The 57,671-nt window shown below is 42.3% G+C and carries 53 protein-coding genes and 1 other RNA gene (2 of these 54 running past the window's edge); 6 read left to right on the top strand and 48 right to left on the bottom strand.

What is annotated here, in order from left to right:
- The 17 genes from DW152_RS10160 to DW152_RS10240 all read right to left on the bottom strand — a co-directional run.
- Window positions 1-592 carry the 5' portion of a radical SAM protein gene (locus DW152_RS10160; RefSeq protein ID WP_021860645.1) on the bottom strand. Its footprint begins 290 nt before the window's first position, so the window shows 592 of its 882 coding nt (coding positions 1-592); it begins with the start codon at window positions 590-592; its stop codon lies beyond the left edge, outside the window.
- A 50-nt stretch (window positions 593-642) separates the two neighbouring features.
- Window positions 643-1,395 (bottom strand): ABC transporter ATP-binding protein, encoded by a 753-nt coding sequence (locus tag DW152_RS10165; protein ID WP_021860646.1) that lies wholly within the window; start codon window positions 1,393-1,395, stop codon window positions 643-645.
- The gene (locus DW152_RS10170) at window positions 1,392-3,404 is read right to left on the bottom strand and encodes an ABC transporter permease (RefSeq protein ID WP_117537302.1); all 2,013 of its coding nucleotides are present in this window, start codon (window positions 3,402-3,404) and stop codon (window positions 1,392-1,394) included. Before DW152_RS10170 ends, DW152_RS10165 begins: the two co-directional genes overlap by 4 nt.
- An 87-nt stretch (window positions 3,405-3,491) precedes the next feature.
- Window positions 3,492-4,796 (bottom strand): sensor histidine kinase, encoded by a 1,305-nt coding sequence (locus tag DW152_RS10175; RefSeq protein WP_117537303.1) that lies wholly within the window; start codon window positions 4,794-4,796, stop codon window positions 3,492-3,494.
- Window positions 4,786-5,559: a LytR/AlgR family response regulator transcription factor gene (locus DW152_RS10180; RefSeq protein ID WP_117537304.1), complete on the bottom strand. Its 774-nt coding sequence runs from the start codon at window positions 5,557-5,559 to the stop codon at window positions 4,786-4,788. The genes DW152_RS10175 and DW152_RS10180 overlap by 11 nt, the downstream gene beginning before the upstream one ends.
- Window positions 5,560-5,563: 4 nt before the next feature.
- Window positions 5,564-6,157, bottom strand: coding sequence for a coiled-coil domain-containing protein (locus DW152_RS10185; protein ID WP_243059910.1), 594 nt, complete (start codon window positions 6,155-6,157; stop codon window positions 5,564-5,566).
- Window positions 6,151-6,342 carry a hypothetical protein gene (locus DW152_RS13495; protein ID WP_021860651.1) on the bottom strand — a complete coding sequence of 64 codons (192 nt, stop codon included), beginning with the start codon at window positions 6,340-6,342 and terminating at the stop codon, window positions 6,151-6,153. Before DW152_RS13495 ends, DW152_RS10185 begins: the two co-directional genes overlap by 7 nt.
- Window positions 6,343-6,670: 328 nt before the next feature.
- Window positions 6,671-7,717, bottom strand: a complete 1,047-nt coding sequence (locus DW152_RS10190) for a family 43 glycosylhydrolase (RefSeq protein WP_118288547.1) — start codon at window positions 7,715-7,717, stop codon at window positions 6,671-6,673.
- Window positions 7,718-7,923: 206 nt separating this feature from the next.
- On the bottom strand, window positions 7,924-8,934 hold the full coding sequence (locus tag DW152_RS10200; protein WP_117537308.1) for a GGGtGRT protein: 1,011 nt from the start codon (window positions 8,932-8,934) through the stop codon (window positions 7,924-7,926).
- Between the two features lie 55 nt (window positions 8,935-8,989).
- Window positions 8,990-9,682: an iron-sulfur cluster assembly scaffold protein gene (locus DW152_RS10205; protein ID WP_021860656.1), complete on the bottom strand. Its 693-nt coding sequence runs from the start codon at window positions 9,680-9,682 to the stop codon at window positions 8,990-8,992.
- A gap of 154 nt (window positions 9,683-9,836) precedes the next feature.
- Window positions 9,837-11,462, bottom strand: a complete 1,626-nt coding sequence (locus tag DW152_RS10210) for a GNAT family N-acetyltransferase (RefSeq protein WP_118288548.1) — start codon at window positions 11,460-11,462, stop codon at window positions 9,837-9,839.
- Between the two features lie 7 nt (window positions 11,463-11,469).
- The gene (locus DW152_RS10215) at window positions 11,470-12,717 is read right to left on the bottom strand and encodes a competence/damage-inducible protein A (RefSeq protein ID WP_021860658.1); all 1,248 of its coding nucleotides are present in this window, start codon (window positions 12,715-12,717) and stop codon (window positions 11,470-11,472) included.
- Between the two features lies 1 nt (window position 12,718).
- Entirely contained in the window at window positions 12,719-13,261 is a 543-nt protein-coding gene (pgsA, locus tag DW152_RS10220; protein WP_021860659.1) for a CDP-diacylglycerol--glycerol-3-phosphate 3-phosphatidyltransferase, read from the bottom strand.
- A complete protein-coding gene (gene rimO, locus DW152_RS10225) occupies window positions 13,261-14,583 on the bottom strand; it encodes a 30S ribosomal protein S12 methylthiotransferase RimO (RefSeq protein WP_118288549.1) in 1,323 nt (440 codons plus the stop codon). The genes pgsA and rimO overlap by 1 nt, the downstream gene beginning before the upstream one ends.
- Window positions 14,584-14,683: 100 nt before the next feature.
- Window positions 14,684-14,926 (bottom strand): DNA-directed RNA polymerase subunit omega, encoded by a 243-nt coding sequence (rpoZ, locus tag DW152_RS10230; protein ID WP_021860661.1) that lies wholly within the window; start codon window positions 14,924-14,926, stop codon window positions 14,684-14,686.
- A 3-nt stretch (window positions 14,927-14,929) separates the two neighbouring features.
- Window positions 14,930-15,550 (bottom strand): guanylate kinase, encoded by a 621-nt coding sequence (gmk, locus tag DW152_RS10235; protein WP_021860662.1) that lies wholly within the window; start codon window positions 15,548-15,550, stop codon window positions 14,930-14,932.
- A 19-nt stretch (window positions 15,551-15,569) separates the two neighbouring features.
- The gene (locus tag DW152_RS10240; protein ID WP_021860663.1) at window positions 15,570-16,451 is read right to left on the bottom strand and encodes a YicC/YloC family endoribonuclease; all 882 of its coding nucleotides are present in this window, start codon (window positions 16,449-16,451) and stop codon (window positions 15,570-15,572) included.
- A 144-nt stretch (window positions 16,452-16,595) separates the two neighbouring features.
- Here DW152_RS10240 and DW152_RS10245 point away from each other — a divergent pair, with 144 nt between their 5' ends.
- The gene (locus DW152_RS10245; RefSeq protein ID WP_118288550.1) at window positions 16,596-18,335 is read left to right on the top strand and encodes an Rqc2 family fibronectin-binding protein; all 1,740 of its coding nucleotides are present in this window, start codon (window positions 16,596-16,598) and stop codon (window positions 18,333-18,335) included.
- 70 nt (window positions 18,336-18,405) lie between these two features.
- Here DW152_RS10245 and DW152_RS10250 read toward each other — a convergent pair whose 3' ends face one another.
- From DW152_RS10250 to pheA, 3 genes are all read right to left on the bottom strand, one after another.
- Window positions 18,406-19,734 (bottom strand): MATE family efflux transporter, encoded by a 1,329-nt coding sequence (locus DW152_RS10250; protein WP_118288551.1) that lies wholly within the window; start codon window positions 19,732-19,734, stop codon window positions 18,406-18,408.
- A gap of 1 nt (window position 19,735) precedes the next feature.
- Window positions 19,736-21,025 carry an ATP-binding protein gene (locus tag DW152_RS10255; RefSeq protein WP_118288552.1) on the bottom strand — a complete coding sequence of 430 codons (1,290 nt, stop codon included), beginning with the start codon at window positions 21,023-21,025 and terminating at the stop codon, window positions 19,736-19,738.
- An 86-nt stretch (window positions 21,026-21,111) separates the two neighbouring features.
- Window positions 21,112-22,242 carry a prephenate dehydratase gene (gene pheA / locus DW152_RS10260; RefSeq protein ID WP_118288553.1) on the bottom strand — a complete coding sequence of 377 codons (1,131 nt, stop codon included), beginning with the start codon at window positions 22,240-22,242 and terminating at the stop codon, window positions 21,112-21,114.
- A gap of 118 nt (window positions 22,243-22,360) precedes the next feature.
- Here pheA and DW152_RS13765 point away from each other — a divergent pair, with 118 nt between their 5' ends.
- The 3 genes from DW152_RS13765 (at window position 22,361) to DW152_RS10275 (ending at window position 24,168) form a co-directional block, all read left to right on the top strand.
- A complete protein-coding gene (locus DW152_RS13765) occupies window positions 22,361-22,717 on the top strand; it encodes a putative ABC transporter permease (protein WP_334294206.1) in 357 nt (118 codons plus the stop codon).
- Between the two features lie 70 nt (window positions 22,718-22,787).
- Entirely contained in the window at window positions 22,788-23,705 is a 918-nt protein-coding gene (gene pyrB / locus DW152_RS10270; protein WP_118288554.1) for an aspartate carbamoyltransferase, read from the top strand.
- A gap of 19 nt (window positions 23,706-23,724) precedes the next feature.
- Window positions 23,725-24,168 carry an aspartate carbamoyltransferase regulatory subunit gene (locus tag DW152_RS10275; RefSeq protein WP_118288555.1) on the top strand — a complete coding sequence of 148 codons (444 nt, stop codon included), beginning with the start codon at window positions 23,725-23,727 and terminating at the stop codon, window positions 24,166-24,168.
- A 256-nt stretch (window positions 24,169-24,424) separates the two neighbouring features.
- Here DW152_RS10275 and rnpB read toward each other — a convergent pair.
- From rnpB to DW152_RS10325, 10 genes are all read right to left on the bottom strand, one after another.
- Window positions 24,425-24,773: RNase P RNA component class A (rnpB, locus tag DW152_RS10280), an RNA gene on the bottom strand.
- Window positions 24,774-24,848: 75 nt separating this feature from the next.
- Complete coding sequence (rnhA, locus tag DW152_RS10285) at window positions 24,849-25,322, bottom strand: ribonuclease HI (protein ID WP_118288556.1); 474 nt, start codon at window positions 25,320-25,322, stop codon at window positions 24,849-24,851.
- A gap of 7 nt (window positions 25,323-25,329) precedes the next feature.
- Window positions 25,330-25,800 carry a MogA/MoaB family molybdenum cofactor biosynthesis protein gene (locus DW152_RS10290; protein WP_118288557.1) on the bottom strand — a complete coding sequence of 157 codons (471 nt, stop codon included), beginning with the start codon at window positions 25,798-25,800 and terminating at the stop codon, window positions 25,330-25,332.
- A gap of 75 nt (window positions 25,801-25,875) precedes the next feature.
- Entirely contained in the window at window positions 25,876-27,348 is a 1,473-nt protein-coding gene (gene spoIVA / locus DW152_RS10295) for a stage IV sporulation protein A (protein ID WP_118288558.1), read from the bottom strand.
- A gap of 83 nt (window positions 27,349-27,431) precedes the next feature.
- Window positions 27,432-27,845, bottom strand: coding sequence for a hypothetical protein (locus DW152_RS10300; protein WP_021860673.1), 414 nt, complete (start codon window positions 27,843-27,845; stop codon window positions 27,432-27,434).
- Between the two features lie 86 nt (window positions 27,846-27,931).
- The gene (locus tag DW152_RS10305; RefSeq protein WP_021860674.1) at window positions 27,932-28,417 is read right to left on the bottom strand and encodes a sporulation initiation factor Spo0A C-terminal domain-containing protein; all 486 of its coding nucleotides are present in this window, start codon (window positions 28,415-28,417) and stop codon (window positions 27,932-27,934) included.
- A 172-nt stretch (window positions 28,418-28,589) separates the two neighbouring features.
- On the bottom strand, window positions 28,590-29,597 hold the full coding sequence (locus tag DW152_RS10310) for an NAD(P)H-dependent glycerol-3-phosphate dehydrogenase (RefSeq protein WP_021860675.1): 1,008 nt from the start codon (window positions 29,595-29,597) through the stop codon (window positions 28,590-28,592).
- 19 nt (window positions 29,598-29,616) lie between these two features.
- On the bottom strand, window positions 29,617-30,261 hold the full coding sequence (gene plsY / locus DW152_RS10315) for a glycerol-3-phosphate 1-O-acyltransferase PlsY (protein ID WP_021860676.1): 645 nt from the start codon (window positions 30,259-30,261) through the stop codon (window positions 29,617-29,619).
- A gap of 2 nt (window positions 30,262-30,263) precedes the next feature.
- A complete protein-coding gene (gene der / locus DW152_RS10320; RefSeq protein WP_021860677.1) occupies window positions 30,264-31,592 on the bottom strand; it encodes a ribosome biogenesis GTPase Der in 1,329 nt (442 codons plus the stop codon).
- 46 nt (window positions 31,593-31,638) lie between these two features.
- Complete coding sequence (locus tag DW152_RS10325; protein ID WP_118288559.1) at window positions 31,639-32,958, bottom strand: DUF512 domain-containing protein; 1,320 nt, start codon at window positions 32,956-32,958, stop codon at window positions 31,639-31,641.
- 166 nt (window positions 32,959-33,124) lie between these two features.
- Between DW152_RS10325 and DW152_RS10330 the strand changes: the two genes are divergently transcribed.
- Entirely contained in the window at window positions 33,125-34,318 is a 1,194-nt protein-coding gene (locus tag DW152_RS10330) for a ribose-phosphate pyrophosphokinase (protein ID WP_118288560.1), read from the top strand.
- A 173-nt stretch (window positions 34,319-34,491) separates the two neighbouring features.
- Here DW152_RS10330 and DW152_RS10335 read toward each other — a convergent pair whose 3' ends face one another.
- The 13 genes from DW152_RS10335 to DW152_RS10395 all read right to left on the bottom strand — a co-directional run bounded on the left by DW152_RS10335 (window position 34,492) and on the right by DW152_RS10395 (window position 51,105).
- Complete coding sequence (locus DW152_RS10335) at window positions 34,492-35,967, bottom strand: polysaccharide deacetylase family protein (protein WP_118288561.1); 1,476 nt, start codon at window positions 35,965-35,967, stop codon at window positions 34,492-34,494.
- Window positions 35,968-36,146: 179 nt separating this feature from the next.
- The gene (locus tag DW152_RS10340; protein ID WP_118288562.1) at window positions 36,147-37,310 is read right to left on the bottom strand and encodes a phosphoglycerate dehydrogenase; all 1,164 of its coding nucleotides are present in this window, start codon (window positions 37,308-37,310) and stop codon (window positions 36,147-36,149) included.
- A 1-nt stretch (window position 37,311) separates the two neighbouring features.
- A complete protein-coding gene (serC, locus tag DW152_RS10345) occupies window positions 37,312-38,394 on the bottom strand; it encodes a 3-phosphoserine/phosphohydroxythreonine transaminase (protein ID WP_118288563.1) in 1,083 nt (360 codons plus the stop codon).
- 30 nt (window positions 38,395-38,424) lie between these two features.
- Window positions 38,425-40,101, bottom strand: a complete 1,677-nt coding sequence (ilvB, locus tag DW152_RS10350) for a biosynthetic-type acetolactate synthase large subunit (protein WP_118288564.1) — start codon at window positions 40,099-40,101, stop codon at window positions 38,425-38,427.
- Window positions 40,102-40,147: 46 nt separating this feature from the next.
- Window positions 40,148-41,821: a dihydroxy-acid dehydratase gene (ilvD, locus tag DW152_RS10355; RefSeq protein ID WP_021860685.1), complete on the bottom strand. Its 1,674-nt coding sequence runs from the start codon at window positions 41,819-41,821 to the stop codon at window positions 40,148-40,150.
- 33 nt (window positions 41,822-41,854) lie between these two features.
- Entirely contained in the window at window positions 41,855-42,940 is a 1,086-nt protein-coding gene (gene leuB / locus DW152_RS10360) for a 3-isopropylmalate dehydrogenase (RefSeq protein WP_021860686.1), read from the bottom strand.
- A gap of 184 nt (window positions 42,941-43,124) precedes the next feature.
- Window positions 43,125-43,535 carry a cytidine deaminase gene (gene cdd, locus DW152_RS10365; RefSeq protein WP_117537324.1) on the bottom strand — a complete coding sequence of 137 codons (411 nt, stop codon included), beginning with the start codon at window positions 43,533-43,535 and terminating at the stop codon, window positions 43,125-43,127.
- Window positions 43,536-43,549: 14 nt separating this feature from the next.
- Window positions 43,550-44,338, bottom strand: a complete 789-nt coding sequence (gene udp / locus DW152_RS10370) for a uridine phosphorylase (protein WP_117537325.1) — start codon at window positions 44,336-44,338, stop codon at window positions 43,550-43,552.
- Window positions 44,339-44,478: 140 nt separating this feature from the next.
- Window positions 44,479-45,216, bottom strand: a complete 738-nt coding sequence (pflA, locus tag DW152_RS10375) for a pyruvate formate-lyase-activating protein (protein ID WP_021860689.1) — start codon at window positions 45,214-45,216, stop codon at window positions 44,479-44,481.
- 40 nt (window positions 45,217-45,256) lie between these two features.
- Window positions 45,257-47,509, bottom strand: a complete 2,253-nt coding sequence (gene pflB / locus DW152_RS10380; protein ID WP_117537326.1) for a formate C-acetyltransferase — start codon at window positions 47,507-47,509, stop codon at window positions 45,257-45,259.
- A gap of 297 nt (window positions 47,510-47,806) precedes the next feature.
- On the bottom strand, window positions 47,807-48,112 hold the full coding sequence (gene yajC / locus DW152_RS10385; RefSeq protein WP_021860691.1) for a preprotein translocase subunit YajC: 306 nt from the start codon (window positions 48,110-48,112) through the stop codon (window positions 47,807-47,809).
- Between the two features lie 91 nt (window positions 48,113-48,203).
- The gene (tgt, locus tag DW152_RS10390) at window positions 48,204-49,337 is read right to left on the bottom strand and encodes a tRNA guanosine(34) transglycosylase Tgt (protein WP_117537419.1); all 1,134 of its coding nucleotides are present in this window, start codon (window positions 49,335-49,337) and stop codon (window positions 48,204-48,206) included.
- 85 nt (window positions 49,338-49,422) lie between these two features.
- Window positions 49,423-51,105, bottom strand: a complete 1,683-nt coding sequence (locus DW152_RS10395) for a L,D-transpeptidase family protein (RefSeq protein WP_118288565.1) — start codon at window positions 51,103-51,105, stop codon at window positions 49,423-49,425.
- Window positions 51,106-51,319: 214 nt separating this feature from the next.
- Between DW152_RS10395 and aroC the strand changes: the two genes are divergently transcribed.
- Entirely contained in the window at window positions 51,320-52,432 is a 1,113-nt protein-coding gene (gene aroC / locus DW152_RS10400; RefSeq protein WP_118288566.1) for a chorismate synthase, read from the top strand.
- A 38-nt stretch (window positions 52,433-52,470) separates the two neighbouring features.
- Here aroC and DW152_RS10405 read toward each other — a convergent pair whose 3' ends face one another.
- The 5 genes from DW152_RS10405 to dnaG form a co-directional block, all read right to left on the bottom strand.
- The gene (locus DW152_RS10405) at window positions 52,471-54,126 is read right to left on the bottom strand and encodes a nucleoside kinase (protein WP_118288567.1); all 1,656 of its coding nucleotides are present in this window, start codon (window positions 54,124-54,126) and stop codon (window positions 52,471-52,473) included.
- Between the two features lie 57 nt (window positions 54,127-54,183).
- Window positions 54,184-54,984: a Nif3-like dinuclear metal center hexameric protein gene (locus DW152_RS10410; protein ID WP_118288572.1), complete on the bottom strand. Its 801-nt coding sequence runs from the start codon at window positions 54,982-54,984 to the stop codon at window positions 54,184-54,186.
- 102 nt (window positions 54,985-55,086) lie between these two features.
- Window positions 55,087-55,800: a tRNA (adenine(22)-N(1))-methyltransferase gene (locus DW152_RS10415; RefSeq protein WP_118288568.1), complete on the bottom strand. Its 714-nt coding sequence runs from the start codon at window positions 55,798-55,800 to the stop codon at window positions 55,087-55,089.
- A 13-nt stretch (window positions 55,801-55,813) separates the two neighbouring features.
- On the bottom strand, window positions 55,814-56,926 hold the full coding sequence (rpoD, locus tag DW152_RS10420) for an RNA polymerase sigma factor RpoD (protein WP_021860698.1): 1,113 nt from the start codon (window positions 56,924-56,926) through the stop codon (window positions 55,814-55,816).
- 38 nt (window positions 56,927-56,964) lie between these two features.
- Window positions 56,965-57,671, bottom strand: the 3' end of a protein-coding gene (gene dnaG, locus DW152_RS10425; protein ID WP_118288569.1) for a DNA primase. Its footprint extends 1,063 nt past the window's final position; only the last 707 of its 1,770 coding nucleotides appear in the window; its start codon lies beyond the right edge, outside the window; the stop codon is at window positions 56,965-56,967.

Genomic DNA, 57,671 nt, shown 5'->3' on the forward strand with positions numbered 1-57,671 from the left:
TCACTCTTTCCGGCTTTGTCTCATTTAAGAATGCCGCTAATGCCCTGGCATTTTCCATGCCTTTTCCATGTCCTGCAACTCCTGTCATAATATGTGCGTCAAATACAATACCTACGTCCTGTATTCTTGCAATTGCCTTTCCCGCCTGAGAAATCGTATGATCTTTTTTCATAAAAGCAAGCACCTCTTCCAGACCACTCTCAATGCCCAGATACAGATGCTCCACTCCCAAACTATGTAATTGTTCCAACTCTTCCGGTGACTTTGCAAGGATTCCTGTAACGGTTGCATCCATGCGTACAGATGGCCCTTCCGGAAAATATTTTCTGACAAGCTTAAGGATCTCTGCCAGTTCTTCCGTCGGGAGATCAAATGCATTGCCATCGCCTAAAAATACGGCTTTGGGCTTTCCTCCGGCTTCTTTCACACGGATCAGATCATGTTCTACCTGGGCAAGTGGAAGTTTACGGAATTTTAAATGTTTGAACAATGTGCAAAACCTGCACCGGTTATAAGAGCATCCTACCATCACCGGCAGCATATAAGATGAACGCTCCATCGGTGCGCGGCAGATCTGACCTTCGTATTCCATATGCATCCCTCTCTTTCTTTTGCAGATGCCTATTATTATACCATGTTTTCCTATAAATCTGCCATCTTTCCGAGAATCCTGAAATAAAATCTTTCCTGTTCTTTAACTCTTTTCATTTCTTCCAGGATCTTTCCATCTTTCAACAGAAGAATCCTGTCACAGTAGCTTGCCATTTTCGGATCATGTGTCACCATAATAATCGTTTTTTTATACTCCATATGAATCCGGTTTAATGTGTCAATAACAAGTTGTCCGGAATGGGAATCGAGATTCCCTGTCGGTTCATCTGCAAGAATCAGTTCCGGATCATTGATCAGTGCCCTGCAGATTGCCACTCTCTGACGTTCTCCACCGGATAATTCATATGGATTTTTCTGAAGCAGTTTTCCAATTTCAAATTGTTCTGCCAGATTTTTTGCTTTTTTTTGCATCTCTTTCACCGGACTTTTCTTCAAAATCATTGGGAGCATAATATTTTCTTCCACAGACAGGCTGTCCATCAAATAAAAGTCCTGAAATACAAATCCGATCTTCTGATTTCTTATTTCTGCCAGTTTATCACCATATAGAGAATCCGTATCTTCTCCCGCAAACTGTATTTTTCCATTTGTCGGCTTATCAATCATACCCAAATTTTTTAAAAGTGTTGTTTTTCCACAACCGGATTTTCCCATAATTCCGACAAATTCACCCTGCTCTGCCTGAAACGAAATTCCTTTTAACACTTTTACATCTTCTTCACTTTCTTTCCATGTCGATTTTTTATAATTCTTTATAAGATTTTCTACTTTTATAACGCTCATCTTCTATTTCCTTCCTCCACTCTCTTTGCAACCCATTTTTTTAATAGTTCAAGCATGACTTCTGTAAGCAATATATATCCTGCTGACAGACAGCCCCAGTAAATCCATACTTCTTTTCCATGTACAACGCCAAGGTAAGATTCCCGTATTTTTTCCATCTCTACATAACCGGCAGAGAGCAATAACACAGCAACAGCCGTAATTTCCGGCAGCAGTTTTACTTCCCATGCAAGCGTTCTTTTCTTCATTTTCTTTGTAATCCCCATACATGACAGGAACTCATAACGTTTCCTGTAATCCGGCAGTTCAGATGCCGTCTTTACAAATAACGCAAAGTTTCCACTTACAAGCAATGCAAGAAAAAAGAACGCTTTATTTGATAATTGAAAGAGCAGGCTTTTTTCCAGCTCTGTTACAAACGTTGCAGTTACATAAAGTGTTTTCTGTACTTCATCTGTCAGTCCATAGTCCTGATTTCCATATTTATTTACATATTTCTGTAATTCTTTCGTTCCCTGTTTTTCTGTACGATCCGGAAATGAAAATAAATACAACAGATCCGGTTCTTCTTTTTCTTTTTTTAATTTCTCATGCCATTTATTAAAATAATTTTCAGAAAATACTACAACATTCTCTGCCTCTACACCGATCCTGTATTTTCCGAACCAGTTTCCTGCTTCGATTCTTTTCATTCTGTACAGATGATCCCAGTCTTTACTTGCAATCGGATGATTGGACTCCGGACTGACATATTCATCTTTTCCCTTATCAAAGCTCCCAGGCATCAGCCATGTGTATCCTTTGCGTCCATAATCCATCGCTCCCATGGTTACTTTTTTCCCATTGTAGGTTTTGTATTCATTTTGAATATATACAATCTCTTTATTCTTAAGATGAACCTGTTTTCCGGATAACTGCTCATATGTTTTCTCTGAAATTCCAACCAATTCAACACTATAACCACTCACCCGGATCATTGGAAATTTTTTTACACTTCCTTTGTATTCCTTTACACACTGATTTACAAAGTTTTGATTTTCTCCTGTATCTTTTCCCATCCATACTGCATCGTACGGAAAATATTTTTCCTGCCCTGAAATTGGAAGAATCTCTGCAATCTGTACACCGCAATAACCAACCGCTGCAAACTGTACGGTAAATATCATTAAGAAAAACAACATATTACTTTGATATCGGCTGTACAATCCATTTAATCCGAGAAGATGTTTCAGATAAAATTTTCTTCTTTTATGTAGTATCTCTAGCAAGATCCCTCCACCAAATAAAACTACAAAAAATGTTCCAAAATTCAAAAATAAATGAGAATACAGATATCCATAATCCAATGAATATCTGGCATAGATCCAATATCCTGCCGCTATAAGCAAAACTCCTGCTACTGTAAATACCAGCCACTTTCTGCTCTGTGGTTTTTTCTCTTTCTTCTTTCCATCATTCATCAGATCCTGCAGTCCATGATTATCTGCCCACACAAGCAGGGAAAATGCTACCGCAAGGAATACTGCCACGCTTAATTTACATGTATCCATATAGACAGAGACTGTAATCGGAACACGACGTATATATTCCGGAAAAAAATAATGCCATGCTTTCAAAACACCTCCAAGCATAAGCCGTCCTGCAAGCATTCCGGCAAATAAAGTTCCCAGGCAGCCTGAAAAATACTCAAAAAGAATCATTCCATACATTTTACGCCGTTTCATTCCAAGTACATAAAACAACTGATACTCTCTGAGTCTTAACCGCATAAATTTCTGCATAGAATATGTCATAATCGCCACACTGAAAATGCAGACCAGAATACATGCAAACATAACATCCTGTATCGTTCCAAAATCTGCAGATGCATCCTTCATAATTACTTTCGATACAGAATACAAGCCTAAAAACACAAAAAATTCTGCGACTCCTATAATGTTCCCTGTAAAATAGACAAAATAATTTTTCCAACTGCTTTTGAAATTTTTTAAAATAATCTGATATAACAAAAAACCACCTCCATCAGTTACTTATCCTTTTCTAAGAATAAGCACACTGACAGAAGTGGGCAATACCCTCGCCATAAACGGTATTTTTCAGGACATGAAAAAGGAAACCTGTACTTCGAATCTGTCCTTTGTGGCCAGATATCTGATTGTTCCTTCATATTTTTCAACAATGCGTTCTACACTTATAAGACCGTAGCCATGGAATTTTTGATTCTCTTTCTGGGAAATCCATCTTTTTCCTTCCCTCACCGGCTGTTTTTCCATACTGTTAGCAATGTTTATAAAAAGCATATTTCCCGGATTCTGTATTTCTGTTTTTATCCATTTTTCTCCTTTTTCAACTTTTTCACTTGCTTCCAGCGCATTATCCAGCAGATTGCCAAATAAAATACAGATTTCATTTTCTTCCAATACGAATTTTTCAAGTGAACAGGCGGTTATTTTCCATACAATTTTCTTTTTTTCTGCCATATGCATCTTCAGATTCAGCAGAAGATCCAGTGGCTGACAAGTCGTCCATGGATAGAACTTCACAGATTCATACTCCGGTGTAATCTTATCCAGATAACTCCGAAGTTCTTTCCAGTCCTGCCTCTTCTCATATTCTTTTAATAAGAGCAGATGATTTTTCATATCATGATTGATTCTCCGGTTCTCTTCCAGTGCTTCTTTCAGATTTGCATAATTATTTTCCATCATCGTATTTTGAAATTCAATCATCTGATTCTCTCTTTGCAGGCTTTCATAGCGGAAAATAAATTTACTGAACTGCCATAACAGCCAGATCAGCAGGAGCGCTATTACATTTGCAGTCACAATATTCTGAAAATACCATTTGGTTCCTTCACCCATCAACATCAACTGATAGATCAGAATTACAATATGTAAACCTGCTCCAAATGTTACAATCAGTCCTTTATATTCCTCTGCGATTCTCTTTATGGTTTTCTTTTTGCAAATAAAACAGACATAACCAAGAAATATTACACCCGCGATCAGGCAGCTTACTGTTTTTGGCAGCATGTCCAATTTCCACATCTTGGATGGATTCTGGCTTGTTCCCTGCATCAGAACTGCCCATGATGCAATAAATACTTCCAAAAAACTTAAACCACCATAGCAAACAGCAGGTACTCCAAATGCAAATGCGTACGCCTCTGTGCCAAGTGCAACACAGATAAAGCCGCACAGTGTGAGTAAGAACACTGTCAGATACATTCCAATCGGATACTCTTTACCTGCCACAAGTAAAACCACAGTTCCCACACTTCCGGCATATATAAATCTGTCTGCTTTTTTTCCTGCCGTTGCCGGCATTCCCTGTTTCATCAGATATGCAGACATCAGTGCCTCCAGAACCGCAAGTATAATAATAATGCTTCTATATCCCATGATACCTTTTCTTCCTCTCCCAGTACTGTCTGACACATTCTTTTAATTCCATCAGATGCCTTCTTGCAATTCTTATTCTCACACCGCCGGAAAGTTCAAGTTCCATTCCGTGTATCTGTATGACTTTCTCTATATTGACAAGGCAGCTACGGTCTGCATATACAAAATCTCTGTGCTGTAATTCCTCCCACAACGTTTTCATATTGATCTGTTCTCTGTAAACCTTATCCTGTGTGTAATACTCTACATATTTCTTTCCTTTTGCTTTCTGAATATAAAGAATATCTCCATATCGGATTTTCTGCATACCTTCTATCGTTTCAAGCACGCGGTATGAGTCTTCTTCCTCTCTCCGCTGCTGCAGTATATTTCTTAAAACTTCTGGTATCCGAACTTTCATCTCTTCTTTCAGAATATACTGATATGCATCCAGACGGTAACTTTCAATCGCAAACTCTTCATGTGATGTAATAAAAATGAGGGGAATTGCTTCCCCCTTTTCCTGTGCACGTTTCTTGTTCAGCCACTTTCCGAGTTCAATTCCATTCATCGTATCCATCTCGATATCAGAAAATACGGCAAGATATTTTTCATCCTTTTTCACAGATTCCAGAAATTCTTCTGCCATACAAAACAACCGCACATTAATCTTATCTGTCATATTCTTTTGTTTCAGCGTCTCTGTTACATATCTTCCGATAACCTTTAACATCTGCACTTCATCATCTATGACTGCTATACTTTTCTTTTCTGTTTTTCTCATAAATTTATCTGTTGCCTTCTAATTCTGCCAGCTTTCTTCGAAGCAATTCCACCTCATTTCTGGCTTCATCCAGCTGCCCTTTCGTTTCATCCAGCCGTCCTTTCGTTTCATCCAGCTGTCCTTTCGTTTCATCCAGCTGTCCTTGGGCTTCATCCAGTTTTCCTTTCGTTCCAACCAGCTCATCCTTCGTCTCATCTAATTCCTTCTGCATGTCATCAATCATTAACTGCACTGTATTACGATCCATCTCCAGTAATTCCTTTGAAAACATAGCCATCACCTCTTCTATATTCCGGCACATATCATAGATCTGACTGTACAGATCTTTAAAATCCGGATACTTCTCAATGATTGCGATGATCTCTTCCGGTCTGTCCATACATAGGAAAGCAAGCCACGCTTCCAGACGATTCGCAATCTTTATTTCTCCATTTTTATTGTGCTGAATCTTCTGAAAAATGTCAAGCGGAACAAATAAATATTTTTGAAGCAGATTCATTTCCAGACCAGTATCTGACTCCTGCTCAAACCGATGTATATATGTATCTGGAAAGTGTTTAAATTCTTCCAGCTGCACTACCATATCCATGATCAGCAAACTATTTTCATCTGCAAGTCTTCAAGAAATTCCTTCCTTCTTTCTTCTCTCCAGCTATAAAACATATCCTTCAACTGTTTGTCCTTCTCAATATCCTTCATTACTTCTTCCCGTGAACGGATCACCGGAAAATACTGACGTAATTTGTTTGTCATGGCAAACGCTCCTCTTCCTGATGCAGTCATAAAACCTTCCTGCATTTTTCATCGTTACTTTTTACATCTTGTTACGAACTAATTTTTTACTAAAAATCAAATTAAGTATTTAAATAAATATTACATATCAAAGGCAAACTGACGTCGTAACATCTTCACATGACACTCAGCAATCGTTTCCCTCTAAAATTAAAGTTTCTGGATTTTGCTCCAAACCGGAGCATTTGAATATTCGTATTTTCTAATACAAATAGAATCTCTTTAGAACTATAAGATATAACTTGTGTTTACTTTACCAGAAAAGCCCACAAAACACAAGTTGTATTTTGCAGGCTTTCTCTCCTGAAATTATTTTCAATTATTTTTCTTCCGGTGCCGGCATTCCTTTTTCTTCATCTGCCTCGTAAGAGAAAAAATCAAAATCGGCATAATGTTTATGCAATACACGGTCTGCACATGTAAGACCTACAAATGTTCCTGTGAACTCACCATATTTACAATACTCATCAGAGAACTTCGTTGTGTCAAATGTCCTTCCGATTCTTGTATAATTCTCACCGTCATAACTCCACTCGAACCAAAGCTGCCTTCCTTCAATCTGAAGTCGCAGATAAATCGGAACATCCTCCACTGCAATTCTCGTATCCAGATATTCTGTCTTTTCTCCATTTTCAAGCTGGATGATCGACAGTGCACTTCCACCCAGTGTCTGACTGTAATATTTACGCAGATTAATATAATTCATATTATCGTAATAAATGATCAGTCCAGCACTGTGCTGGTATACTTCCGGCTTGTATTCCATCTTTGTTGTAACCGCTGCATAGACACTGGTCAGTTTTCTCGCAAGGATACTGACCTTATTCAGAGATGTTCTGGACTCCTGTCCGCGGATTCTCACATACCACGGACGGGCTTTTACATCAGCAAAACTCTGTGGCATAATATGTGGTACATAATACCAATTTCCAAGTTCCCCACTGTCAAAATCATCAAAATCCGAAATCTGTAGAACCGGATATTCCGGCAGTTTGCTTTCTTCTACATATTCTTTCGCCAGATTATCTCCATCCGCCATGCGAAGCCATCCGTCTTCGGTCCACTCCATTTTCTGTATTGTCGTCTCTCTTCCAAGCGTGCAGCGAAGCTCCGGTGCAAACGGTCTGGAACAGAGATGTACCAGATAAACCTCGCCAAGAGAAGTTTCTACATAACTTCCGTGACCGGATTTCTGCAGAACGCTGTCCGGATTGAAATATTTCGGTTTCAGATGATCCGGATCATGTCTTTCATTCGACTCGCCCGGAACACTTGTTACGATTGGATTCTTCGGGTCCCCTTCATATATAATATAAAAAACCAGGAAAAAATATATGAATATGCTATAAAAGAAATGGTTGGTCATAGCATTGAGGACATCACCGAATCAGTCTACACTGTCCGAGATCTTGAATGGCTAAGAAATGACCTTGAGAAATTAGAATAAAGCGGCTGACTCGAGTGACTAATAGACAGTGTCTAATAAGTGTCTAATAAGTTACTAATCAACCGCTTTTTCTTAGCTTTTATTCAATTCTACTAAGTCTAAAGCCCTTGTAAATTGGGCGTTTCTTAGAATTTACCTGCCTTTGCAGCTTCCTCGATGGAAACAGCTACAGCTACAGTCATACCAACCATCGGGTTGTTACCTGCACCGATCAGTCCCATCATCTCAACGTGAGCCGGTACAGATGAAGATCCAGCGAACTGTGCATCAGAGTGCATACGTCCAAGTGTATCTGTCATACCGTAAGAAGCCGGTCCTGCTGCCATGTTGTCCGGGTGAAGTGTACGTCCTGTACCACCACCGGAAGCAACTGAGAAATATTTCTTACCCTGCTCGATACATTCTTTTTTGTATGTACCTGCAACCGGGTGCTGGAAACGTGTCGGGTTTGTAGAGTTACCTGTGATAGATACATCTACACCTTCTTTGTGCATGATTGCAACACCCTCACGAACATCGTTGGCACCATAGCAGTTAACTTTAGAACGAAGTCCTTCAGAGTAAGCGATTCTCTGTACTTCTTTCAGTTCGCCTGTATAATAATCATACTCTGTCTGTACATATGTGAATCCGTTAATTCTGGAAATGATCTTTGCAGCATCTTTTCCAAGTCCGTTCAAGATAACACGAAGAGGTTTCTTACGAACTTTGTTTGCTTTCTCAGCGATACCGATTGCTCCTTCAGCAGCTGCGAATGATTCGTGACCTGCCAGGAATGCGAAACAATCTGTATCTTCTTCCAGAAGCATCTTTCCTAAGTTACCGTGTCCAAGACCTACTTTACGCTGATCAGCTACAGATCCCGGAATACAAAATGCCTGAAGTCCTTCTCCGATTGCTGCAGCTGCGTCTGCTGCTGTCTTACATCCTTTTTTAATTGCGATTGCTGCACCTACTGTGTATGCCCAGCATGCATTCTCGAAACAGATTGGCTGAATACCTTTTACCTGATTGTATACATCAAGTCCGGCATCCTTTGTGATTTTCTCTGCTTCTTCGATAGAAGCAATGCCATAGCTGTTTAATACTTCATTGATTTTATCAATTCTTCTCTCATATGATTCAAATAAAGCCATTTAATTGTCCTCCTGAAAATTTTACCTGATATGTAATACCTGTACGCTATCGCGATTATTCTTTACGTGGGTCGATGATCTTAACTGCATCTTCAACACGTCCGTACTGTCCTTTTGCTTTCTCCCATGCATCATTCGGTGTGTCACCTGCTTTGATGAAGTCTGTCATTTTACCAAGGTTTACAAACTGATATCCGATGATTTCATCGTGGTCATCTAAAGCGATACCTGTAACATATCCTTCAGCCATCTCAAGATAACGAGGACCTTTTGCTAATGTACCATACATAGTTCCAACCTGAGAACGAAGTCCCTTACCAAGATCTTCCAGTCCTGCACCGATCGGAAGTCCGTCTTCAGAGAATGCACTCTGTGTTCTTCCGTATACGATCTGAAGGAATAACTCTCTCATTGCTGTATTAATCGCATCACAGACAAGGTCTGTATTCAATGCTTCCAAAATAGTCTTTCCCGGAAGGATCTCAGATGCCATAGCAGCAGAATGTGTCATACCTGAACATCCAACTGTCTCAACAAGGGCTTCCTGGATAATTCCTTCTTTAACATTCAGTGTCAGTTTGCAGGTTCCCTGCTGTGGAGCACACCATCCAATACCGTGTGTCAGACCTGAAATATCTTTAACTTCTTTTGCCTTTACCCATTTTGCCTCTTCCGGAATCGGAGCTGGTCCGTGATTTGCACCCTGAGCTACCGGACACATCATCTCTACTTCATGTGAATAAATCATTATAAAACTCCTTTCAACTATGTGTGTGTTTTCTCTTGTAGGCATTGTTATATGTTTAACGCCGTACTTGATTTTATTTTCTCATAAATTCTTTTACTCGTCAATTGTCACTTTTTATCAAATTCCGGCGCTTTCTGCGCCTTTTCTCTGCATTTTACCTGTCAAGTCCCTTCCAGAACGCTGTATCTGCAACGGAACTCTTAATTTCGTCGAATGTATACGGTGCTGTCACCCATGCATATTTTGTATTCTGCTTACCGGATGAAGCGCTTCCCATATTGAATCCGATCTCGATTCCGTCTTTGCTCACAAAAAAATTTGGAACATAAGCTCCTGTTTTGTCATTGCCTTCCAGTGCCTTTTTCATCTCAGCCGTAGTAAGGTCGGTAAGAAAACTGCTGTCACCGGTCTCTTTCTGCATGATCTTTGCCCAGTTTTCTACAAATGTGTCATCCAGCTTTACAATATCTCTGACTTCGTAAATTTTCCCGTCACGAAGACGGATATTTACAGTACGAAGATCTGTCTGATACTCGCTGTATTCACCTCTGGCACTTGTATCTTCAAATACAACACTGATAAACTCATTCGTTGCATAGGCCACTTTGCATTTTACATAACTGATCAGTGCCGGTGTGTTTGCTTCGATTACTTTCTGCTTGATCTTCTCATCCGGATGTGTATAAATCTCATCCACGGTAGACATTGCACAGTTTTTTATTGTTTTATTAATTTTATCTGCATTCTTTCCTTTCAGACCACTGATCTGTGGATAAGCAACATTAAAATCAATGATTGTAGAAGTCTTTTCCGAATCACGGAAGCTGTATGTCTCATTTTTCACCTTATAAGAAAGATTATCTGCCTTATAGGCTTCTATCTTATCAACGCCTGACACACTGCTTTCGTCTGTCTTGTTCTGGCTGTCTGAACCACTGTTTCCATTATTCTCATCATTATCGTATATATCATCCGAATCATCCCAGCTGTCACCGTCATCCTCATACGGCTGATCTTCTGTGATTCCTACGTCATCTTTTGCTTTATAATAGATAAAACTTCCAAATAAAAATGCGCCGCCGACCGCTACGATCAAAAGTATGATAGCCGCAACAACTCCAACGATGACCGGTACTGCAGATCTCCGCTGTGGCATCTGTACCTGATGACTGTATGTTCCTGCTGGTCCCTGCCCGTTTTCTTCCGGTCCCGGGCCACAACTATAAGAGCCGCTTGAAGAACTGCCTGCACCGTAACCATAAGTATTCTGTCCCGGATTTCCGGTGCCGTAATGATAACTATACTGCCCGTATGCACTCTGCATCAGCTCCGCTTCCATCGGTACAAAACGGATTCCATCCTTTTCCTGTTCTTCTGTCACCTTGTGCATTCCAAGATGTTCATATGTCTCTACAGCCTGTGGCGCAGCATTTACTGTAATCTTAGAAGTATGCACTTCTCTTGCCGCAAATGCAACAGCTGCCAGATAAAGCATACGTCCGATACCGTGTCTTTGAAATGCCTTTCGTACAAAGAACAGACTGATATGCCCGCTGTTTGTAACTGCGATCATTCCACAAATCTGCACACCTTCAAACGCACCAAATATAGTCACTTCCTGCCGTTCAAACATCTCGCGGAAAGAGTCATAGCTGATAAATTCATGGAAACGCCCGACGCCTTCATCAGTATATGCCGGTGCAATATCTTCTGCAAATACTTCTGCCGCCAGATGCAGTGCCGGCAAAAGTTCCTGTATCTGTATTTTTCTGATATTCATTTCGGATTTAACTCCTTTCTTTTACCAGTTCCTCCCGCAGGAATGTCAGAGCACGCACAACGGCATAATCTCTGTTTTTCGCACGATTTCCGGTAAAATGAAATTCTTTTACTTCTGTATGTCCCTTTACATAGCATCCAATATAAACCAGTCCGACCGGTTTCTCTTTGGTTCCGCCCCCAGGCCCTGCAATACCGGTCACCGCCAGTGCGGCATCTGCTCCGGCTGCTTTTGCTGCACCTTCTGCCATCTCTCTGGCAGTCTGTTCGCTTACTGCGCCGTATGCTTCCAGTGTCTCTTCTTTTACACCAAGCAGTTTGCTCTTTGCACGATTGGCATAAGTAATATAGCCTTCTTCATACACTTCCGATGCGCCTGCAACATTCATGATCCGTCCTGCGAGCAGACCAGCCGTACAGGACTCTGCGGTTGTCACTGTCATCTTCTTCCCTTTCAGAAGTTCCACAACTGCATCTTCCAGCGTCACATCTTCTTCGGTTGTGTAGATTTTATCTCCGAATCTGTGGAACAGCTCATCCATCATCGGCTTCATTAAAGCATCTGCCTCTTCTTCACTCTTTGCTCTGGCTGTCACACGGAGATGTACTTCTCCTGTCTTTGCATAAGGCGCAAGTGTCGGATTGGTCTGTGTCTCCAGAAGATCCGTAATAACCGTCTCTACTCTGCTTTCTCCCATAGAGCAGATCTTCACCATTTTAGAATAAATACCTTCCGGTTGTAAGCCATTCAGATATGGAGCAATCTTTGACTCAAACATTGGTTTCAGTTCATTAGGAGGACCTGGAAGCAAAATCGCTGTCTTGTCGTTTTCTTCCAGTATCAGTCCGGGAGCCGTTCCATTGTCATTATCAACAACAACCGCGCCTTCCGGAACCATTGCCTGTTTCCAGTTATTTGCTGTAATATTGCGGTTGTGTACCCGTGCAAAATAATCTTCGATTCGGGCTCTTGTACGTGCATCTTCGTACAGTTCTTTTCCAAATACTTTTGCTGTCACTTCTTTTGTCAGGTCATCCTTTGTAGGACCAAGTCCACCGCCAAGAATCACAATATCACTTCTTGACAGTGCCAGACGAAGCGCATCTTCCAGTCTCTTCTCATTGTCCCCGACAACACTCTGGTGATAGCAAGAAAGGCCCAGACCTGCACACTTTTCAGACAGATATGCTGCATTTGTATTTACGATATTTCCAAGCAGAATCTCTGTTCCGACAGAGATAAATTCAACTGTCACTTTACATTCCTCCCTGCGTAAGAACCTCAACATTTTTCGCAATATAATCAATTAAAGAAACAATGGTCAGAATCAGTGCTGCCCACATCAGGACTGTTCCGATCACATCAAATACCCCGCCCAGATCCATGATCATCACGATCACCATAAACATCTGTGAAACGGTCTTAAACTTTCCCCAGTAACTTGCCGCAATGACAATGCCATTGTCAGAAGCTACAAGACGGAATCCGCTGATAATAAATTCTCTTGCGATAATAACGATTACAAACCATGCCGTCAGCTTGCCAAGCGGAATGAGACAGATCATTGCAGAACATACAAGCAACTTATCTGCAAGAGGATCCATGAATTTTCCAAAGTTTGTAACCAGACCTCTTGCTCTAGCAATCTTACCGTCCAGCATATCTGTAAGACTTGCCACGCAGAAAATAACAAGCGCGATCCATTTATTAGCTGCACCGCCTGCGTCCGTCAACATAAAAAAAACAAAGAAAGGTACCATGATAATTCGTAATACTGTCAGCTTATTTGGTAAATTCATTACAACAACTCTCCTATCAAATCATATTCTACTGCACCGGTCACTTTCACTCTTGCGAAATCTCCCGATATCAGTTCTTCATCTGTATTAATAAAAATCAATCCGTCAACGCCCGGCGCATCTTTGTAAGTACGTCCGACATATGCATTCTCATCTGCAACTTTTCCCTCGATCATGACAAGCACTTCTTCACCGATCATATCTTCTGCCTGTGCAAATGCAATCTCCTGCTGCAACTCCATGATCTCAGCCTGTCTGTCTTCTTTGACTTCTTCCGGTATCTGATCCGGCATCTCTGCCGCCGGTGTGTCTTCCTCCGGCGAATATGTGAATACGCCGAGCCGGTCAAATTCCATCTCGTCTACAAACGCTTTCAGCTCTTCGTGCTGCTCTTCTGTTTCTCCCGGGAAACCAGTGATCAGTGTTGTGCGAAGTGTGATGTCCGGAATTTCCCGTTTTAATTTTCCAATGATTTCTTCTAACTGTGCTTTGGAAGTTCTTCTTCCCATGCGCTTTAAGATTTCATCGTTAGCATGCTGAATCGGCAGATCCAGATAATGACAGAGCTTCTTTTCTTCTTTCATAACCTGGATGAGATTATCATCAATCTCTTCGGGATAACAGTACAGAATACGGATCCATCGAATTCCATCTACCTTGCACAATTCACGTAAAAGCTTATGCAGAGATTTTTCTCCGTAAATGTCTTTTCCATATAACGTTGTCTCCTGTGCCACAAGGATCAGTTCTTTTACGCCCTGTTCAGCCAGATCTTTTGCTTCCTGTATCAGCCGCTCCATCGGAACACTGCGGTAATTTCCACGAAGCTTCGGAATGATACAGTAAGTACAGTGCTTATCACAGCCTTCTGCAATCTTCATATAAGCATAATGTCCACCGGTTGTCACCAGACGCTTTGTATCGACAAGCGGAAGTGCATTCACATTTTCAAGTTCTACATGTCCGGCACCCGCCAGTGCTTCTTCCACTGCTTCTACAATCTTATCATAGGCTGTTGTTCCAAGAACCGCATCAACTTCCGGAATCTCATCAATGATCTCCTGACGATATCTCTGTGCCAGGCATCCGGTTACAATCAGTGCTTTCAGTCGCCCTTCCGTCTTATATTCTGCCATCTCCAGAATCGTCTGTATACTCTCTTCTTTTGCATCGTGCACAAAACAGCATGTGTTGATCACAATGATATCTGCCTGTGTCTCATCATCTACAATCTGATATCCTTTTGCATCCAGGAGGCCCAGCATAACCTCAGAATCTACCAGATTCTTATCACAGCCCAGTGAGATAAATAATATATTCATTCTTACGTCTCCTCTTACTCTTTTATCAGAATTTATCCTTCTATCAGAAGAAAGGCAGATACCATCTGGCATCTGCCTTACATACATTACCTGTCAGACTCTATTCTTCCTCGTCTTCTGCTGCAATTGTAATCTTCGCCTGATTCAGCTCGTCAATTGCGATAGAAAGTGGCTTCTCTCCCGGCTTTGTATCTACTAACGGCATAGAACCATCGATGATCTCTCTGGCTCTTTTTGCTGTTGCCATAACGATAGAGTATCGGCTGTTGACAACCTTTGTCTCGCCTTCCTCGACGTCTTTGTTTACCACTTTCATTAAATCTGTGTAAGATGGGTGTAACATACACTATTCTCCTTTCAACTCTTCTTTCATATGTTCAATAAATGTGTGATTTCTGAAACTTCTTCTATGCTCTCCCTGAATGATCTCATGCATCTGCTGCACGCATTCCTGAAGATCGTCATTGATGATCAGATAATCGTATGCATCCATGCCTTCCGCTTCCTGTGCGGCTCTGCTTAAACGGCTCTCGATCACATCCTGTGTCTCTGTGCCACGTCCTTCCAGACGTCTGCGAAGCTCTGCTGCACTCGGCGGAGTTACGAACAGTAATAATGTCTCCGGGAACTTTTCTTTCACTTTTAATGCACCCTGGATTTCTATCTCAAGAATCACATCTTTCCCTGCTTCTAACTGTTCTTCCACGTATGCACGCGGTGTACCATAGTAATTCTCCACGTATTTAGCATACTCTATCAGTTCATCTTTCGCAATCATTTTTTCAAATTCTTCGATCTCATGGAAGAAATATTCCCGTCCGTCTACCTCTCCAGGTCTCGGAGTTCTCGTCGTTGCTGATACAGATAAAGCATAATTATCATACTGCTTCAGCAGTTCTTTCATTAAAGTTCCTTTACCGGAGCCGGAAAATCCGGAAACAACAATGAGTATTCCTCTCTCTTTCATTTGCTCTTCCTCACACTTCTTATTCGATATTCTGAATCTGTTCTCTGACTTTTTCAATCTCTGTCTTCAATTCGATTCCGATATTGGAAATCTCCAGATCATTCGCCTTTGACAGGATTGTATTCGCTTCCCTGTTCATCTCCTGCGCAATGAAATCCAGCTTACGTCCGATTCCACTGTCTTCTGATTCCAGAGTCTCTTTCATATGTACAACATGACTTCTCAAGCGTACCACTTCTTCATCGGTACAAATCTTATCTGCGAAGATCACAACTTCCGCTGCGATCCTGCTCTCCTCAATCTGTGTATCTTCGAGAAGTTCTTTTACTTTATTTTCCAACTTCTCACGATACTCCGCAATAATCTTCGGGGAACGCTCTTCAATCTGTTCAACCAGTGTCAGCAGATGATCCAGTTTTTCGATCAGATCTTTCTTAAGATTCTCTCCCTCCAGCGTTCTCGTCTCAACAAACTGCTTCACAGCACCGTCCAGTGCCTTCTTAAGTCCCTTCCACAGTTCCTCTTCGTCAACAGCCTGCTCTTCCATCGTAATGACTTCCGGATAACGTGAAAGCGCAGATACACGGATGTCATTCTCCAGTGAGAATTTCTCTTCCATCTGTTTAAAATAAGACAGATACTCAGTTGCCAGTGCCTCATTATATTTCAATACAACCTGTCCCTCTGAAGAATCCTCATAAGTGATAAATATATCGACTTTTCCTCTGTGCACACTTTTTTTTAAATGATTACGGATAGATGTCTCGAAAAAATTTAATTTCTTCGGCATACGGATATTGGCATCCAGATATCGATGGTTCACGCTTTTCATCTCAACTGTAAATTTACGTTCTCCGTCGGTCACTTCACAACGTCCGAATCCCGTCATACTCTTTATCATAATAGAAACCTCGTTTCTGTTTTATTAACGCTCTACATATTACAGACCGTTTTCCATCGTCCATTATAAGCCATTTGGAAAACAGAGTCAACTATGATATACTATACAAATGAGCCCGAAATCAGACAGAAAGGAGCTATTTTTATGGCATTTGACGGAACAACTGTTGCAGCAGTTACAAAAGAACTTACCGAGCAGCTCTCCGGCGGGCGGATTGCCAAGATCGCACAGCCGGAAACCGATGAGCTTCTCTTTACAATAAAGACACCACAAGGGCAAAAGCGCCTATATATCTCAGCCAGTGCATCTTTACCGCTTATTTATCTGACAAATGTAAATAAGCCAAGTCCGATGAATGCGCCGAATTTCTGCATGCTTCTGCGCAAACATATCGGAAACGGACGCATTACCAGGATCACACAGCCGGGACTGGAACGGATTATACAGATCCAGATCGAGCATCTGGACGATTTAGGTGATCTCTGCCGGAAGACACTGGTTGTTGAGATTATGGGCAAACACAGCAATATTATTTTCTGCGATGCAGACGGACGGATCATCGACAGTATCAAGCACATCTCCGCACAGATGAGTTCTGTACGTGAAGTATTGCCGGGCAGACCGTATTTTATTCCGGATACAATGGGTAAAAAAAACCCTCTGACGGTAGATGCTGATACTTTTATTTTCACATTAAAAGAAAAACCATGCCCGCTGGGCAAAGCGATCTATACAAGTTTCACAGGTATCAGCCCGGTAATCGCAGAAGACATCTGCTTTCTTGCCGGCATGGATTCCGGTATAACGCCAAAAGAATACGAAGACGATCTTCTGTTCCATCTGTATCGTCAGTTTTCTTATTATATAGAAGATGTAAAAGCAGGGAATTTTCACCCGGTCATCTACACAGATGGTGAAACGCCAAAAGAATTTTCTGCACTTCTGTTATCACATTTTGATACTTTTACAAAGCAGGAATACGATTCAATCAGCGAAGTACTCCATACTTACTATGCAACGAAGAACACGCTGACAAGAATCCGACAGAAAAGTGCAGACCTGCGTCACGTTGTCCAGACTGCATTAGAACGTGCACGTAAGAAATACGACCTGCAGAAAAAGCAGTTAAAAGATACTGAAAACCGGGAAAAATACAAAGTTTACGGAGAACTGATCAATACCTATGGATACAATCTTGCACCGGGTACAAAAGAACTGACAGCACTTAACTATTACACCGGCAAAGAGATCACTATTCCGCTTGATCCGGTCAAAACACCACAGGAGAATTCCCAGAAGTATTTTGCACGTTATAATAAGCAGAAACGTACTTTTGAAGCACTGTCAAAACTTCTCACAGAAACTGGTGACGATATCCACTATCTGGAATCGATTAGCAACGCTCTGGATATTGCCCGAAGCGAAGCAGATCTGGCACAAATTAAGGAAGAACTGATCGAAAGCGGTTATGTCCGCCGAAAATATACGAAAAAGAAAGTGAAATTAAAAAACAAACCAATGCACTATATCTCTTCCGATGGTTATCACATCTACGTCGGCAAAAACAATCTGCAGAACGATGAACTGACCTTCTCTTTCGCAAATGGCGGTGACTGGTGGTTCCACGCAAAAGGTGCTCCGGGTTCCCATGTCATCGTCAAAACGAATGGGGATGAACTTCCGGATCGTACTTTTGAAGAAGCCGGAAGACTTGCTGCATACTATTCCAAGAGCCGTGGCAGCGATAAAGTTGAGATTGATTATGTAGAGAAAAAACATGTAAAAAAACCAAATGGGGCCAGACCGGGATTTGTAGTTTATTACACCAACTACTCTCTCATGATCGACTCTGATATCAGCAATATAAAAGCCGTGCAGGATTAATTCCCGCACGACTTTTTCTGTCATATCTATCATAATGTTTTCTATATTATCCCGTCCTGTGTGAAAAAACTCATATCTTCTTTTTCTTCATATATAAAACTCCCGTTATATCAGCAAGAAACCATCCGATTGCAATTGCCCACCAGATCATCCGCACTCCCAGTAATGGTGCCAGTGTATACGCAAGCAACACCCGTGTTCCAAGAGAAATCACAGTCAGCACAACCGACATTTCCGGTTTTCCAGTTCCACGGTAATAAGCATACAGAAGAAACAGAAGTCCGATTCCACAGTAAAATGCGCCTTCAATCCGCAAATACTGTACACCAATCTGCAATACTTTCACTTCGGTTGCTTTCACAAAGATCAGCATCAGCGGTCTTGCAAACAAAAAGATCAGCACAGATACAATTCCACAGAAGATAAGAGATGTTTTCACTGCTGCCCGCACGCCTTCTTTCACTCGTTTTTCATCTTTTGCGCCATAATTCTGCGATGTAAAGATAGAGAACGAATTGCTGAACTCCTGTGCCGGCATGTAGGCAAAGGAATCAATCTTCACTGCTGCTGCATAAGCTGCCATTACCGCAGTTCCAAAACTGTTGATCAGTCCCTGGATCATCAGGATACCGAAATTCATCACCGACTGCTGCACACTTGCGGCTAGCGAAAACCGTACCACTTCCGGCAGTACTTCTTTTGAACATGCCTCCTTCAATGAAATGCCATTTCCTATGAAGCGTAGCTCCGGCTCCTTCTTCCAAAGATAGTAGCCGATTCCGACTCCCGATATGATCTGCGCAATCACGGTCGCCCACGCAGCTCCTCCAACTCCCATTTTCCATTTCACAACAAGCAAAAGATCAAGAATAATATTCAGCATAGATGCGATTGCCAGAAAAAGAAGCGGCGTTACCGAATTTCCAACTGCTCTCAGCAAATACGCAAAAAAATTATACAAAAATACAAAGAAGATTCCCCAGAAGATCACCCATACATATTTTTTCATATATGTATAGATATCTTCCGGTATCCGCATCAGCTTAAGAATCAGGTCCATTCCTGCAAATACAGCAATATTTACAATCACAGAAATGATTCCGATAAAGAGAAAAGACGCAAGAATCGATTCCTGCATCTTTCTTTTATCTCCTTTTCCATAGTAAAAGGAAAAAACGCTGCCGCTCCCCATACACAGTCCGATCAAGACAGATGTCAGAAATGTCATAAGCGTATATGCCGCCCCGACTGCCGCCAGCGCTCCCGCTCCCAGAAATTGTCCGACTACCCATGTATCCGCAATGTTGTAACATTGTTGCAGAAGATTTCCGACAATCATCGGTCCTGCAAATACAAGCATCGTTCTTTGTACATTTCCATGTGTCAGATCTTTTTGCATGTTATCTTGTCCCCAGGAGATAGTCAATAAACTGCTGTGCTGTCCGTCCGGATAAGCCGCCGTGGCTTAATTCCCACTTATTTGCTTCCAGAAGCAGTTCATCTTCCGGTATATCTATGCCATTCTTTTCTGCAAGAGCAAGTACGATCTCCTGAAATTCCTTCTTCGCCGGTTTTCCAAAGTAAATCGTAACGCCAAAACGGGCAACCAGCGATAATTTTTCCTGCACGGTATCATTTGTATGAAGCTCTTCGTCTCTGTCTTCTTTGTCCTTGAATGTTTCACGGATCAGATGTCTGCGGTTCGATGTTGCATAGATCAGAATATTATCCGGTTTCTTCTCCAGACCGCCTTCAATGACCGCTTTCAGATATTTGTACTCAATTTCAAATTCTTCAAAAGAAAGATCATCCATGTAAATGATAAATTTATAATTCCGGTTTTTGATCTGTGCGATCACGTCATTCAAATCCTGGAACTGATGCTTGTACACTTCAATCATACGCAATCCCTGATCATAATACTGATTCAGGATTGCCTTGATGGATGTGGATTTACCGGTTCCTGCATCTCCGAATAACAAACAGTTATTTGCACGTTTTCCTTCTACGAATGCCTTCGTATTATCAATCAGCTTCTTCTTTGCAATCTCATATCCAACCAGATCATCCAGGTGTACATGTGCAATCTTGGTGATCGGCACGATCTGTGCACTCTCATCTGTATGCTCAATCCGGAATGCTTTGTGAAGTCCCAGTTTTCCAACGCCGAATTCCTTATAAAATCCTGTTATTTTTTCTTTGAAGTCCTGTGCGTCTTCTGCTTCTGCGAGGCTCTTTGCCAGATCACAGATACGGTCACGGATACGCTTGTTAAATACATTACCGTGACTGCTGTCTCCTGCATATTCTTTGATCATGGATATACAATCCACGCCAAATGCCTCTTCCATTTTTCTAAAATCATAATCAAATAATTCTTTGAATATCTCAAAATCATGCAGCGCAACCTGGTTCAGACTTCCATCGATTGCTCCTGTAATCTCACAGGAAGTACTGTATGCATTTTCATGGCTTGCCAGAAGATATGTAAGATATGTATGCCACAGATTTCCTTCAAATCCATGACTCGCTGACAGTTCTAAAATGTCATTCATCTGCTCAAACAGCAGACCTTTCATATCTTCTGTATTATAATAATCGTTATCATAGTTTTCCATCAGGAACGTCATATCCGTCAGGATCTGACCGTCTTCCATATGTTTGTAAAGCATTAATTCTTTTGTTCTCATCTTCTTGCTCCTTGCTTATCTCCTGTCACTTACACTTTTATTCGCTCTTACAATCCTGTACATCGCAAAAATTATATATACTGAATCTAATAATTTCCAAGAATCCTCATATTGCGGCTTTCCTCTCTCAGTCCGCGGATTGCATTTTTCACAGCCGGATCTGCCATATTTCCTTCAAAATCAATAAAGAAACGATACTCCCAGTTTTTTCCCTCAATCGGACGGGATTCAATCCGTGTCATATTCAGATCATTGTAAATGAAATGCGACAATAGTCTGTACAGCGAACCGCTCTCATGTGGCAGTTCCAGGCAGATGCTGATCTTCTGTGCGTGCTTTAAAAATACTTTCTGGTTTGTAACCACAATAAAGCGTGTACAGTTTGTCTGATCATCATTGATATTCTCTTCTAATATTTCTAATCCATGTACCTCTGCCGCATAAGCACTGCATACAGCTGCCTGTGCCTGATCTTTGTCATCCCGTATCTTACGCGCCGCAATCGCTGTATTCGCCACACTGATCTGCTGCCAGTCGCTGTGGTCATCCAGAAAATGTGATGCCTGCATCAACGCAACGCCTTTGGAATACACACGTTCAATATCTGTAAGTTTTGCTCCCGGAACTCCGGACAGTGTATGAATGATCGGAATGATTGTCTCACCTACGATATAATTTTCAAACTCAACCAGCAGATCGTACATCTCATCTACGGAGCCGGCTGTTGAATTCTCAATTGGCAGCACGGCATAATCTGCTGCCCCATCTTCGATCGCTTCCATTGCTTCACGGAATGTCCGCACATAAAAACTATTGCAATTTTCACCAAAATAATCTTTTGTAGCTGCCTGACTGTATGCACCTTCTGTTCCCGGAAATACGATTCTTGCATTTTTCGCATCCAGGGATTCCATCTCAATAAACGGAAGTCTCCCAAGTGCTCCTGCCTTTACAAGCTGCTGGTACTGTAATTTACGGCTCATGGACATTAACTGCTCATACAATTCACGTACACCTTTTTTATTAAATTCAGAAGAAGCTTTCTCTGACACTGCCTGTAATTTATTCTTTTCTCTCTGACGGTCCAGAACCTTCTTCCCATTCTTGATCTTATACTCGCCGACCTGTGCACATACTTTCATACGTTCTTCGTACAGGCTGACCATCTGATCATCTATCTCATCTAACTGCAATCTCAATTCTTCTAATGATGCCATCGTCTGTTCTCCTCGCTTTTTTACATAAACCGTCAATTATTATAATACATTTTGCGTATAAAATCTACATTTCCTTCTTATACTATCTTCCATGAAGCGAAAATTTCTCCAATGCGGAATGTTCGGCTGGTGTATCGAAATTCTCTATACCGGTCTTCGTTCCCTGAAAAAAGACAATCACACATTAACCGGACACACTTCCATCTGGATGTTCCCCATCTACGGAATGGCATGCCTGTTCTCTCCTATCTGTCGACGGATCCAGCATTTTCCTGCCTTTGTACGTGGGTGCTTTTACACTGTCTGTATTTTCTTTACAGAATATACGACCGGAAGCCTCCTCAGGCACTTCCATGCATGTCCGTGGAATTACAGCCATGCACGCTTCCAGATCCGCGGACTAATCCGGCTGGACTATGCACCGTTATGGTTTTTCACCGGATTGTTCTTTGAAAAAATTCTCTGCAGACATTGAAAAACCTTTTTATTTATTATATGATATATGAAAGATTTTCAATAGATTTGAAAATAACAGGAGGTTTTTTATGAGACATTTGATTAGTCCACTGGATTTTTCTGTGGAAGAACTTGATAAACTGATGGATTTGGCGAACGATATTGAAGCCACCCCGGAGAAATACGCACATGCCTGTGCAGGCAAGACACTGGCAACTTTATTTTATGAACCTAGTACACGTACCCGTTTAAGTCATGAAGCAGCGATGTATAATCTTGGCGGTAATGTTCTAGGTTTTTCTTCTGCTAATTCAAGCTCTGCCGCAAAAGGCGAAAGCGTTTCCGATACACTTCGCATGATATCTTGCTATGCAGATATCTGTGCAATGCGCCATCCAAAAGAAGGTGCCGCAACTGTTGCATGCAAACATTCCGGTATCCCGGTTATCAATGCCGGGGACGGCGGACACCAGCATCCGACACAGACTTTAACTGATCTTCTTACAATCCGTTCTTTAAAAGGACATCTGGATAATATGACGATCGGTCTCTGCGGCGATCTGAAATTCGGACGTACTGTACACTCTCTGATCCATGCATTAGTAAGATATCCAGGTATCCGTTTTGTACTTATTTCCCCGGAAGAATTAAAACTTCCAGGCTACATCCGTTCCGATGTATTGGATAAGAAGAACATCCCTTACGAGGAAGTAGAACGTCTGGAAGATGCACTTCCAAAACTGGATCTTCTCTACATGACACGTGTACAGAAAGAACGTTTCTTCAACGAAGAAGATTATGTACGCATGAAAGACTTTTATATTCTGGATGCCGCTAAGATGAAGCTTGCCCCGGAAGATATGTATGTCCTTCATCCGCTTCCAAGAGTAAATGAAATCTCCGTAGAAGTAGATGATGATCCGAGAGCCGCTTATTTCAGACAGGCACAGTACGGTGTTTATATCCGTATGGCTCTGATCCTTACATTGTTAGAGATTGAAGTATAAGAAGGGAGCATACATAATCATGTTAAATAATACATTAAGTGTTGGAAAAATCGAAGAAGGTTTTGTTCTGGATCATATTCAGGCAGGACGAAGCATGGATATTTATAAATATCTGCACCTGGACAAACTGGACTGTTGTGTCGCTATTATCAAAAATGCGAAAAGCAGTAAGATGGGCAAGAAAGATATTATGAAGATCGAGTGTCCGATCGACTTTATGGATCTGGATATTCTCGGATTCATCGATCATAATATTACAGTAAATATTATTAAAGACTCACAAATCGTAGACAAGAAAGCACTTCATCTTCCGAAGAAGATCACAAATGTGATCCGCTGCAAAAATCCGCGCTGCATTACTTCTATCGAGCAGGAACTGGATCATGTCTTCGTACTGACTGATCCCGAAAAGGAAGTATACCGCTGTCTCTACTGCGAAGAGAAATATCACGGACGCGGCTAATTTAACACAAGTAAAGCTGACATTAATAGCTTATTTGAATCATTCTGGCACAGCGACAAAACACACTTTGCGAGTTTTGTTCGCTGATTAGCGGTTGTCAATGCTATCATCAAGCATGACGCGTTTTCCTCGTCGCCATAACATAAAAAGCAGCTCATATCGAGCTGCTTTTTATTATGATGACAAACTAAAATCCAAATCAGCTTGGAACGGATAGCATCATCTATAATACATTTTTCAAATCGTTTCATAAATATATGCAAGCAAAACGATAAGCCGGGTTATGTCGTTGGGTAATCATCTTTCTAGACCTGCCGTTACCGGCAGGTTCAAGCGACCTACCTAAGACGTGACGGGCCGCCACATCGTCTTTATCCGGTCTTGCTTCGGATGGGGTTTACATCTGCCTTCGCTGTTACCAGAGAAGCGGTAGTCTCTTAAACTGCCATTCCACCCTTACCTGCATGCACAGGCGGTATATTTCTGTTGCACTTGCCTTGGAGTCACCTCCACCGGACGTTATCCGGCATCCTGCCCTATGAAGCCCGGACTTTCCTCGCCTGTCCCCTTTCGGTCCTGACAGCCGCGATTACCTGTCTTACTTGCAATTTAATAAATATAACACATATCTTTCAGAACTGCAATATCAATTTTTCTTTGTTTTACTTACACTTCTATATCTACTGGATCGTATCATCAATCAGGTCATTTCCATCTGCCGCAGTTGTGGCAAGTGTGTCGCATCGTTCATTCTGCGGGTGTCCGTCATGTCCCTTCACCCAGATAAATGTAACCTGGTGAGGTTCTTTTGCTTTCAGCAGGCGTTTCCAGAGATCTGCATTCTTCACCGGCTCATTCTTGCCACGCTTCCATCCCTTCTTCAGCCAGCTGGCGATCCAATGCTGGTTAAAAGCATCTACAACATACTTGGAATCCGAATATAATTCCACCTCGCACGGTCTGTTTAACGCTTCCAGTGCCACGATCACTGCCATTAATTCCATCCGGTTATTCGTTGTCTTTTTATATCCCTGTGACAGTTCTTTCGTATGCAGTGTTCCTTTCGGATCTACATACTCAAGCACTGCTCCATATCCTCCCGGTCCGTCCGGGTTTCCCCTCGCCGCACCGTCTGTATATATCTTTACCTGCATATGATTCCTAATTCTCTTTCTGACCTAATTCTGCTGCATGAACGATTTCTGGAAGAATATATTCCAGAGACTCTTTGACTGCACCTGCTTTTCCCGGAAGGTTCACGATCAGTGTATTACCTCTGAATCCGGCAACACCACGGTTTAACATAGAACGTTTTGTCAGATGCATCAAGTGCATACGGATTGCTTCCGGAATCCCCGGTATTGGTCTGTCAAGAATCTCTGTTGTTGCTTCCGGTGTAACATCTCCCACTGCGCATCCGGCTCCGCCTGTTGTCAGGATAATGTCTGCCATATTACCATCTGCCATTCTCTGCATAACTGTAGATAATACCTTCTTATCTACAGGAAGTGCTTTTGCAAAGATCACATGCTGTCCTGCTTCTTCCACAATCTTGCGGATAACCTTTCCGCCTTTATCTTCTTCCTGTTCTTTATATACCTGCGTATTTGCAGTTAAAATTGCTACTTTCATATCGTACCTCCATATAACCTCTTTCTGTTGTCCATATAGTAGAATTTTAACGCTTTTGATACAAGAATGCAATCCTTAAATTATAATACAGACCATTCCGCCATTGCTGTCATTCACGATCTTCTTCATTGTATCCTGTAGTTTTTCCTGACTCTTTTCGTTGATCGCCGCCATTTTCCCGCGCATGCCGTCCATTACGAGCTCTTCTACTGATTTTCCGAAAATATTTGTCTCCCAGATGCCTTCTTTTTCTTCAGACTGCTCTTTCAGATATTTCAGAAGATCCTGTGCCTGCTGCTCATTTCCAACGATCGGCGCGATCTCCGTCTCCACATTGGCTCGGATCAGATGGATCGATGGTGCCTGCGTGTGGATCTTTACACCGAATTTATTTCCCTGCCGGATCAGTTCCGGCTCATCCAGTTCGATTTCTTCTTTCCTTGGACTCACCATGCCATACCCTCGCATCCGTACAGACGCAAGCGCATCCCGGATTCCTTCATATTCTTCTTTCAGCTTCGTAAGCTTTCGCATTGCATCGATCAGTTCATACTGACCACGGATCGGTGTTCCTGTAAGAGACGTCATCCACTCATAATAATAACTCTCGCCAACGTCGATCTGTATTTGTATACGGCCCGTGTCTGTCTCAATATTCCGTATATGTACACGATCTATGTAACTACTGTCCCATTCCGGCACTTTTCCTGCCACGTCCTGTATCCGACCGTACATATCAAGAATTTTTCGGACATAGTTGATTACTTCTTTCCGTATCTCATGATCTGCCGGCAACATCTCCACCCATTTCGGGACAAAAAATTCGATTTCTGAAACTGGAAATTCATAGAGAACTGTCTCCATGATTTTTGAAATATCCTCCGGTTTTAACTTTTCACAGTTCACAGTCAGCGCACGGACACCATAAGTTTCTTCCAGCCACCCGGCTGTTTCCTGCGCCTCTTTTGCATATGGTTTCTTTGAATTTACCAATACAACAAACGGCTTGCCAATGTTCTGTAATTCCATGATCGTCTTTCGTTCTGCTTCCAGATATGCCTCTCTGTCTATTTCTGTGATTGTTCCATCTGTTGTTACTACAATCCCGATCGTCGCATGCTCATGGATCACTTTTCTTGTGCCCACTTCCGCTGCATGTGTAAACGGAATCTCTTCTTCAAACCAGGGAGTCTTCACCATCCGTTGTGCATTTTCTTCCAGATGCCCCGTTGCCCCGTTCACCATATAGCCTACACAGTCGATCAGCCGGAGTTTCAGGTTCAGGTCTTCCTGCAAATGAATGACTGCCGCTTCCTTTGGAACGAATTTCGGTTCGGTTGTCATAATTGTTTTTCCGGAACCGGACTGTGGCAATTCATCTCTTGTCCGTGCCTTTTCATGCTCATCCTCCATATAAGGCAGCACCAGCACATCCATAAATCTCTTGATAAATGTAGATTTTCCGGTCCGCACAGGTCCGACCACACCTATATAGATTTCTCCGTTCGTTCTTGCTTTTATATCCTCGTACATCTGAAACGTGTCCATATGAATACCCCCTTGTTATGCTGATAACAGTTTATGCCGCCAACACATCCGTTTAGAACACGTTTCTCTTTGTTTTTTTGTTTTCACAGTCCCTGATAAACAAGCTGGCTGTGTTGTTTTAATGCAAGATCGCAGATCCCGATCCATCCTTCCATCTCTTCTATAACTTCCCGTCTTGTCACCGGTACTTCCCGGTAACAGATATCCGAATCTTCCTGTATCGTCAGGCAGAAATTTTCCGGCGATGCAAGAAACAATGCCTTCCACGGTCGTATGATCTCCAGTATCCGCTCTACTTCCATTTCCGTGATTACAGCGAATCCCTCGTCCGGGAATCCTTCCAGCTCGATCTGGTCATTCCAGCTTGTATGAATCCATCTCATACTATCCTGAATATACCGCATCAGGTGATCCGATACAAAAATATACTCTTGTTCCGACGGAATCAATAATTCTTCTTTCATTCCCCTTACTATAAATTGATGTGCTAAAGCCATAAATTTACTCCCCCATCTGTTTTTATTTTAAACATAGCACATTCATTTCCTGAAAGTATTCGTTTTTTCCACCTGTTTATCGACCTTTATCGACCTTGCACGGATGACTCCTGCACTTTTCTTGCCAGTGTATGAATGACGGTTCCGTTTGTCGGCCGTCCTGTCTTATACTCGATCATCCCACTGCCAAAGTCATCCAGTCTCTGTAAATTTCCTCTCGTCCAGACTTTTTCAATTGTTGTCCTTATATTCCTCTCTACATTTGCTGCATTCGTGCTGTATTTTTCCGCCACAGCCGGATACAGTTCTTTTGTAATGCTGATCTGTCGTTTTTGTTTCTGGATAAAATAAAAGATCCCCTCTTCCAGATAAATCGTGCCACAGGCACTGGATGGGAATCCTAATCCTTGTAATTCTTTTCTGATACTCTGTCTGTAATCTTCCCGGATAATAAAGCCATTTTCTTTGTCCGTTCTTATTTGAAAGTTTCCTTCCAGGAAGCAATTTCTTTCTCCGTACTGCAGTTCCAGTTTCAGGTTTACATTGATACTTTTTCCTCTACTCTCGTCCATAAGTTCCCCTATGATACTTCAGCCAGCCGTTTTCAACCACTGCTATTAACTTAACTCTATTATATCGGTATTTTTCTCTGTTTTCTACAGAGTATTTACATATATTGTTGCGAAGAGCCACTTGACATACACAATCAAGTGGCTCTTCGCAACAAATGTCATATTTATATTTTTACCATTTTAATGTCATATGTTCTGTTTTGCTGTCACGCAGCATCAGTTCATCTACTGCTTCTCTCGGATCTTTTCCTTCAAACAGCACTTCATTCACTTTATTAACGATTGGAAGTGCCACATCGTATTTCTTTCCAAGCTTTGCAGCAGCTTTCGCTGAGTATACACCTTCAACTACCATCTTCACTTCATCCATCGCTTCCTGCATGGACATTCCCTGGCCCATCAGATAGCCCGCCTTACGGTTACGGCTGTGTACACTGGCACAGGTTACGATCAGATCACCGATTCCGGTAAGGCCTGTAAAACTCTCGATACTTCCGCCCATTTTTACACCAAGCCGGGCAATCTCAGCAATTCCTCTTGTAATAAGCGCAGCTTTTGTATTATCGCCATAGCCAAGTCCATCTGCAATACCTGCAGCCAGAGCGATTACATTTTTCAGAGAACCTCCCAGCTCCATCCCCAGCATATCCGGACTGATATACACACGGAATACTTTATTCATAAACTTATCCTGCAGATAAGCGGCTGTTTCTTCTGTCTTTGCCCCAATTACGACTGCTGTCGGAAGTCCGCGTCCAACTTCTTCTGCATGACTCGGTCCGGATAAAACTGCCACATCCGCCTGCGGGATTTCTTCCTCGATCTGCTGTGACAGCGTCATCAGCGTATCTTCCTCAATACCCTTTGCAACATCGACAATAATCTGTCCATCTGCAACATACGGTTTCATACTCCGTGCCGTGCTTCTTGTAAATTTAGACGGAACCGCAAGAACAAGAAAATCTTTTCCTTTGATCGCAGACTCCATATCGGAAGTAAAGATCATATCCTCCGGAATCTTAACACCCGGAAGTTTTGATTCATGTTCTCTCTTTTCCGAAAGCATCTGCACTTCCTCTTCACTGATCGACCATACTGTCACTTCATGTCCGTTGGAATGAAGCAAAAGTGCCAGTGCAGTTCCCCAGCTTCCGGCTCCCATAATACCTACTTTTACCATAATACCTCCTCCTAACATTTTATTTATTTTTACCGACACTGAGTTTGTTCTCTGTACCGGCTAACAGACGTTTGATATTTTCTTTGTGCTTGTAAAATGCAGACAGCATCAGAAGTGCAGCGATAATATACATTTCCATTAAATGCGCACCCTGCATTCCAAATCCGCCCATCTTCCCATATACAATAATCTCTATCAGATAAATGATAACAACTGCCAGTGATCCGAGTGATACATATCTGGTCACTCCTACGATCAAAACGAAAGACACAAGACAGATCAGTACCATCCATACATTTGTTGTACTGACAAGAAGACCTGCCGTAGCCGCAATTCCCTTGCCTCCTTTAAAATGCATGTAAAACGGATAGTTGTGTCCAAGCACCGCACCCATTCCTGCATACATAGAAAGAAGCGGAAGAATGTCTCCATAATTTTTCGCAAACAGAAGATGCACGACTACTACTGCGAATACACATTTGAAGCAGTCACCTAAAAATGTCACCGCTCCTGCTTTCCAACCCATTGTGCGGAGTGCATTCGTTGTTCCTGCGTTGCCGCTTCCCTGTTTGCGGATATCTACATGATGTGCCTTTCCATAGAGATAACCGGTCTGGAACAGTCCAAATATATAGCCGATCACCAAACATACGATACGTTCCATAACTAACGGTCTTTCTCCTTTCGCTCACGAATAAAAAACTTCAGTGAAGTTCCCTTAAAGCCAAAAGCTTCCCTGATCTTATTCTCCAGATATCTGGTATATGAAAAATGCATTAGCTCTTTGTCATTTACAAAGATGACAAAACTCGGCGGCTTAACCGCAACCTGCGTAATATAGTAAAGCTTCAGACGTTTTCCTTTGTCTGACGGTGGCTGCTGCATGGCAACCGCCTCTGACATGATCTCATTCAGGACACCTGTAGCAACACGAAGTGTCTGATTCTCGATCACCATGTCGATCATATCGAATAATTTCGGAAGTCTCTGTCCCGTCTTTGCAGACACATACATAATCTCTGCATAAGGCATAAATGAAAGAATTCTTCGAACTTCATTCTCATACTCACGCATTGTCTTATCATTCTTCTCAATTGCATCCCATTTGTTCACAACAATAATGATGCCTTTTCCTCTCTCATGTGCGATCCCGGCAATCTTCGCATCCTGTTCTGTCACGCCTTCTTCTGCATCGATCACGATCAGCACCACATCTGCACGTTCCACCGCAGTTACTGTACGGATAATACTGTAACGTTCCAGTTCTTCTTTGATCTTATTCTTGCGGCGGAGTCCTGCTGTATCGATAAATACATATTCTTTTCCATTATGAATAATGTTCGTATCAATTGCATCTCTTGTTGTACCGGCAATATCTGATACGATTACACGGTCTTCTCCGACCAGCTTGTTGATGATCGAAGACTTTCCAACATTTGGCTTGCCGACGATTGCCACGCGTGGACGTTCATCCTCTTCCTCTTCCCCGGTATGTTTCGGAAAATACTTGATCACAGCATCTAACATATCGCCGATCCCGAGACGTGAAGATGCAGAAATCGGATGTGGATCACCGATTCCCAGATTATAAAACTCATATACATCTGCCATGAATTTCTGAAAACTGTCCACTTTATTGACAACAAGCACGACCGGTTTGCCGGAACGTCTGAGCATATCTGCTACTTTCGAATCGGCATCCACCAGTCCCTGTCTTACATCTGTAATGAAAATGATCACATCCGCAGTATCAATTGCGATCTGCGCCTGTTCTCTCATCTGTGAAATAATAATATCCTTGCTCTCTGGTTCAATACCACCGGTATCGATTAATGTAAAGTCTCTGTCAAGCCAGCTGGTGTCTGCATAAATACGATCTCTTGTTACTCCCGGAGTATCTTTTACAATCGATATCTTCTCGCCTGCCAGCACATTGAAAAGCGTTGACTTTCCTACATTCGGCCTTCCTACGATAGCCACTACTGGTTTACTCATCTTTTATCTCCTATACTTTATATCTTTATGAATCTTTTGTTATCTGTTATTCTTTTTCGTGTTTCAAAACGGCTTCTATAAAATCTCGCCCGCTTGATTTTACAATATCTGTCTTTACTTGTAAAGCCTCTTCTACCTGATCTCTTGTCAGATCGTCCAGAAAATCCTGCTCCTGTATACGCACCATATTACATGGAAGAAGCAGACATGTTCCAAGCGGCTGATCCGTAAGCTGGCTGATCAGATCTCTTCCGGTAATCAACCCTGACACGGTAATCTTCTCTCCAAAGAAATCATTGCGTATACCATAGACATGGATCTTTGTCTTTGTGTATTTCTTTTCAATCGCCGATGCCATCCTACAAATCAATGGATACGCCAGCACTCCTGTCGCAATTGACACTTCACGTTCTGTGTCATCCCCCTCCAGCCCGGCATATTCTTCTGCAAATTCATTCTGTAAAAGCCGCATCATGCCAACACCGTTCTCCAGTTGCAGATAACCATCATAGCGTTCCTCTTCCGGCATCTCTTCTTCAGCGAGAATATACCATTCATCTCCGGCATGAATGAAATGATAACCATATTCATCATATGCCTTTTTCTGCCATTTATGGATAATGGACAGCACTTCTTTCGCATCTTCCTTCGTGAATGATTCCAGCGGATACAGTCCTTCTCTGTATTTCGTAAGCCCAACCGGTACAACCGACACGCTCTGAAGACACGGAAGATACTTCATCATGTCACGTATGCTCCTCTCCAGCTCCTCTCCATCGTTCACACCTTTACACAATACGATCTGACCGTTCATCGTAATTCCACCTTCATACAGCCGGTCGATCTTCTTAAGTGCTTCACCTGCAAACCGGTTATGCAGCATCTTACAGCGAAGTTCCGGGTTCGTCGTATGAAAGGATATATTGATCGGCTCCAGATGATACCGTATGATACGGTCCACATCATCATCACTCATATTCGTCAGGGTGATATAATTCCCCTGTAAAAAAGACAGTCTAGAATCATCATCTTTAAAATATAATGTCTCGCGCATCCCCTTCGGCATCTGATCAATAAAGCAAAACATACATTTATTCCTGCAGGAACGATATTCATCCATCAGTCCCTGTCCAAATTCAATTCCCAGATCATCCTCGTAATCTTTCTCAATCTCCAGTTCCCACTGTTCTCCCGTCGACTTTTCAATGAGCACCGTCAGAAAGTCATCATTTACCAGAAAGTGATAGTCAAAAACATCCCCAATCTCCTGTCCGTTGATCGAAATCAGCCTGTCTCCTTTTTCAATTTCCAGTTCTTCTGCGATACTTCCCGGAAGAACTTTATCAACAATGTGTACATGTTTCATATATACGCCCTGTTTCCTTTCTCTTTAACTATATTATTATAACTTACATAGACAGAATTGACAAGAAGAGGAAAAATAGTCATTTGGAAAGATTGACCTGTTCCTATAAATAGTGGTATAAATAAATAAGAGCTATAAGCGAAAAAATATACTTAAGGAGATTATTATGCCAAACATAAAATTAATGGAATCCTCTTTACCGGTGGCACCGTTAAAGATTGCCGCACATGCAAGTTGTATTGATCTCGGAAAGAAAGTAAATGATTATATTGTTTCTTTTCGCCAGAACACACTGACAGAGAATCACACTTCTCCTTTATTCCGTGCGTACAGTACCGACAACTATCTGATTGACTGTGACTGTCCACGTTTCGGCACTGGTGAATCCAAGGGACTTCTTGGTGAATCCATCCGTGGAAAAGATCTTTTTGTAATGGTTGACGTCTGCAACTACAGTTTAACCTATACTGTAAGTGGTCATTTGAACCATATGTCACCGGATGATCATTATCAGGATCTGAAACGAATCATTTCTGCTGCAAACGGAAAAGCACACCGTGTGAATGTAATCATGCCATTTCTGTATGAGAGCAGACAGCATAAACGTACCAAACGAGAATCTCTGGACTGTGCACTCGCACTTCAGGAACTGATCGATATGGGTGTCAGCAATATCATCACTTTCGATGCTCATGATCCACGTGTACAGAATTCAATTCCATTACACGGATTTGACAGTTTCAACCCACCGTATCAGTTTATGAAAGCATTGCTCCGCGCTGAACCGGATCTGATTGTAGACAAAGATCATCTGATGATTGTAAGCCCGGATGAAGGTGCAATGCATCGTGCCGTTTATTTTTCAAACGTACTTGGTGTAGATATGGGAATGTTCTACAAACGCCGTGATTATTCTACCATCGTAAATGGGAAAAACCCGATCGTTGCCCACGAATTTCTCGGTACAGATATCAAGGGCAAGAACATTATCATCATTGATGATATGATTTCTTCCGGTGAGAGTATGTTAGACGTTGCAAAACAGATCAAAGAGCGTGGCGCCAGCCGTGTATTTGTCTGCACGACTTTCGGCTTATTTACAGAAGGCTTTGAGAAGTTTGATGAATATTATGAAGCAGGGTATATCGACCGCGTAATTACAACAAACCTTACTTATCTTCCGCCGACTGCACTTGAGAAGCCTTATTTCGTAGTTGCCGATATGAGTAAATTCATTGCGCTGATCATCGATTCTCTGAATCATGATATCACAATGAGTTCCGTACTCGTTCCGACAGATAAGATTCACAAACTGCTCGACAGACATAACACTGATCTTGCTGCCAGACATATTATTTAATTCTTACATAGATTATAAAATGATGATAATAATTCTTCCAAATTATTATCATACCTGGGAGAATCTGTTATCGGCAATTTATACTAATACAATAACAGCAAAAAAAGAAAGATGACTTGCATACTCTGCGAATCATCTTTCCTTTTTATTTATAACTTCTATTCTTCTGATTCCTAATTTTCTTTTGCTTTGCTTAGTGTCTTTGCCGTAAAGTCACAATACTTCTCACCATTCTCCAGCTTCTGACCTTTGGCTTCTGCCATCTCAGAAATTGTCACAAGTTGATAGCCCTCTTTTTCCAGTTTCGGGATCAGTTTCAATGCAGCATCCACACTTTCTGTATGAATATCATGCATCAGGACGATATCACCATCCCCTACATTGTTCATAACCGTTTCAATCGTCTTCTGCGCATTTCTTGTCTTCCAGTCTAAAGTATCAATATTCCACAGGATCATCGGCATCTTAACCTTCTCATGCATAACACCACCGATTGCTCCATATGGAGGTCGAAGCACAGTTGCTCCTCTTCCGACTATTCCTTTTATCAGATCATTGGTCTTATCTACCTGATCCTTCAGGCCCTTGGCATCCTGTTTTGAAAGATTCGCATGATTATAAGAATGATTTCCCAACTCACAACCAATCTCTTTCATCTTCTTCAATGCATCTTTATGAATAGAAACATTCTGTCCGACCATAAAGAATGTTGCATGTGCGTTGTACTTCTCCAATGCCTTCAACAGCTCCAGCGTTCTTGGTCCCGGGCCATCATCAAATGTAAGCGCTACCATAGGTTTCTTCGGATCAACTTTTCCCGCTTTTTTAGAAATCAGATTACCTTTTTTGTCAAATTTGCAGACAGACAGACCAATATTCACTTCGCCGGTTACCATCTTTCCATCATTTTCAAAATAATATGTATTCTTTCCAATCTTCTGCCAGCCGGTTACTGCTCCTCCGGACTTCGTCATATAATACTTATCCGAGCCATTCTTCTGCCAGCCGGTCTGCATGATTCCTTTTTTATTGAAATGATATGTTGTACTCTTAATTGTATGCCAGCCAGTCGCCATCTTGCCATTCTCATCAAAATAATAAGTATCACCACGGGATACAACAAAATCAGATTTGACATAAGTACCATCGTAACGTTTAAATTTATTCTTCTCCCACCGTCCGACTTTATTCTTTACACGGACTTTTCCGTCCTTGACTGTAAGCTGTATTTTCTTACTCCAGTCATCATCCAGCTTCTTCTGTAAGGACTCACTCAGCTTAATTGTTGCTTTATAACTTCCCTCTGTCTTCGGATCAACTTTACAGATAATCTTATAGCCTTTTCCCTTTTTCAGATCTCTGATAAAATCCTTTGATGTATATTTGCTTTTCTTGTCCAACGTAGGTCCATCATCCTTCTCAACTTTTACCTTCGCCTTCAATGTTGGAACATCTTCTCCCTGCAATATTGCAACATTCTCAAATTGCAGTGTCAGTACAGCTTTTTTACGAAGAACTCCGGCTATCATATATGCAAGAATTAATACGATACATACTGCGACAATTGTAATCAGGCAGCGCATCTGCCGATCCCTTTTTCGTCTCTGCTCATGTTGCTTAATTCCATATTGATGCCTTGTGCCACTCATTCGTATTCCCCCTCATTCCATAATCTTTTTCAACACCTATTCAGTATACTCTTCTTCGACATAATTCGCAATGAAAGTAATATTACTTTTTTATTAAGAATCCTTTAAGATTGTTACAAAAATCCCCTTGAATTCCAATTACTGAAAATCAAGGGGATTGCATCATCTGTCCTATAATTTTAAGCCAGAATACGAACCCGTAGTACCTCTCCTACCGCTTTTAGTTCTTCTACAACACCTGCCGGCACCGGTGAATCAATGTCGATCATTGTATATGCATATTTACCTTTACTCTTATTTGTAAGATCTGCAATATTCATATTATCTTTTGCCAAAATCGTTGTAAACTGGCCGATCATATTCGGTACATTGTGGTGCAGAAGCAATAATCTCGTATTCTCTCCACGAATGCCCATATCACAGTCCGGATAATTGACAGAATTTTTTATATTTCCATTTTCCAGATAATCTTTCAGCTGTTTTGCTGCCATTACTGCACAGTTGTCTTCTGCTTCTTCTGTAGATGCTCCCAGATGCGGGATAACAATTGCACCTTTTACTCCTGTCACTGTAGGTGTCGGGAAATCTGTCACGTAATGTTTCACATGTCCGGATACAAGTGCATCTACCATTGCTTCTTCATCTACAAGAATATTTCTTGCAAAATTCAGTATTACTACTCCGTCTTTCATCAGACTAATCGCATGCTTATCGATCATTCCTTTTGTGCTGTCCAGTGCCGGAACATGAATTGTAATATAATCACAGTCACTGTATAACTCATCCACTGTCTTAGCATGATGGATACTTCTGGAAAGTCTCCATGCAGAATCAACAGACACATACGGATCATATCCATACACATCCATGCCAAGGTGTGTCGCTGCATTGGCAACCAGAACTCCGATTGCTCCAAGACCGATCACTCCAAGTTTCTTTCCTTCCAGCTCACAGCCTGCAAATGCTTTCTTCGCCTTTTCTGCGTCTTTGGCAATATTGCCGTCTTCTTCATTTTCCTGTACCCAGCCAATACCGCCAATGATATCTCTGGATGCGAGCAGCATGCCTGCCAGCACCAGTTCTTTAACTCCGTTTGCGTTTGCACCCGGTGTATTAAATACAACAATACCTTCTTCTGCGCATCGCTCCAATGGAATGTTATTCACGCCGGCTCCGGCTCTTGCCACTACTTTCAGATCTTTTGAAAATTCCATCTCATGCATAACAGCGCTTCTGACCAGAATCGCATCTGCTTCTTTCGCCTCGTTTACAGGTGTATATTCTTCTGTCAACTGATCCAGCCCCACCTGAGAGATTGGATTCAGGCAATGATATTTATACATACTACAGATTCTCCTCTTCAAATTTCTTCATAAATGCAACTAATGCTTCTACGCCTTCAATCGGCATTGCATTGTATATACTTGCACGCATGCCTCCGACTGTACGATGTCCTTTCAGATTCTCCAGTCCTGCAGCTTTTGCTTCTTTTACAAATTTCGCATCCAGTTCTTCATCTCCTGTAACAAAAGGAACATTCATCAGAGAACGATCTTCTTTTACAACTGTTCCTTTGAACAGTTTACTCTGATCCAGATAATCATACAGGATCTTTGCTTTCTTTTCATTACGCTCTTTCATGGCAGCCAGACCACCCTGTTTTTTCAGCCATTTAAATACTTTTCCGCAAATATAAATGCCATAAGCCGGTGGTGTGTTATACAGAGATTTTGCATCTGCCTGTGTCTTGTAAGTCAGCATTGTCGGTGTACCCGGCAGTACATCTTCTGTGATCAGATCTTCACGGATGATCACAATCACTACTCCTGCAGGTCCGATGTTCTTCTGGACACCGCCATAGATCACACCATATTTGCTTACATCTACCGGTTCGGACAGGAAGCAGGAAGATACATCCGCTATCAGCGTCTTGCCCTTTGTATTCGGTAATGTTTTGTATTTTGTTCCATAAATCGTATTATTTTCACAAATATATACATAGTCTGCATCTTCAGAAATCGGGAGATCACTGCAATCTGGGATATAAGAAAATGTTTTATCAGCAGAAGATGCGATACGGTTTACTTTTCCGTATTTTTCTGCTTCTGCTGCGGCTTTTTTTGCCCACTGTCCGGTAATAATATAATCTGCCACTCTGTTCTTCATCAGGTTCATCGGGATCATGGCAAACTGCTGTGATGCACCACCCTGTAAAAAGAGCACTTTATAGTTATCCGGAATGTTCATCAGTTCTCTAATATCCGCTTCTGCAGTGTCAATAATTTCTTGGAACGACTGCGAACGATGACTCATTTCCATTACCGACATGCCGGTTCCATTGTAATCCAACATCTCGTCTGCTGCTTCTTTTAATACCTCTTCCGGCAAAACTGCCGGTCCTGCTGAAAAATTGTACACTCTTTTCATAGTCGTTCCTCCATCTAGCTAATTTATATGTTATTTTGTTTCCAGATCGTTCTCGTCAAAAGCTTCGCTGATCGCAGCTCCAGGTGCTACCATCGGCCATACTTTATCATCCTGATCGATCTGACAGTCTATCACAACAGGTTTCCCTGATGCTAACGCTTCTTTGAACGCCTCTTTAAATTCCGCCTGTGTTGTTACGCGGACACCTTTGGCACCCATTGCTTCTGCCAGTTTTACAAAATCTACTGCATCATTCAGTACAGTTGCTGAATAACGCTGTCCATAAAACAGATTCTGCCACTGGCGTACCATACCAAGTACATGGTTGTTGATAACAACCTGAATCACCGGAATGTTATGTCGGGTTGCTGTCGCAATCTCATTCATATTCATACGGAAACATCCGTCTCCTGCAATGTTGACAACAGTCTTATCCGGTCTTCCGGTCTTAGCTCCAAGAGCAGCTCCAAGTCCATATCCCATCGTTCCAAGTCCGCCGGATGTCAGCAGTGTTCTTGGCTTCGTATATTTGTAATACTGTGCTGCCCACATCTGATGCTGTCCAACTTCTGTGGAAATGATTGCTTCACCATTTGTCTGGCGGTAAATCTCCTCTACAATGAACGGACCTGTAAGCGCTTCCGGATGATAAGTCAGTGGATATTTTTCTTTGTAATCCATAATTTTCTTCATCCATTCCGAATGGCTCTGCTGCTCTAATTTTGCATTTATTTTTCCAAGAATTACTTTGATATCTCCAACTACACCTTCTGTGATCAGCACGTTTTTGTTCATCTCTGCTGCGTCTACATCAAACTGTAAGATTTTTGCATTCTTTGCAAATTTCTTTGCATTTCCTGTTACACGGTCACTAAATCTTGCACCCACTACGATCAAAAGATCACACTCGCTGACTCCGTAGTTGGATGCTTTTGTTCCATGCATTCCAAGCATTCCTGTATATGCCGGATCGTTTCCTGGAAATGCACCTTTTCCCATAAGGGAATCCGTTACTGGCGCATCTACTTTCTTCGCAAATGTATATAATTCTTCACTTGCTTCGGAAAGGACAGCTCCTCCACCTACAAATATGTACGGTTTCTTAGATTTTTTAATTAATTCCAATGCTTCCGCGAGTTCTTCTTCTGAAATCTTATCAGATGGTTCTACCGGTTTGATCTCCTCTTTTATATATTCTGTCTTATTTGCTGTAACATCTTTCGGAATATCAATAAGGACCGGTCCCGGTCTTCCGGATTTGGCGATCACGAACGCTTTACGGATCGTGTCAGCCAGATTGGCCACATCTTTTACAATATAATTATGCTTTGTGATCGGCATTGTAATACCGGTAATGTCAATTTCCTGAAAACTATCTTTTCCAAGAAGTGACACTCCTACATTACAGGTGATCGCTACTACCGGAATAGAATCCATGTATGCGGTAGCGATTCCTGTCACAAGATTCGTAGCACCCGGTCCGCTGGTGGCGAAACATACACCAACTTTACCGGTTGCTCTCGCATATCCATCCGCTGCATGTGCTGCGCCCTGTTCGTGGGAAGTCAGGATATGAGTAATCTCATCACTGTGTTTATATAATTCATCATAGACATTTAAAATTGCGCCTCCCGGATATCCGAAAACAGTATCTACGCCCTGCTCTTTCAGACATTCGATGACAATCTCTGATCCTGTCAACTGCATACCTATCTTTCTCCTGTTCTATAACCTTACTCTCTTATGTCTTGTCTTATGACTGTTTTGGAACTTCCAGAATAGCTCCTCTGTTTCCGGATGTTACCATAGAAGCATATCTTGCCAGATAACCGGTTGTAACTTTCGGCTCTCTCGGTGTCCATGCTGCTTTTCTCTTAGCCAGTTCTTCATCAGATACATCCAGTTCCAGTTTCAGATTCGGAATATCAATCTTAATAATATCTCCTTCTTCAACTAACGCAATCGGTCCGCCAACTGCGGCTTCCGGTGAAACATGTCCGATGGATGCTCCTCTGGATGCTCCACTGAAACGTCCGTCTGTAATTAAGGCAACACTGGAACCAAGTCCCATTCCTGCGATTGCAGAAGTCGGGTTCAGCATCTCACGCATACCCGGTCCACCTTTCGGTCCTTCATAGCGGATTACAACTACATCACCTTTTACAATCTTGCCACCCTTGATTGCTGCGATTGCGTCTTCTTCGCATTCAAATACTCTTGCCGGTCCTTCATGTACCAGCATCTCATCTACAACTGCGGAGCGTTTTACAACACTTCCGTCCGGTGCAAGATTACCTTTCAATACTGCAAGTCCGCCTGTTGGTGTATATGGATTGTCGATTGGACGGATAACTTCCGGATTTTTGTTGACTGCTTCTTTAATATTTTCTCCGACGGTTTTACCTGTAACCGTCATACACTCTGTATGCAGTAAGCCTTTTTTATTCAGCTCGTTCATAACTGCATATACACCGCCGGCTTCATTCAGGTCTTCCATGTAAGTCGGGCCTGCCGGTGCCAGATGGCAGAGGTTCGGTGTCTTCTCACTAATGCCATTTGCAAAATCGATTTCAAAATCCATACCGATCTCATGAGCGATTGCCGGCAGATGCAGCATACTGTTTGTAGAACATCCCAGTGCCATATCTACAGTCAATGCATTTAAGATTGCTTCTTTTGTCATAATATCTCTTGGGCGGATATTCTTCTCAAGCATCTCCATAACTTTCATACCTGCATGTTTTGCAAGGCGGATTCTCTCAGAATATACGGCCGGGATTGTTCCGTTACCGCGGAGTCCCATTCCAAGCACTTCTGTCAGACAATTCATGCTGTTCGCTGTATACATTCCGGAACAGGATCCACATGTCGGACATACTTTATTTTCAAATTCACACAGATCTTCATCTGTCATTGTTCCTGCTGCATTGGCTCCAACCGCCTCAAACATGCTGGACAAACTTCTCTTTTGTCCTTTTACATGACCTGCAAGCATAGGACCGCCACTTACAAATACTGTCGGCACATTAATTCTTGCCGCTGCCATCAGAAGTCCCGGTACATTCTTATCGCAGTTCGGCACCATAACCAGTGCATCAAACTGATGTGCCATTGCCATTGCTTCCGTAGAATCTGCGATCAGATCTCTTGTTACAAGGGAATATTTCATTCCGATATGTCCCATTGCAATTCCGTCACACACAGCGATTGCCGGAAATACAATCGGTGTTCCACCTGCCATGGAAACTCCCTGTTTTACCGCATTAACGATTTTGTCCAGATTCATATGTCCCGGCACAATCTCATTATATGAACTTACGATTCCGACCAGTGGTCTTTCCATCTCTTCCTGTGTAAGACCAAGTGCATTAAATAATGAACGATGCGGTGCCTGCTGTTTTCCTTTTGTTACTGTATCACTTCTCATGTTTCTTTCCCTCCTGTAACCTTATTGACATTCCTATTCGATATATCCTGCGATCAGGTCTCCCATTTTCTCAGTTCCAACCTGTGTCTTTCCTTCTGACATGATATCAATCGTACGATATCCTTCTTTTAATACTTTTTCAACCGCATTCTCAATTGCATCTGCTTCTTTATCCAGATCGAAGCTGAATCTTAACATCATTGCCGCAGATAAAATTGTTGCGATCGGGTTTGCGATTCCTTTTCCTGCAATATCCGGCGCAGAACCGCCGCTTGGCTCGTACAGGCCAAATTTGGTTTCATTAAGGCTCGCACTTGCCAGCATTCCGATGGAACCGGTTACCATACTTGCTTCATCAGATAAAATATCGCCAAACATGTTCTCTGTAAGAACTACATCAAACTGTTTCGGATCTCTGACAAGCTGCATTGCACAGTTATCAACGAGCATATGTTCCAGTGTTACTTCCGGATAATCCTTTGCAACTTCTTCTACAACTTTTCTCCACAATCTGGAAGAATCAAGTACGTTTGCTTTGTCTACACTTGTTACCTTCTTTCTGCGCTTCATAGCAATGTCAAAACCACGCTTTGCAATTCTGCGGATCTCATTTTCATTATATGTAAGTGAATCATGCGCAGTTATCACGCCATCTTCTTCTATGGTCTTTCTCTCACCGAAATAGAGACCTCCTGTCAGTTCACGCATGATCATCAGATCAAATCCGCCTTCTGTGATTTCTTCTTTTAATGGGCATGCGCCTTTCAGTTCATCATAAAGAATCGCCGGTCTTAAGTTAGCAAATAAATTCAGTTCTTTACGAATCTTTAAAAGTCCTGCTTCCGGTCTCTTGGACGGCTCTAACTGATACCAAGGTGAAGTCTTTGCATCTCCTCCGATGGATCCCATCAACACTGCATCACTTGCTTTTGCTTGTGCAACTGTCTCACTCGTAAGCGGTACTCCGTGTACATCAATAGAAGCTCCACCCATCAGAAGCTGTGTGTAATTGCATGTATGTCCGTAAACATCTGCAACTTTGTCGAGAACCTTCATTGCTTCTGTTACAATCTCCGGTCCGATTCCATCCCCTTTGATCACACCAATATTTAAATTCATAATCGCTCTTCCTTCCTGTGTAAATATATCTTTCAACGCACTCACGTATCTATAAGAACCTGCCACCGGCAAAATCTTTCGAATATTATATCACTTAAAACAGAGTGCGCTCTGTTAATATAAATAATATACATCCTATAATATCTTATTTCCTTACAGCTTTCAAGACTTTAATACGCTAAAATTACAAATTATCTGCGCCGAAACCAAGTGGCAATAATTCTTTCAGGCTGTAAGTTACATATTCATCCTGACTTTTTGCCAGAATAATCTCTAATTTATCAGGATCTGCGAACTCCTGCATTACCTGTCTGCACACTCCGCATGGCGGGCAATAAGTATGCATACCTTTTGTATCTTCATTCACTATACAGATCTTTGTAAAATGTCGTTCTCCTTCACTGACCGCTTTAAAAAATGCCGTTCTCTCCGCACAGTTGCTTGGCGTATATGCGGCATTTTCAATATTACATCCGGTGTAGATTTTTCCACTCTCTGTAAGAAGCGCCGCACCGACTTTAAATCCCGAATACGGTACATAGGCATATTCAAGCGCAGAAAAAGCTTCTCTGATCAGTTGTTGTATACTGTCCATCTGTCGCTCCTTCCTTATATTTTCTGTTTTTTCCGATCTTCTCTTATCAGGCTACGGATTGCCTCAACCGCAGTTTTTATTGGAAGTTCCGTATCATGAACTACCGGATTGTCCAGACCTTCCTTTGCGCGTTCCTGGTTTGCCATCACCAAAAGCACGGTTCCTATCCGCACGCGAAGATAACTTCCTACTATATATAATGCAGCAGATTCCATCTCAGACGCAAGGCAACCCATTCTCTTCCATGCTTCCCATTTGTTCAGCAGCTCATAGCTTACCGGTTTGCTCTCCGGTGTATGCTGTCCGTAAAAGGAATCTTTACTTTCCACTACCCCGGCATGATAGGGAACGCACATCTCCTTCGCCGCTCCGATTAATGCATTCACGACTTCTATATCTGCTACAGCAGGATATTCTATCGGCGCATATTCTTTACTTGTTCCTTCCATGCGGACTGCTCCGGTTGCAATAACCAGATCTCCGCTTTTTACGGAAAGATCAATTCCTCCGCTTGTACCGACACGGATGAATGTATCTGCTCCTGCCTTTACTAATTCCTCCAGAGCAATTGCCGCCGAAGGACCTCCAATTCCGGTAGATGTGACACTGACCTTTACTCCGTTCAGCGTTCCGGTATAAGTTACAAACTCCCGGCTGTCTGCAACCAGTTTTGCATCATCCAGATGTTCTGCAATCTTCTTACAGCGTTTTGGATCTCCCGGAAGAATAACATACTTTCCAACCTCACCGGGTGCGACCTGTATATGATACTGTCTGTTTGGATCTTCCGAATAATTTACCATATCCAAATCCTCCCTTATCATTTTTCTTCTTATTATATCATGTTTTCCCGGATAGCTCCATAGCTGCCATTTGTCACAGCATTTTCCTCATCACAAAAAAAAGAATGTGCCTTGGCACATTCCAGTATTTTCATATACTTTTATAAATATGATGCAGTCTTCAGAATCTCATTCGCATTCTGAATTCTTTCCTGCGTCGGAGGTTCGATGCCTTCCAGTCCGTAAGGGATACCAAGTTCTTTCCACTTGTATACTCCCAGCGTATGATATGGAAGCACTTCCACACGTTCTACATGATCAAGTTTCTCTATGAAATCATGCAGTTTCCATAAATAGTCGTCCCTGTCACTTCTTTCCGGCACCAGTACATGACGAATCCACATAGATTTACCTGTATCCGACAGGTATTTTGCCATATCAAGAATGTTGTCATTCTTCTGTCCGGTCAGAAGCACATGCTGCTCCTCATCCATATGCTTAATATCTAACATTACAAGATCTGTTACTTCCATCAGCTTTTCAAATTTAGAAAAGAATGGTTCTTCTCTTGTAAATGGATTACCACAGGTATCTAGAGTTGTGTGAACTCCTTTTTCTTTCGCTTTTGTAAACAGCTCCAGCAGAAAATCAATCTGCAGGAGTGGTTCTCCTCCACTGACGGTAATACCGCCCTTACTTCCCCAGTAAGAGCGGTATCTCAATGCTTTTTCAAGCAGTTCATCTGCTGTGTAAGGCGTTCCTGCCTGCATATTCCAAGTGTCCGGATTGTGACAGAACTGACAGCGCATTGCGCAGCCAGATAAAAAGATCACATACCGTACACCCGGTCCGTCAACGGAGCCAAAACTTTCCAGAGAATGGATATATCCTTTCGTCATTGTTTTGCTCCTTTAATACTTTTCAAATCAAATGTTCAAACTACATCTGCTCGTGGCATGTTCTTGCGATTACGTCTAACTGCTGCTCACGTGTCAGGTCAATGAACTTAACAGCGTATCCGGATACACGGATTGTAAAGTTTGCGTATTCCGGTTTCTCCGGATGTTCCATAGCATCACGCAGTTTGTCTACACCAAATACATTGACATTCAGATGATGTGCTCCGCGGTCGAAGTATCCATCCATAACATGTACAAGGTTTTCTTTTCTCTCATCATCGCTGTGTCCAAGTGCGCTCGGGCTGATTGTCTGTGTATTGGAAATACCATCCAGTGCCAGCTCATATGGAAGTTTAGCTACGGAGTTCAGTGAAGCTAACAGACCGCTCTTCTCTGCGCCGTATGACGGGTTAGCGCCTGGTGATAACGGCTCACCACCTTTTCTTCCATCCGGAAGAGATCCTGTCGCTTTACCATATACAACGTTAGAAGTAATTGTAAGGATAGATGTCGTTGGTACAGAATTTCTGTAAGTGTGGCATTTGTTCAGCTTGTGCATAAATGTCTTCAGAAGCCAGATTGCCATGTCATCTGCACGGTCATCATCGTTACCATATCTTGGGAAGTCTCCCTCGATCTCAAAGTCAGTTGTAATTCCGTCTTCGTCACGGATTGGTTTAACCTTTGCATATTTGATAGCGCAAAGGGAATCTACTACATGAGAGAATCCTGCAATACCAGTTGCGAAAGAACGTTTTACATCTGTATCGATCAGTGCCATCTGTGCTGACTCATAATAATATTTGTCATGCATATAGTGGATCATGTTCAGTGTATCAACATACAGCTTGCTTAACCACTCCATCATCTCGTCATATCTTTCCATCACTTCATCGAAGTCAAGATATTCCGATGTGATTGGTCGGTAAGCAGGTCCTACCTGAACTTTGTTCTTCTCATCAATGCCACCGTTGATTGCGTATAACAGACACTTAGCAAGGTTTGCACGTGCTCCGAAGAACTGCATCTCTTTACCTGTCTCTGTTGCCGATACGCAGCAGCAGATTGAATAGTCATCGCCCCATACCGGACGCATAACATCATCGTTCTCATACTGGATTGAGCTTGTCTCTACGGAAATCAAAGCTGCAAACTTCTTAAAGTTCTCTGGCAGTCTTGAAGAATATAATACTGTAAGGTTTGGCTCCGGTGACGGTCCCATGTTCTTCAATGTGTGCAGGAAGCGATAATCATTCTTTGTTACCATAGAACGTCCATCCTGTCCAAGACCAGCTACTTCCAGTGTTGCCCATGTCGGATCTCCTGAGAACAGCTCGTTGTAAGATGGGATTCTTGCAAATTTAACCATACGGAACTTCATTACCATATGGTCGATCAGTTCCTGAGCTTCTTTCTCTGTCAGTTTTCCGGCTTTTAAGTCTCTTTCAATATAAATATCAAGGAATGTAGAAATACGTCCGACACTCATTGCAGCTCCGTTCTGAGTCTTGATTGCTGCAAGGTATCCGAAATACAGCCACTGTGCTGCTTCTTTTGCATCTTTTGCCGGCTCTGAAATATCAAATCCGTAAGCAGCAGCCATTTCCTTCATCTCTTTCAACGCTTTGATCTGATCTGCAAGCTCTTCACGGAGACGGAAATCTGTTCCTTTCATACCATGTCTTGCATAACGCTCAAAATCATACTGTTTCTTTTCAATAAGAAAATCGACACCATACAATGCAACACGACGGTAATCACCTACGATACGTCCTCTTCCGTAAGTATCCGGAAGACCTGTGATGATCTTGTTATGTCTTGCTTTTTTCATTTCCGGTGTATAGATATCAAATACTCCCTGGTTGTGTGTTTTATGATATTTTGTGAAAATCTCATGCAGCTTTTCGCTTGGCTGGTATCCATAAGTTGTACATGCCTGCTCAGCCATCTTAATACCACCATATGGCATAAACGCTCTCTTAAGCGGTTTGTCTGTCTGAAGACCAACTACTTTTTCAAGATCCTTTGTTTCCTCACTGATGTATCCCGGTCCATAAGCTGTAAGTCCGGATACAACTTCTGTCTCCATATCAAGGACTCCGCCTTTGGCACGTTCTTCTTTCTGCAGTTCCTGAAGCTTTTCCCATAATGTGTTGGTTGCTTCTGTAGGACCTTCCAGGAAGGACTCATCTCCCTCATATGGTGTGTAGTTTTCCTGAATAAAATCTCTTACGTCTATGGAATGTCTCCAGTTCTCTCCGGAGAAGCCTTCCCACTGTTCACGCTGTGTCATCGCACATACTCCTTTCATCCTTCGTTTTCTGTTTTCCGTTGCAAAGTATATCATCTTGTGAATAAAATAGCAAGCATATTTTTGATAATCGTTCTCATTACAATGCTTGTACATGATTTTGTGCAATTTTGCCTGTTTTTGCGCCTTATATTGTATTTTCGCACGTACAAAACTGGCCTTTTTTATATAGTTTTTCTATATCTATATAGGTGCATGCAATATGCTAATATCAGGAATATATAAAAAAGGACGCCCTCTACGGACATCCCTTTCTGATATCTTCTTCAATTATATCTCTTATTCAGCAGATGCCTTCTCGACCTGTGCAATTGCTGCTTTCTGCATCGGGATACGGCAATTCTTGTTGTTACCGAATTCCACGATCAGATCATCATCACTGATGTCGATGATCACACCGTAAAAACCGCTTGATGTGAGTACTGTATCTCCAACTTCCATCTCTGCGATCATAGCCTGTACTCTCTTCTGTTCTTTCTTCTGTGGTCTGATGAATAAAAACCAGAATCCACCAAAGATCAATGCATATATTAAAACTAAAACAATCCCGTTTACCGGTGAACTCTGTGCTGCTAATGTAAACATATTTCTTCCTCCTAATATTTTTAAACACTATTGCTATCATACACAATAATGCAGGCTCTAGCAAGCTATTTCCCACAATTTCATAGAAATTTTACGAATTATTCCCCGAAACTGCGTCCAGTTTCCATTTCTTATATTCCTTATATCTTCCCGCTTCTATAGCATCCCGTATTTCTTCCATCATCGTATTATAGAAATACAGATTGTGAAGCACGCAGAGCCGCATGCCGAGCATCTCTTTTGCTTTCAGCAAATGTCTGATATACGCTCTGGAATAGGAACGGCATGCCGGACACTGGCATCCTTCCTCGATCGGCTTATCATCCAGTTCAAATCTGGCATTAAAAAGATTCAGTTTTCCATGATTCGTATAGACATGTCCATGTCTTCCGTTACGGCTTGGATATACACAGTCAAAGAAGTCTACTCCACGGTCAACCGCCTCCAGAATGTTTGCCGGTGTGCCGACTCCCATCAGATACGTCGGTTTGTTCTCCGGCAGATGCGGTACAACCGCATCCAGAATCCGGTACATCTCTTCATGTGTTTCTCCGACCGCAAGTCCGCCGATCGCATAACCATCCAGATCAAGTTGTGCAATCTCCTGTGCATGGCGGATACGGATATCTTCATAGACGCCACCCTGGTTAATTCCAAAAAGCATCTGCTGCTTATTGATCGTATCCGGAAGACTGTTCAGACGGTTCATCTCTGCCTTACAACGTTTCAGCCATCTGGTTGTCCGGTCAACCGATTTTTCCATATAATCTCTTTTTGCAATACTTGACGGACATTCATCAAATGCCATTGCTATTGTAGACGCAAGATTAGACTGAATCTGCATACTCTCCTCCGGTCCCATAAAAATCTTGTGCCCGTCTATATGGGAGTTGAAATAAACTCCTTCTTCTTTGATTCTTCTGAGTCCTGCCAGAGAAAAAACCTGAAACCCGCCGGAATCTGTAAGGATTGGCTTATCCCAGGTCATAAATTTATGAAGACCGCCCAGCTTTTTCACAACTTCATCTCCCGGACGTACATGGAGATGATACGTATTTGAAAGTTCCACCTGCGTCTTGATCTGCTGGAGATCATCTGTGGAAACTGCGCCCTTGATCGCGGCCGCCGTTCCCACATTCATAAATACAGGTGTCTCTATAACACCGTGCACTGTATGCAATCTTCCTCTTTTGGCAAGACCATCTTTTTTAATTAATTCATACATGATCTTATCCTCATTGCTTTCTGTGATTTTCATCATTTACTGCTTATTATCTCTTTATTCCTTAATTGCTGCCAACAGCACTTTTCTAATTATGACATACAACCGGCACATCTTTGTATACCAGTTCATACATCTTCGGTGCAACTGATGGCGGTAAATTGACACAACCATGGGAACCGTGTGATTTATAACGGCTTCCTCCGAAAGTCGGCTGCCATGAAGCATCATGGAATCCAATTCCTCCATTGAAAGGCATCCAGTATTTAACCGGCGTCTCATAGGAATAAGTACCATCCGGTCTTCTCTCACCACGAAGTGTTGCATTCCTTGCTTTATATGTCAGAGAATATACGCCCGGAGGTGTTGCATTGCCTTTGTTCGGATTACCGGTTACAACATCTGTGCTGAGCACAACTTTACCCTTCTTAATAAAGTATGCTCTCTGATTCGTTAAGTCTACCTCTGCATAAGTATCTCCCATATCCATCGTATCATGGGATGCTGCTTTACTTAAATATTTCGGTTCACGGGTGACTGTCTCACCTTTTTTGATATTCTTTGTCAGCTCTTTGTATTCGCTGTCCTGCGCTATGCACCAGCCATAATCTCCGCCATCCACTTTGACTGTGTTTCCGGTTGCGGTTTTGAAAGTGCGTGTCTTTCCTCTGGTATTATATTTGGACGCAAGACTCTGAATATACTTCTTCACCGCATCTTTGTCAAACTTCACTTTCATCTTCTTGTTTACTTTCACCCATTGTGAAATAACAGAAGAATCTACGACTTCTGTCTTCGGACTGAAATCATATGTAACCTTTGCTCCGAGATAACTGTTCATCTTCTCAGCCGCATCTTTGACTTCCTGTGAGTCTTTTGTATAATCCGGCTTAATATAGCATCCCTCTTTTGTAAGATCCAGTTCTGACTGGAATCCGTCTAATGCTTCCTTAATTGCTTCATTGAACGCATCTTCATCAATCTCTGTGCCGATAACTTCCGGTTCAATCTCAAATCGGGTATCCATGAATTTCGGATATGCATTTTTTGATTTAGTCTGGTTCTTCTTATCCATACAATTCAGACCACTGACCTCATCTGCCAGTGCTTCTTTGTCGTATTTTACACCAACTGAAGCCTCAATCTGCGGATGATTCCAAAGTGATATGATCCACAGGAAATTGTTCTGCTGTTTTATACATTTCGCAAGTTCATCAGACTGCACATACTCCAGGGAAATGTCAGATCCGTCAATCTCTTCTGTACTTCCGTCAGATTCTTTCAATGTAAGTACATAATCTCCAACATCTTTCTTTAACTTGCTCTCCACCTGGCTTACACTCTTAAGCGCAACATCGTTGCCATTGATCTTCGTATAGAACATAAAATGGCTTCCAAAATAAAGTGCAATTCCGATATAAACTACAGCGAGGATCCCCACGATAGTTCCGATCACTTTTCCTGCTTTTTTCTTACGTCTGTGTTTCTTGTATGCTTTTGATGCCTCTTTTACTGCGTCCGACTCTACCTCGCCTTCTTCACCCTCAAAGTCTTCATAATCCGGTTTTTCATCATAACCTGCCGCATGAGTTTTCTTTGCTTTTCTGTGGCTGATTTCTTCATGATCATCTTCATCAAATTCTTCGAATCCATCTTCATCGAAATCATCTTCATCTATTGAATCACGGATCTCAGACTTATGAAGATCACCATATAATTCCCGCATTGTTTCTTCGATAATCTCATCGGCTCTTTTGTCATTCTTACTCATAAGCGCTTACTCCTTTTTTATTCACATGTCCCATTATAATATGCATATCCATAAAAGTACAGACTAAATTTTAAGGAAAATATGAAGATTTTTTGAATATCCGCCCTTATTCATCCGTTGCGCTTTTCTCCTGCTTCCTATATAATAAGTTGTATCGTTTTACATACCGAACAATTTCAAAGACTACATATTATAGAAGAAACGGAGAACAACTATGGCAGGTTCAACTTTAGGAAATTTATTTACAATCACAACCTGGGGCGAGTCACACGGTGCCGCAATCGGGGTTGTTATAGACGGATGTCCTGCGGGACTTTCTTTAGATGAAGAAGATATTCAAATCTATCTCGACCGCAGAAAACCGGGACAGAGCCGCTTTACAACTGCAAGAAAAGAGTCCGATAAAGCACGTATTTTATCTGGCGTTTTTGAAGGTCATACAACCGGAACGCCAATTTCCATCATGGTCGAGAATACAGACCAGCGTTCCAGAGATTATGGCAAGATCAAAGACTGCTATCGTCCGGGACATGCAGATTACACTTTTGATGCCAAGTACGGTTTTCGCGACTACCGTGGCGGCGGACGTTCTTCCGGTCGCGAAACGATCGGACGTGTTGCAGCCGGAGCAATCGCCGCAAAGATATTAAGACAACTCGGTATCACCATTACAGCTTATACCCGTTCCATCGGAGATATTGTCATTCCGGAAAATGAATATCATTACGATCAGATTACAGAAAATGCACTCTATATGCCAAATAACGATTACGCAGCCAGGGCTTCTGACTACCTTGCTGAATGTATCAGAAAGCAGGACTCCTCAGGCGGCATGATCGAATGTGTGATCACCGGTGTACCTGCCGGTATCGGAGAGCCCGTATTTCATAAACTGGACGCTGCACTTTGCAGTGCGGTTATGTCCATCGGTGCAGTCAAAGGTGTGGAGATTGGCGACGGTTTCCAGGCTGCTGCCGCACTTGGAAGTAACAACAACGATTCTTTCCGTCTTGACGCCGGTAAGCTTACCAAAGTAACAAATCACTCTGGCGGTACACTCGGAGGTATGAGCGACGGCAGTCCGATCATACTGCGGGCAGCAGTCAAGCCAACGCCATCTATCTCCCAGCCACAGGATACCGTCATGAGAACAGACTGGCAGGAGCTTACAGATACTACAATTGAGATTACCGGGCGCCACGATCCTGTCATTGTCCCCCGCGCTGTCGTTGTCGTAGAAGCAATGACGGCTGTCACAGTACTGGATCTGCTCATGCGCAACATGAGTTCCCGACTGGACAGCCTCATCAAATTCTATCGTTCTTAAATTATCACGGCAATTATCTCAAATCATATGTTCAAGAATTAAATTTGAAAACATCCACCTCCAATGAATTCCCGCAGTAGGGAGTTCGTTGGAACGTTTTCACTTCCGATTCCCACAAAATAATCCAGGAATTTTAACAATCGTTTTGCTTCTACATATTCCGGTGCTTTTCTGTCCACTCCAAACAGAAGTGCTTCCACATATGGTTTCAATACAGCAAGTTCATAAATTAACGCCGAATTGAACATCACATCCGCTTCTTCCTGATATGGGAAAATATTCTTCTCTTCCCCTTTTCTTACAGATGACCACATATTGATTGTCCGCGCAACCGAAGCGCCTCTTGTTCTTGCATCCCGGACAATTCTCCGGAGCAGACGTCCGTCTGTTGTCGGAATACGGTTATGCTCATCAATATTCAGCTGTGTCAGTGCACTGATATAGATCTTGAATTTATTTTCATCCGGAAGACTCTGCGTCAGTTTCGGATTCAGGCAGTGGATTCCTTCGATGACAAGAACATCATTTTTTCCCAGCTTCTTCACGTCCGGTCCGTATTCCTTATGTCCGGTCACAAAATTAAACCTTGGAAGAACAACTTCCTTTCCTGCAAGCAGATCTCCCAGTTGTCTGTTAAATAACTCCACATCTACTGCTTCCAGACATTCAAAATCAAAATCTCCGTTCTCGTCCACCGGATTTTCTTCCCGTTCTACAAAATAATTATCTACCGCGATCGGATGCGGCACCAGACCACAGGCACGAAGCTGTACTGACAGTCGATGGGAAAATGTTGTCTTTCCGGATGATGACGGACCAGCGATCAGGATAAATTTTAATTCCGGTCTGGCAGCGATCGTTGCAGCTATTTCCGCAATTTTTTTCTCCTGTAATGCTTCCTGGACGAGTACTGTCTCCCGCACATCACCTTTGGTAATCCTGTCATTCAGTGCACCAACAGTCTCAATCCCCTGCATATCACCCCAACTTGTGGATTCTTTTAATACATGGAATAATTTGTTCTGCGGCTCAAATGGCGGAACAATTTCCGGTTCCTTCTGTTCCGGCATCTGGAGCACAAATCCGTCATCATAAAGATACAATTTAAAGTATTTTAAATACCCGGTGCTCGGAACCATATATCCATAATAATAGTCTTCAAATTCATTAATGCTGTAGATATTTACTTTGGAAACCCTGCGGTACGCAAACAACTTCTCCTTATCATGCATACCGTATCTGGCAAATGTCGCAATCGCATCATCGGTATTTACAGATTTCTTATTGATTGGAAGATCTGCCTCTACCATCTGATGCATCCGTGCTTCTACCTGATCCAGGAACTGCTGATCCAGTACAACATTGCCTTCAATTGTACAATAATATCCCTTACTGACGGAATAGTGGATCCGGACTTTATCAACATTCTCGTGTTCTGCCACATCATAAATTGCTTTGACAAGCAAAAGGCTCATGCTTCTTTTGTATGTTTTGTGCCCACTGTCACATGCTGTTGTCTCAAAGTTAAGTGTACAGTTTCTGTTTACTTTCTTGTGAAGTTCCTGTAATTTACCATCAACCGTGACAAGTACGATATCATGGGAATATTCTTTCTGATATTCTTTTGCGATCTCCAGATAGGTTGTTCCGGCTTCATACTGTCTGATCTCGTCATGGATTTTTACCTGATACATTTCACATCATCCTTTCTTTGCATCTGTCCGAAAATGTCTGTGCAACATCTGCCATTCCTATACCACCGTAAACGGATGATGGATGGCAGCACTTATAACCGCTGTCTGCGGAAACGCTTCCTGCAGATATTTCTTCATATCTTCTATAAAAATGTGTTCCACACCATAATGTCCTGCATCAATGATTGCAAGTTCCTGTGCAACTGCATCAATCCCCTCGTGATGACCGATATCTCCGGTAATCAATACATCCGCTTTTTTTGCCAGCGACTGTGTGATCACGCTTTTTCCGGAACCCGGACAGAGAGCGATCCGCGATACCTGTTGAGCAAGATCACCAAATACTTTCACTTGCGGAACCCCATATGCTTTCTTTACTTTATCGCAGCATTCTTTTAAAGTTACCGGTTTCTGCCAGCTGCCAATCTCACCAATGCCTTCCGGATACTCCTCACCTGTTTCCGGCTGTATGCGCATTCCGGTAACATCCAGCACTTCTGTATCATTGAGCCCCAGAAGATTGCCTGCAAGCTCAGCCATCCTGCATACATCGTAATTTGTATGCATTGCATAATAAGAAATATCATTACCGAGCAGCTGTAACAGACGTCTGCCGATAAAATCCCGGTTGTTGATCTGTTTCATGCCGCCAAAAATCAACGGATGATGTGTTACAAGCATATCTGCTTTCTGACAGATTACATCCTCCACCACTTCATCTGTCGCATCCAGCGCAACGTAGATTTTACGGACTTCTTTATCGTCTCTTCCGGCAAGAAGTCCGACATTATCCCAGGAGAGCGCCGCATCCTTTGGATATACATTTTCTATTTTTTCCATGATCTCTTTACAGAGCATACTATTCACCTCTGTTTCCTGTATTCCCGTTTCCGGGTTTCTCATTTATTTTCTATTATAATATGCTGTTAATCAGATATCTCCGGCTATAATACTTACAGATTATTCTGCATTATGCACATCCGTGATTCGTTCCAGTGCTTCTTTTGTTCTTAGCATCTCTTCTGCAAGCTCTGCTTTCCTCACCTGAATACTTGTACTGTCTGCCTGTTTATTTAACTGCTTCAAAATCTTCTCCTGGATCGCACATTCCCGCAACAGGAAATCCTTTAGCACCGGATGCTTTTTTTCAAGTAATTTCTTTCCATAATAGTATTCATACTCTTCATAGGTTTCCGACTCTCCATGCTCCACTTTGAGAATCGGATAGTATTTGCCATCTTCTTCCACCATATCCTCATCGACGATCAAAAACTGTTCCTGCGTAAGATACCGTCGTACTTTGTCAATCTCTGACTGTGGCTGTAAAATACAGGTTTTCATCTGATTGATCACATCTTTACCATCTTCCAGAATATGGATCACAAGTCCACCACCCATTCCAGCGGTGATAAGCGTATCTGCTTCTCCCGGAACAAGTGCCTGTGTACCATCCGATAATCTTGTCTCAATCCGATCCGACAGTCCCTGTTCTTCAATATGTATTCTCGCCCGCTCAAGCGGTCCTTTATTAATATCCATAGCGATTACCCGTGATGCGATCTTCTCCTGTATCAGATAAATCGGGATATAGCCATGGTCAGTTCCAACATCTGCAACAGAGGCGCCCTCTGTCACAAGAGCTGCAACTGCGTACAGTCTTTTTGATAGTTCCATAGGCGCCTCTTTCTTAGTCTAAATAATCTCTTAATTTTCTGCTGCGGCTCGGATGACGAAGCTTACGAAGGGCTTTTGCTTCAATCTGTCTGATACGCTCACGCGTAACGTCAAATTCCTTACCAACTTCTTCCAGTGTACGTGCACGTCCGTCATTCATACCAAAACGCAGTCGCAATACTTTCTGTTCTCTCTCCGTCAGCGTGTCCAGTACTTCATCCAGCTGTTCTTTAAGAAGGGTCTGTGCTGCTGCCTCTGCCGGCACCGGTACATTATCATCCTGAATAAAGTCACCAAGATGACTGTCCTCCTCTTCACCGATCGGAGTTTCCAGTGACACCGGTTCCTGGGAAATCTTAAGGATCTCACGCACTCTGTCTACCGGCATGTCCAGCTCAGCAGCGATCTCTTCCGGCGTAGGTTCACGTCCTAAATCCTGCAATAACTGTCTGGAAACACGGATCAATTTGTTGATCGTCTCTACCATATGCACTGGAATACGGATCGTTCTTGCCTGATCGGCAATTGCTCTTGTAATCGCCTGACGGATCCACCATGTTGCATACGTACTAAACTTAAATCCTTTATGATAATCGAATTTCTCTACTGCTTTGATCAGACCTAAGTTACCTTCCTGAATAAGGTCAAGAAACAGCATGCCTCGTCCGACATATCTCTTTGCAATGCTGACAACAAGTCTAAGGTTCGCTTCTGCCAGTCTCTTCTTGGCGCTCTCATCGCCTTCTGCCATACGTTTTGCAAGATCTACTTCTTCTTCCGCTGTCAGAAGCGGAACTTTACCGATCTCTTTCAGATACATTCTGACCGGATCTTCAATGCTGACTCCATCCGGAACAGACAGGTCAATCTTCTCAACATCTACTTCATCCTCGTCTGAGATTACAATATCCGAATCATCAATATCGTCATCATCGGAGCTGATACGAAGCACATCGATATTCTGTCCTTCCAGATATTCAAATACTTTCTCCATCTGTTCAGAATCCAGATCGATATCATGGAAGAAGTCATTGATTTCCTGAATCTCAAGAATCCCTTTTTTCTTCTTTCCAAGCTTCACCAGTTCTTTTAATCTCTCTTCAAATTTTGCCATGTGTTCGTCCATGTAATGCCATCCTCTCATTGCTTGTTTATATTTTATCCCTAATTAATGGAAATATGCAGTTTCTCAAGGTCCTGCAGCTGACGTTTTGCTTCCATCAGACGCTGCAGTCCTGCAATATCTGTCGGCGCAAGATTCCTTGCTGCCTCTTCAATGCTGTGGTTCTTCACACGGATGATTGTTTCTTTCAATGCTTTCTCCTGCTCCCCAAGAGTTGTCAGTTCCTTGATTTTCGTATGGAACAGACTCGCAACTTCGCGATGTTCTTCCTCATCCGTAAAATGATTCATGATCTGTGCCGGATTCACCTGCTGTTTCTCATATTGTTCATACAATATAGAAGCAACTGTCCGATATATATCGCCGGTAAAATCTTCCGGTGAAATGTATTTACAGATCTGTGAAAATATATTCTCATCTTCGATCAGCCACGTCAGAAGCACCTTCTGGGACGTAATATTCCCATCTTCTTTCTTCTCTTTTCGTGTCTGTTTCGGTCTGGAAACCGGCTTTGCCAGTCCCTGCTGTACGGCAGTCTTCACAACTAATTTGCGAAGCTCTTCATATCCCACGTGATATGCCTGCGCAACAGCTTCTATGTAATTATTGCGCTCAATCTCTTCTTCAAACTCTCCAAGCCGTCTTGCAACTTCCCGCATAAAATCAGTCTTTCCTTCCGGTGAATGCATATCATAATCCCGCTCCAGAACTTCCAGGCTGAACATGAATCCATTCCTTGCTCTGCCAA

Origin of the sequence: Dorea sp. AM13-35 (genome assembly GCF_003473885.1) — a bacterium.
Lineage (GTDB): Bacteria > Bacillota > Clostridia > Lachnospirales > Lachnospiraceae > Dorea_D > Dorea_D hominis.

What these genes read in the sequence shown, in the direction of transcription:
- serC (WP_118288563.1), bottom strand. Translation starts at nt 38,394, where the DNA reads ATGAAAAGAGTGTACAATTTTTCAGCAGGACCGGCAGTTTTGCCGGAA.
- rpoZ (WP_021860661.1), bottom strand. Translation starts at nt 14,926, where the DNA reads ATGTTACACCCATCTTACACAGATTTAATGAAAGTGGTAAACAAAGAC.
- DW152_RS13765 (WP_334294206.1), top strand. Translation starts at nt 22,361, where the DNA reads ATGTTCGGCTGGTGTATCGAAATTCTCTATACCGGTCTTCGTTCCCTG.
- pgsA (WP_021860659.1), bottom strand. Translation starts at nt 13,261, where the DNA reads ATGAATTTACCAAATAAGCTGACAGTATTACGAATTATCATGGTACCT.
- DW152_RS10300 (WP_021860673.1), bottom strand. Translation starts at nt 27,845, where the DNA reads ATGGCTTTAGCACATCAATTTATAGTAAGGGGAATGAAAGAAGAATTA.
- DW152_RS10415 (WP_118288568.1), bottom strand. Translation starts at nt 55,800, where the DNA reads ATGGAACTATCAAAAAGACTGTACGCAGTTGCAGCTCTTGTGACAGAG.
- DW152_RS10200 (WP_117537308.1), bottom strand. Translation starts at nt 8,934, where the DNA reads ATGGCTTTATTTGAATCATATGAGAGAAGAATTGATAAAATCAATGAA.
- DW152_RS10255 (WP_118288552.1), bottom strand. Translation starts at nt 21,025, where the DNA reads ATGAGAACAAAAGAATTAATGCTTTACAAACATATGGAAGACGGTCAG.
- DW152_RS10410 (WP_118288572.1), bottom strand. Translation starts at nt 54,984, where the DNA reads ATGCTCTGTAAAGAGATCATGGAAAAAATAGAAAATGTATATCCAAAG.
- DW152_RS13495 (WP_021860651.1), bottom strand. Translation starts at nt 6,342, where the DNA reads ATGACTGCATCAGGAAGAGGAGCGTTTGCCATGACAAACAAATTACGT.
- DW152_RS10180 (WP_117537304.1), bottom strand. Translation starts at nt 5,559, where the DNA reads ATGAGAAAAACAGAAAAGAAAAGTATAGCAGTCATAGATGATGAAGTG.
- DW152_RS10190 (WP_118288547.1), bottom strand. Translation starts at nt 7,717, where the DNA reads ATGACCAACCATTTCTTTTATAGCATATTCATATATTTTTTCCTGGTT.
- DW152_RS10310 (WP_021860675.1), bottom strand. Translation starts at nt 29,597, where the DNA reads ATGGTAAAAGTAGGTATTATGGGAGCCGGAAGCTGGGGAACTGCACTG.
- DW152_RS10205 (WP_021860656.1), bottom strand. Translation starts at nt 9,682, where the DNA reads ATGATTTATTCACATGAAGTAGAGATGATGTGTCCGGTAGCTCAGGGT.
- DW152_RS10250 (WP_118288551.1), bottom strand. Translation starts at nt 19,734, where the DNA reads ATGCAAAAAGATCTGACACATGGAAATGTACAAAGAACGATGCTTGTA.
- leuB (WP_021860686.1), bottom strand. Translation starts at nt 42,940, where the DNA reads ATGAATTTAAATATTGGTGTGATCAAAGGGGATGGAATCGGACCGGAG.
- der (WP_021860677.1), bottom strand. Translation starts at nt 31,592, where the DNA reads ATGAGTAAACCAGTAGTGGCTATCGTAGGAAGGCCGAATGTAGGAAAG.
- DW152_RS10240 (WP_021860663.1), bottom strand. Translation starts at nt 16,451, where the DNA reads ATGATAAAGAGTATGACGGGATTCGGACGTTGTGAAGTGACCGACGGA.
- plsY (WP_021860676.1), bottom strand. Translation starts at nt 30,261, where the DNA reads ATGGAACGTATCGTATGTTTGGTGATCGGCTATATATTTGGACTGTTC.
- DW152_RS10210 (WP_118288548.1), bottom strand. Translation starts at nt 11,462, where the DNA reads ATGAATATCAGAAAAATACAGATACAGGAACTTTTGCCGGCACTGCAT.
- DW152_RS10290 (WP_118288557.1), bottom strand. Translation starts at nt 25,800, where the DNA reads ATGAAAGTAGCAATTTTAACTGCAAATACGCAGGTATATAAAGAACAG.
- pflA (WP_021860689.1), bottom strand. Translation starts at nt 45,216, where the DNA reads ATGACGAAAGGATATATCCATTCTCTGGAAAGTTTTGGCTCCGTTGAC.
- DW152_RS10335 (WP_118288561.1), bottom strand. Translation starts at nt 35,967, where the DNA reads ATGAGTGGCACAAGGCATCAATATGGAATTAAGCAACATGAGCAGAGA.
- DW152_RS10245 (WP_118288550.1), top strand. Translation starts at nt 16,596, where the DNA reads ATGGCATTTGACGGAACAACTGTTGCAGCAGTTACAAAAGAACTTACC.
- yajC (WP_021860691.1), bottom strand. Translation starts at nt 48,112, where the DNA reads ATGTTTACATTAGCAGCACAGAGTTCACCGGTAAACGGGATTGTTTTA.
- gmk (WP_021860662.1), bottom strand. Translation starts at nt 15,550, where the DNA reads ATGAAAGAGAGAGGAATACTCATTGTTGTTTCCGGATTTTCCGGCTCC.
- DW152_RS10275 (WP_118288555.1), top strand. Translation starts at nt 23,725, where the DNA reads ATGTTAAATAATACATTAAGTGTTGGAAAAATCGAAGAAGGTTTTGTT.
- ilvB (WP_118288564.1), bottom strand. Translation starts at nt 40,101, where the DNA reads ATGCAGTTGACAGGATCAGAGATTGTCATCGAATGTCTGAAAGAGCAG.
- rnhA (WP_118288556.1), bottom strand. Translation starts at nt 25,322, where the DNA reads ATGCAGGTAAAGATATATACAGACGGTGCGGCGAGGGGAAACCCGGAC.
- pheA (WP_118288553.1), bottom strand. Translation starts at nt 22,242, where the DNA reads ATGGCATCATTAGAAGAATTGAGATTGCAGTTAGATGAGATAGATGAT.
- rpoD (WP_021860698.1), bottom strand. Translation starts at nt 56,926, where the DNA reads ATGGACGAACACATGGCAAAATTTGAAGAGAGATTAAAAGAACTGGTG.
- spoIVA (WP_118288558.1), bottom strand. Translation starts at nt 27,348, where the DNA reads ATGGACACGTTTCAGATGTACGAGGATATAAAAGCAAGAACGAACGGA.
- DW152_RS10325 (WP_118288559.1), bottom strand. Translation starts at nt 32,958, where the DNA reads ATGAAACATGTACACATTGTTGATAAAGTTCTTCCGGGAAGTATCGCA.
- pflB (WP_117537326.1), bottom strand. Translation starts at nt 47,509, where the DNA reads ATGACACAGCGTGAACAGTGGGAAGGCTTCTCCGGAGAGAACTGGAGA.
- DW152_RS10340 (WP_118288562.1), bottom strand. Translation starts at nt 37,310, where the DNA reads ATGTATAAATATCATTGCCTGAATCCAATCTCTCAGGTGGGGCTGGAT.
- DW152_RS10165 (WP_021860646.1), bottom strand. Translation starts at nt 1,395, where the DNA reads ATGAGCGTTATAAAAGTAGAAAATCTTATAAAGAATTATAAAAAATCG.
- DW152_RS10175 (WP_117537303.1), bottom strand. Translation starts at nt 4,796, where the DNA reads ATGGGATATAGAAGCATTATTATTATACTTGCGGTTCTGGAGGCACTG.
- DW152_RS10305 (WP_021860674.1), bottom strand. Translation starts at nt 28,417, where the DNA reads ATGGACGAGAGTAGAGGAAAAAGTATCAATGTAAACCTGAAACTGGAA.
- cdd (WP_117537324.1), bottom strand. Translation starts at nt 43,535, where the DNA reads ATGGACAGTATACAACAACTGATCAGAGAAGCTTTTTCTGCGCTTGAA.
- aroC (WP_118288566.1), top strand. Translation starts at nt 51,320, where the DNA reads ATGGCAGGTTCAACTTTAGGAAATTTATTTACAATCACAACCTGGGGC.
- ilvD (WP_021860685.1), bottom strand. Translation starts at nt 41,821, where the DNA reads ATGAGAAGTGATACAGTAACAAAAGGAAAACAGCAGGCACCGCATCGT.
- DW152_RS10405 (WP_118288567.1), bottom strand. Translation starts at nt 54,126, where the DNA reads ATGTATCAGGTAAAAATCCATGACGAGATCAGACAGTATGAAGCCGGA.
- DW152_RS10395 (WP_118288565.1), bottom strand. Translation starts at nt 51,105, where the DNA reads ATGAGTAAGAATGACAAAAGAGCCGATGAGATTATCGAAGAAACAATG.
- tgt (WP_117537419.1), bottom strand. Translation starts at nt 49,337, where the DNA reads ATGTATGAATTAATTAAAAAAGATGGTCTTGCCAAAAGAGGAAGATTG.
- DW152_RS10330 (WP_118288560.1), top strand. Translation starts at nt 33,125, where the DNA reads ATGCCAAACATAAAATTAATGGAATCCTCTTTACCGGTGGCACCGTTA.
- pyrB (WP_118288554.1), top strand. Translation starts at nt 22,788, where the DNA reads ATGAGACATTTGATTAGTCCACTGGATTTTTCTGTGGAAGAACTTGAT.
- udp (WP_117537325.1), bottom strand. Translation starts at nt 44,338, where the DNA reads ATGGTAAATTATTCGGAAGATCCAAACAGACAGTATCATATACAGGTC.
- rimO (WP_118288549.1), bottom strand. Translation starts at nt 14,583, where the DNA reads ATGAATATATTATTTATCTCACTGGGCTGTGATAAGAATCTGGTAGAT.